This is a genomic window from Kitasatospora sp. NPDC096204 (genome assembly GCF_044763205.1).
In the GTDB taxonomy this organism is placed as follows: Bacteria; Actinomycetota; Actinomycetes; order Streptomycetales; family Streptomycetaceae; genus Kitasatospora.
In genome coordinates this window covers 1-55,690 of record NZ_JBIWFT010000030.1, presented here as the reverse complement: position 1 = coordinate 55,690, position 55,690 = coordinate 1, and the positions used below count along the sequence as shown (strand labels likewise).

54 protein-coding genes (1 of these 54 cut by a window edge) are annotated in these 55,690 nt (G+C 74.8%); 31 read left to right on the top strand and 23 right to left on the bottom strand.

Annotated features, from left to right (window positions below; translation table 11 throughout):
- From ACIQ87_RS28335 to ACIQ87_RS28295, 9 genes are all read left to right on the top strand, one after another.
- Positions 1-883, top strand: the 3' portion of a protein-coding gene (locus ACIQ87_RS28335; RefSeq protein ID WP_402411751.1) for an FAD-dependent monooxygenase. The gene continues 353 nt to the left of window position 1, outside the view; the window shows 883 of its 1,236 coding nt (coding positions 354-1,236); its start codon lies beyond the left edge, outside the window; the stop codon is at positions 881-883.
- 57 nt (positions 884-940) lie between these two features.
- Positions 941-1,462: a MarR family winged helix-turn-helix transcriptional regulator gene (locus tag ACIQ87_RS28330; protein ID WP_402411748.1), complete on the top strand. Its 522-nt coding sequence runs from the start codon at positions 941-943 to the stop codon at positions 1,460-1,462.
- A gap of 159 nt (positions 1,463-1,621) precedes the next feature.
- On the top strand, positions 1,622-2,110 hold the full coding sequence (locus ACIQ87_RS28325) for a hypothetical protein (RefSeq protein ID WP_402411745.1): 489 nt from the start codon (positions 1,622-1,624) through the stop codon (positions 2,108-2,110).
- Positions 2,107-2,973 (top strand): NmrA family NAD(P)-binding protein, encoded by an 867-nt coding sequence (locus tag ACIQ87_RS28320; protein WP_402411742.1) that lies wholly within the window; start codon positions 2,107-2,109, stop codon positions 2,971-2,973. Before ACIQ87_RS28325 ends, ACIQ87_RS28320 begins: the two co-directional genes overlap by 4 nt.
- 392 nt (positions 2,974-3,365) lie before the next feature.
- Positions 3,366-7,313 (top strand): Pls/PosA family non-ribosomal peptide synthetase, encoded by a 3,948-nt coding sequence (locus ACIQ87_RS28315; protein WP_402411739.1) that lies wholly within the window; start codon positions 3,366-3,368, stop codon positions 7,311-7,313.
- 47 nt (positions 7,314-7,360) lie between these two features.
- A complete protein-coding gene (locus ACIQ87_RS28310; protein ID WP_402411736.1) occupies positions 7,361-8,686 on the top strand; it encodes a M1 family metallopeptidase in 1,326 nt (441 codons plus the stop codon).
- Positions 8,687-8,881: 195 nt separating this feature from the next.
- Positions 8,882-10,261: a serine hydrolase domain-containing protein gene (locus tag ACIQ87_RS28305; RefSeq protein ID WP_402411733.1), complete on the top strand. Its 1,380-nt coding sequence runs from the start codon at positions 8,882-8,884 to the stop codon at positions 10,259-10,261.
- Positions 10,262-10,611: 350 nt separating this feature from the next.
- The gene (locus ACIQ87_RS28300) at positions 10,612-11,445 is read left to right on the top strand and encodes a GNAT family N-acetyltransferase (protein ID WP_402411731.1); all 834 of its coding nucleotides are present in this window, start codon (positions 10,612-10,614) and stop codon (positions 11,443-11,445) included.
- Positions 11,442-12,308, top strand: coding sequence for a lysophospholipid acyltransferase family protein (locus tag ACIQ87_RS28295; protein ID WP_402411728.1), 867 nt, complete (start codon positions 11,442-11,444; stop codon positions 12,306-12,308). Before ACIQ87_RS28300 ends, ACIQ87_RS28295 begins: the two co-directional genes overlap by 4 nt.
- Positions 12,309-12,464: 156 nt before the next feature.
- Here ACIQ87_RS28295 and ACIQ87_RS28290 read toward each other — a convergent pair whose 3' ends face one another.
- On the bottom strand, positions 12,465-14,030 hold the full coding sequence (locus ACIQ87_RS28290) for an MFS transporter (protein ID WP_402411725.1): 1,566 nt from the start codon (positions 14,028-14,030) through the stop codon (positions 12,465-12,467).
- A gap of 137 nt (positions 14,031-14,167) precedes the next feature.
- Between ACIQ87_RS28290 and ACIQ87_RS28285 the strand changes: the two genes are divergently transcribed.
- From ACIQ87_RS28285 to ACIQ87_RS28275, 3 genes are all read left to right on the top strand, one after another.
- Entirely contained in the window at positions 14,168-14,866 is a 699-nt protein-coding gene (locus tag ACIQ87_RS28285) for a TetR/AcrR family transcriptional regulator (protein ID WP_402411722.1), read from the top strand.
- A 56-nt stretch (positions 14,867-14,922) separates the two neighbouring features.
- A complete protein-coding gene (gene pip, locus ACIQ87_RS28280) occupies positions 14,923-15,885 on the top strand; it encodes a prolyl aminopeptidase (protein ID WP_402411719.1) in 963 nt (320 codons plus the stop codon).
- Positions 15,886-16,024: 139 nt separating this feature from the next.
- Positions 16,025-17,023 carry a YdcF family protein gene (locus ACIQ87_RS28275; RefSeq protein WP_402411716.1) on the top strand — a complete coding sequence of 333 codons (999 nt, stop codon included), beginning with the start codon at positions 16,025-16,027 and terminating at the stop codon, positions 17,021-17,023.
- Between the two features lie 175 nt (positions 17,024-17,198).
- Here the strand turns inward: ACIQ87_RS28275 and ACIQ87_RS28270 are convergent, their stop codons facing one another.
- From ACIQ87_RS28270 to ACIQ87_RS28260, 3 genes are all read right to left on the bottom strand, one after another.
- Entirely contained in the window at positions 17,199-17,747 is a 549-nt protein-coding gene (locus ACIQ87_RS28270) for a PaaI family thioesterase (protein ID WP_402411714.1), read from the bottom strand.
- Positions 17,748-18,020: 273 nt separating this feature from the next.
- Positions 18,021-18,941 carry a mycothiol conjugate amidase Mca gene (mca, locus tag ACIQ87_RS28265; protein WP_402411711.1) on the bottom strand — a complete coding sequence of 307 codons (921 nt, stop codon included), beginning with the start codon at positions 18,939-18,941 and terminating at the stop codon, positions 18,021-18,023.
- 59 nt (positions 18,942-19,000) lie between these two features.
- A complete protein-coding gene (locus ACIQ87_RS28260) occupies positions 19,001-20,446 on the bottom strand; it encodes an MDR family MFS transporter (RefSeq protein ID WP_402411708.1) in 1,446 nt (481 codons plus the stop codon).
- Between the two features lie 160 nt (positions 20,447-20,606).
- On the opposite strand from ACIQ87_RS28260, the gene ACIQ87_RS28255 reads away from it, so the two are divergent.
- Both ACIQ87_RS28255 and ACIQ87_RS28250 read left to right on the top strand, forming a co-directional pair.
- Complete coding sequence (locus ACIQ87_RS28255) at positions 20,607-21,254, top strand: TetR/AcrR family transcriptional regulator (protein WP_402411706.1); 648 nt, start codon at positions 20,607-20,609, stop codon at positions 21,252-21,254.
- A gap of 163 nt (positions 21,255-21,417) precedes the next feature.
- Entirely contained in the window at positions 21,418-22,098 is a 681-nt protein-coding gene (locus tag ACIQ87_RS28250; protein WP_402411703.1) for a DUF6445 family protein, read from the top strand.
- A gap of 54 nt (positions 22,099-22,152) precedes the next feature.
- Here the strand turns inward: ACIQ87_RS28250 and ACIQ87_RS28245 are convergent, their stop codons facing one another.
- Complete coding sequence (locus ACIQ87_RS28245) at positions 22,153-22,770, bottom strand: endonuclease (protein ID WP_402411700.1); 618 nt, start codon at positions 22,768-22,770, stop codon at positions 22,153-22,155.
- Positions 22,771-22,863: 93 nt separating this feature from the next.
- Here ACIQ87_RS28245 and murQ point away from each other — a divergent pair, with 93 nt between their 5' ends.
- Complete coding sequence (murQ, locus tag ACIQ87_RS28240; RefSeq protein WP_402411697.1) at positions 22,864-23,784, top strand: N-acetylmuramic acid 6-phosphate etherase; 921 nt, start codon at positions 22,864-22,866, stop codon at positions 23,782-23,784.
- A 115-nt stretch (positions 23,785-23,899) separates the two neighbouring features.
- On the opposite strand, the gene ACIQ87_RS28235 is transcribed toward murQ, so the two are convergent.
- Both ACIQ87_RS28235 and ACIQ87_RS28230 read right to left on the bottom strand, forming a co-directional pair.
- Positions 23,900-24,412, bottom strand: coding sequence for an isochorismatase family protein (locus ACIQ87_RS28235; protein WP_402411694.1), 513 nt, complete (start codon positions 24,410-24,412; stop codon positions 23,900-23,902).
- Between the two features lie 25 nt (positions 24,413-24,437).
- On the bottom strand, positions 24,438-25,070 hold the full coding sequence (locus ACIQ87_RS28230; RefSeq protein WP_402411692.1) for a TetR/AcrR family transcriptional regulator C-terminal domain-containing protein: 633 nt from the start codon (positions 25,068-25,070) through the stop codon (positions 24,438-24,440).
- Between the two features lie 126 nt (positions 25,071-25,196).
- Between ACIQ87_RS28230 and ACIQ87_RS28225 the strand changes: the two genes are divergently transcribed.
- The gene (locus tag ACIQ87_RS28225) at positions 25,197-26,510 is read left to right on the top strand and encodes an MFS transporter (RefSeq protein ID WP_402411689.1); all 1,314 of its coding nucleotides are present in this window, start codon (positions 25,197-25,199) and stop codon (positions 26,508-26,510) included.
- Positions 26,511-26,593: 83 nt separating this feature from the next.
- On the opposite strand, the gene ACIQ87_RS28220 is transcribed toward ACIQ87_RS28225, so the two are convergent.
- A complete protein-coding gene (locus ACIQ87_RS28220; RefSeq protein ID WP_402411686.1) occupies positions 26,594-27,121 on the bottom strand; it encodes a hypothetical protein in 528 nt (175 codons plus the stop codon).
- A gap of 296 nt (positions 27,122-27,417) precedes the next feature.
- Positions 27,418-28,935 carry a glutamate synthase subunit beta gene (locus ACIQ87_RS28215; protein ID WP_402411684.1) on the bottom strand — a complete coding sequence of 506 codons (1,518 nt, stop codon included), beginning with the start codon at positions 28,933-28,935 and terminating at the stop codon, positions 27,418-27,420.
- 186 nt (positions 28,936-29,121) lie between these two features.
- On the opposite strand from ACIQ87_RS28215, the gene ACIQ87_RS28210 reads away from it, so the two are divergent.
- Positions 29,122-29,802 (top strand): response regulator transcription factor, encoded by a 681-nt coding sequence (locus ACIQ87_RS28210; RefSeq protein WP_402411681.1) that lies wholly within the window; start codon positions 29,122-29,124, stop codon positions 29,800-29,802.
- The gene (locus ACIQ87_RS28205; RefSeq protein ID WP_402411678.1) at positions 29,799-31,232 is read left to right on the top strand and encodes an ATP-binding protein; all 1,434 of its coding nucleotides are present in this window, start codon (positions 29,799-29,801) and stop codon (positions 31,230-31,232) included. Before ACIQ87_RS28210 ends, ACIQ87_RS28205 begins: the two co-directional genes overlap by 4 nt.
- 108 nt (positions 31,233-31,340) lie before the next feature.
- Here ACIQ87_RS28205 and ACIQ87_RS28200 read toward each other — a convergent pair whose 3' ends face one another.
- Positions 31,341-31,667 carry a hypothetical protein gene (locus ACIQ87_RS28200; protein ID WP_402411675.1) on the bottom strand — a complete coding sequence of 109 codons (327 nt, stop codon included), beginning with the start codon at positions 31,665-31,667 and terminating at the stop codon, positions 31,341-31,343.
- 408 nt (positions 31,668-32,075) lie between these two features.
- Between ACIQ87_RS28200 and ACIQ87_RS28195 the strand changes: the two genes are divergently transcribed.
- Positions 32,076-33,698 (top strand): cytochrome bc complex cytochrome b subunit, encoded by a 1,623-nt coding sequence (locus ACIQ87_RS28195; RefSeq protein WP_402411859.1) that lies wholly within the window; start codon positions 32,076-32,078, stop codon positions 33,696-33,698.
- A gap of 91 nt (positions 33,699-33,789) precedes the next feature.
- On the opposite strand, the gene ACIQ87_RS28190 is transcribed toward ACIQ87_RS28195, so the two are convergent.
- Positions 33,790-34,191: a cytochrome C oxidase subunit I gene (locus ACIQ87_RS28190; RefSeq protein WP_402411672.1), complete on the bottom strand. Its 402-nt coding sequence runs from the start codon at positions 34,189-34,191 to the stop codon at positions 33,790-33,792.
- A 204-nt stretch (positions 34,192-34,395) separates the two neighbouring features.
- Here ACIQ87_RS28190 and ACIQ87_RS28185 point away from each other — a divergent pair, with 204 nt between their 5' ends.
- From ACIQ87_RS28185 to ACIQ87_RS28175, 3 genes are all read left to right on the top strand, one after another.
- Entirely contained in the window at positions 34,396-35,010 is a 615-nt protein-coding gene (locus ACIQ87_RS28185) for a TetR family transcriptional regulator (RefSeq protein WP_402411669.1), read from the top strand.
- A 28-nt stretch (positions 35,011-35,038) separates the two neighbouring features.
- Positions 35,039-36,583, top strand: a complete 1,545-nt coding sequence (locus ACIQ87_RS28180; protein WP_402411667.1) for an FAD-dependent monooxygenase — start codon at positions 35,039-35,041, stop codon at positions 36,581-36,583.
- 123 nt (positions 36,584-36,706) lie between these two features.
- The gene (locus ACIQ87_RS28175) at positions 36,707-37,138 is read left to right on the top strand and encodes a YchJ family protein (protein WP_402411664.1); all 432 of its coding nucleotides are present in this window, start codon (positions 36,707-36,709) and stop codon (positions 37,136-37,138) included.
- Between the two features lie 21 nt (positions 37,139-37,159).
- Here the strand turns inward: ACIQ87_RS28175 and ACIQ87_RS28170 are convergent, their stop codons facing one another.
- Positions 37,160-38,119 (bottom strand): polysaccharide deacetylase family protein, encoded by a 960-nt coding sequence (locus tag ACIQ87_RS28170; RefSeq protein WP_402411661.1) that lies wholly within the window; start codon positions 38,117-38,119, stop codon positions 37,160-37,162.
- 244 nt (positions 38,120-38,363) lie between these two features.
- Between ACIQ87_RS28170 and ACIQ87_RS28165 the strand changes: the two genes are divergently transcribed.
- On the top strand, positions 38,364-38,903 hold the full coding sequence (locus ACIQ87_RS28165; RefSeq protein ID WP_402411658.1) for a GNAT family N-acetyltransferase: 540 nt from the start codon (positions 38,364-38,366) through the stop codon (positions 38,901-38,903).
- A 6-nt stretch (positions 38,904-38,909) separates the two neighbouring features.
- Here the strand turns inward: ACIQ87_RS28165 and ACIQ87_RS28160 are convergent, their stop codons facing one another.
- Positions 38,910-39,827, bottom strand: a complete 918-nt coding sequence (locus ACIQ87_RS28160) for a carbohydrate kinase (protein WP_402411655.1) — start codon at positions 39,825-39,827, stop codon at positions 38,910-38,912.
- 339 nt (positions 39,828-40,166) lie between these two features.
- On the opposite strand from ACIQ87_RS28160, the gene ACIQ87_RS28155 reads away from it, so the two are divergent.
- Positions 40,167-41,810 carry a M1 family metallopeptidase gene (locus ACIQ87_RS28155; RefSeq protein ID WP_402411653.1) on the top strand — a complete coding sequence of 548 codons (1,644 nt, stop codon included), beginning with the start codon at positions 40,167-40,169 and terminating at the stop codon, positions 41,808-41,810.
- A gap of 223 nt (positions 41,811-42,033) precedes the next feature.
- Positions 42,034-42,273, top strand: coding sequence for a hypothetical protein (locus ACIQ87_RS28150; protein ID WP_392883540.1), 240 nt, complete (start codon positions 42,034-42,036; stop codon positions 42,271-42,273).
- A 32-nt stretch (positions 42,274-42,305) separates the two neighbouring features.
- On the opposite strand, the gene ACIQ87_RS28145 is transcribed toward ACIQ87_RS28150, so the two are convergent.
- The 3 genes from ACIQ87_RS28145 to ACIQ87_RS28135 all read right to left on the bottom strand — a co-directional run bounded on the left by ACIQ87_RS28145 (position 42,306) and on the right by ACIQ87_RS28135 (position 45,644).
- A complete protein-coding gene (locus tag ACIQ87_RS28145) occupies positions 42,306-43,874 on the bottom strand; it encodes a sigma-70 family RNA polymerase sigma factor (RefSeq protein WP_402411649.1) in 1,569 nt (522 codons plus the stop codon).
- Between the two features lie 178 nt (positions 43,875-44,052).
- Positions 44,053-44,886, bottom strand: coding sequence for a CAP domain-containing protein (locus ACIQ87_RS28140; RefSeq protein ID WP_402411646.1), 834 nt, complete (start codon positions 44,884-44,886; stop codon positions 44,053-44,055).
- A gap of 278 nt (positions 44,887-45,164) precedes the next feature.
- Complete coding sequence (locus ACIQ87_RS28135) at positions 45,165-45,644, bottom strand: GNAT family N-acetyltransferase (protein WP_392883544.1); 480 nt, start codon at positions 45,642-45,644, stop codon at positions 45,165-45,167.
- Between the two features lie 256 nt (positions 45,645-45,900).
- Here ACIQ87_RS28135 and ACIQ87_RS28130 point away from each other — a divergent pair, with 256 nt between their 5' ends.
- From ACIQ87_RS28130 to ACIQ87_RS28110, 5 genes are all read left to right on the top strand, one after another.
- Positions 45,901-47,445, top strand: coding sequence for an ATP-dependent DNA ligase (locus ACIQ87_RS28130; RefSeq protein WP_402411643.1), 1,545 nt, complete (start codon positions 45,901-45,903; stop codon positions 47,443-47,445).
- 230 nt (positions 47,446-47,675) lie between these two features.
- On the top strand, positions 47,676-47,888 hold the full coding sequence (locus ACIQ87_RS28125) for a ferredoxin (protein ID WP_402411640.1): 213 nt from the start codon (positions 47,676-47,678) through the stop codon (positions 47,886-47,888).
- A 110-nt stretch (positions 47,889-47,998) separates the two neighbouring features.
- A complete protein-coding gene (locus ACIQ87_RS28120; RefSeq protein WP_402411637.1) occupies positions 47,999-49,213 on the top strand; it encodes a cytochrome P450 in 1,215 nt (404 codons plus the stop codon).
- 191 nt (positions 49,214-49,404) lie between these two features.
- Positions 49,405-49,569, top strand: coding sequence for a hypothetical protein (locus ACIQ87_RS28115; RefSeq protein ID WP_402411634.1), 165 nt, complete (start codon positions 49,405-49,407; stop codon positions 49,567-49,569).
- A gap of 103 nt (positions 49,570-49,672) precedes the next feature.
- Positions 49,673-50,011: a hypothetical protein gene (locus tag ACIQ87_RS28110; RefSeq protein WP_402411631.1), complete on the top strand. Its 339-nt coding sequence runs from the start codon at positions 49,673-49,675 to the stop codon at positions 50,009-50,011.
- Positions 50,012-50,059: 48 nt separating this feature from the next.
- Here ACIQ87_RS28110 and ACIQ87_RS28105 read toward each other — a convergent pair whose 3' ends face one another.
- From ACIQ87_RS28105 to ACIQ87_RS28090, 4 genes are all read right to left on the bottom strand, one after another.
- Positions 50,060-51,019 (bottom strand): hypothetical protein, encoded by a 960-nt coding sequence (locus ACIQ87_RS28105; RefSeq protein WP_402411628.1) that lies wholly within the window; start codon positions 51,017-51,019, stop codon positions 50,060-50,062.
- A 65-nt stretch (positions 51,020-51,084) separates the two neighbouring features.
- A complete protein-coding gene (locus ACIQ87_RS28100; RefSeq protein ID WP_402411626.1) occupies positions 51,085-51,369 on the bottom strand; it encodes a DUF427 domain-containing protein in 285 nt (94 codons plus the stop codon).
- 71 nt (positions 51,370-51,440) lie between these two features.
- The gene (locus tag ACIQ87_RS28095) at positions 51,441-51,677 is read right to left on the bottom strand and encodes a DUF6296 family protein (RefSeq protein WP_392883556.1); all 237 of its coding nucleotides are present in this window, start codon (positions 51,675-51,677) and stop codon (positions 51,441-51,443) included.
- Positions 51,678-51,692: 15 nt separating this feature from the next.
- Positions 51,693-51,938 carry a DUF2277 domain-containing protein gene (locus ACIQ87_RS28090; RefSeq protein ID WP_402411622.1) on the bottom strand — a complete coding sequence of 82 codons (246 nt, stop codon included), beginning with the start codon at positions 51,936-51,938 and terminating at the stop codon, positions 51,693-51,695.
- Between the two features lie 177 nt (positions 51,939-52,115).
- Between ACIQ87_RS28090 and ACIQ87_RS28085 the strand changes: the two genes are divergently transcribed.
- Positions 52,116-53,309, top strand: coding sequence for an MFS transporter (locus ACIQ87_RS28085; protein ID WP_402411621.1), 1,194 nt, complete (start codon positions 52,116-52,118; stop codon positions 53,307-53,309).
- Here the strand turns inward: ACIQ87_RS28085 and ACIQ87_RS28080 are convergent.
- The 3 genes from ACIQ87_RS28080 to ACIQ87_RS28070 all read right to left on the bottom strand — a co-directional run.
- Entirely contained in the window at positions 53,306-53,824 is a 519-nt protein-coding gene (locus tag ACIQ87_RS28080) for a gamma carbonic anhydrase family protein (protein ID WP_402411618.1), read from the bottom strand. The genes ACIQ87_RS28085 and ACIQ87_RS28080 overlap by 4 nt on opposite strands.
- Before the next feature lie 59 nt (positions 53,825-53,883).
- The gene (locus ACIQ87_RS28075; protein WP_402411615.1) at positions 53,884-55,200 is read right to left on the bottom strand and encodes a serine hydrolase domain-containing protein; all 1,317 of its coding nucleotides are present in this window, start codon (positions 55,198-55,200) and stop codon (positions 53,884-53,886) included.
- 208 nt (positions 55,201-55,408) lie between these two features.
- Positions 55,409-55,690: DJ-1/PfpI family protein (locus ACIQ87_RS28070; RefSeq protein ID WP_402411612.1), on the bottom strand; the 282-nt coding region annotated here is incomplete at its 5' end.

The window sequence follows — 55,690 nt, the reverse complement described above, 5'->3', positions numbered from 1 at the left end:
CGAGTCCCTCGTCGTCGGCGCCGAGGTGACCGGGGTGGACACCACCCGGCCGTTCCGGGTCCGGGTCGACCTCGGCGGCACCACCCCGGAGGCGGGCCGCCCGAAGACCGACCGACCGCAGACGGGCCGCCTGGCGGCAGGCCACCTGGAGGCCGACCTCCTGGTGGCGGCCGACGGCATCAACAGCCGCCTCCGTCGTCACCTCTTCCCCGACCACCCCGGTCCGGCCTACAGCGGCTCGACGGTGCTGCGCGCGATCACCGAGCGCCCGATCGACGGACTGAAGGCGGACTTCGAGCTGACCTGGGGCCACGGCGCGGAGTTCGGCCACATCGCCTTCCCGGACGGCACCGCCGAGTGGCACGCGGTCCTGAACGCCCCCGCCGGGGTCCGCTACCCGGACCCGTTGACCGAGGTCCGCCGCCGCTTCGCGCGCTGGCACGAGCCGATCCCCGCACTGCTGGCCGCGACCCGGCCGGAGGCGGTCCTGCACCACGACGTCAACGAGCTGGCCACCCCGCTGCCGTCCTACGTCTCGGGCCGGATCGCCCTGCTCGGCGACGCGGCGCACGCCATGACACCCCACCTCGGCCAGGGGGCCTGTCAGGCCCTGGAGGACGCGGTGACCCTGGCGGCGGCGCTCACCGAGGCCCGGACGGTCGAAGGCGCGCTCGCCCGGTACGACGCGGTCCGCCGCCCGCGCAGCCAAACCGTGGCCCGCGACGCCCGCCGGGCCGGCCGGATGGGCCAGCAGCTCGCCCACCCCCTGGCGGTCGGCCTGCGCAACGCCGCGATCCGGCTCACCCCGCCCGGCGCGATGGTCCGGACCGTCCTGCGGCACGCCGACTGGACGCCGCCTCGGATCACTCCCCGTGCCGCCTAGGCAAGAGCCCGCGCCCGCACTTGACCGGGAATCAGGTTAGGCGCCATATTACTTCTCGTGACCCAGCACCCCGAGAGCGGCCCGGCCGCCCCCAGCCTCGACCAGGCGCGCCGCCAGATCGCCCGCTACGGCCTCACGGCCGATCCGCAGGCGATCCTGGTCGCGACCCGGCTGATGGCGGCGGGCGCCCGGCTCGGCCAGGCCGGCGAGGTGCACTTCGGCCGCTTCGGCCTCTCCACCGGACGCTACCGACTGCTGGCGGACCTGGAGGACCACGGCGGAGAGAAGTCCCCCTCCCAGCTCGCGGCAAGCCTGGGCGTCTCCCGGGCGACCGTGACCGGCCTGGTCGACGGCCTGGAACGGGAGGGCCTGGTGGCCCGGCGACCGTCCACCGAGGACGGCCGCGGCAACGTGGTGATCCTCACCGCGCGGGGCGCCGACCGGCTGCGGGAGCTGGCACCCGAGCACTTCGCCCGGATGCAGGCGCTGGTCGGGGGCCTGACCGTCGAGGAGCGCGGCACCTTCCTGGACCTGCTGGCCCGGGTGGTCGCGGGCATGGACGCACTCACCGAGGACTGACCCACCCCGGGCGGGCCGCAATCCGGCGGCCCGCCTCTCTTCAGCCCCAATAGTTAGGCACCTAAGTACAAGCAAATGCTTAGGAACCTAAGCATGGCGCCTGGCGCAGCCGGCCTCAGCCGGGCACGACTGCCCACGAGCGAAAGGAAGAACCGACCCATGAGCAAGAAAGCCCCCGGCGCTCCCCCGCCCTTCATCCTGTGGCGCGAGGTCCTGGTCGCCTACGCCATGCCCGCGGTCACCGCCGGGGCCGGCGGAGCCGTCACCGGCCAGCCGCAGCTGGTGGCCGCCGCGCTCACCACCATCGGCGGCACCTCCGCACTGGTGGCCGCCGCCCTCGGCGCCACGCTGCGCCGCCGCCCCCTCCGCACCCGGCCCGCCCGGACCCCGCGCGCGCTCGCGGCCGCCGCCCTCGGCCTGGCCGCCGCCGCGCTCGGCCTGGCGGTCGGCCTCGCCGCCGCCCGCTGGCTGCCGCAGCTCCCGGCACTCGCCGACAGCCCGTGGCCGAAGCGGCTGCCGATCGACCTGCCGGTCTCCTCGGCGATCGCCGCCACCATCACCACCTGGCGCTGGCGCGGCAGCCGCCCGGCCCGCACCGCGCAGCACCGACTCCCCGCCACACCCCAACCCGAAAGGCAGACGTCATGATCGTCATCATGGGCGCCGCAGGCGCCACCGGTAGCGCCACCCTGCGCAGCCTCGCCGCCCTCGGCGCACCGAGCCGCGCCCTCAGCCGCGACCCCGCCCGGCTGACCGCCACCCTCGACGAGCGCACGCTCGCCCGGACCGCCGTCCTCCCGGCCGACGCCGCCGACCCCGCCTCCCTGCGCGCAGCCTTCCGCGGGGCGCACCACCTCTTCCTCACCATGGCCAACGGCCCACAGCAGGTCCGGTACGAGCTGAACGCGATCGAGGCGGCGATCGACTGCGGCGTGGAACACGTCGTCAAGGTCTCCGCACCCGCCGCCGAGCCGGACTCCCCCGTCGCCGTCTCCCGCGGCCACCACCTGATCGAGGAACGACTGCGGTCCTCCGGCATCACCACCACCGTCCTGCGACCGTACGCGTTCATGCAGAAGCTGCTGCTCCTGGCGCCCGGCATCACCGCCGCCGGGGTGGTGCACGGCGCGATGGGGCAGGCGCGGTGCAACTACGTGGACGTCCGGGACATCGGGGAGGCCGCCGCCGAGGCGCTCACCCGCCCCGAGCTGGCGGGCGGCACCTATCCGCTCACCGGCGGGCGGGCCTACAGCCACCCCGAGCTCACCGCACTGCTGGGCGAGCTGCTCGGCCGGCCGGTCCGCTACCTCGACCTGAGCCCGTCCGAGCTGCACGCCCACCTGGTCGCCCGGGCCGGGATGCCGGACTGGCTGGCCACCCACGTGGTGGAGATCCAGCAGCTCGCGGTGGTCCGCAAGGAGACGCCGGACGACACCTTCCTCCGCCTCGCCGGACATGCTCCGCGTACCCTGGAGGCCTTCCTCGGCGAGAACCTGCACCGGTTCCGCTGACCGCCGGACACGGTGGCGGGTCGGGCACGAACCGAGGGGTTCCGCCCCGGAATCCCCGGCCCGCCACCCCCCTGCCACCCGAAGGGAGCAGCATTCGCTGTGGTGTGGATCACGGTCGAGAAATGGACCTGACGATCCGTCAATTCGACTGACGCCACGTCACATCAATGACGAGAAGGCTCAGTTATTGACTGACGAGCTGTCAGATTCGGCCGTTCCGACGCCAGTTGGCCCGAGTTTCCGTTCCTGCCCGGTCGCCGCGCCGGGGCTACCATCGGTCAGGTTGTCCGCTCCGGCCCCGGAGTGGGATCACCCGGTCAGGCGGTGTTCCCACCGCCCCAGGGGCCGGACATCGGTCGGAACGGGGCGAGGACGAGGAGCGCACGGCTGCCATGACAGCTGAACCGAGCCACCCGGAGCAGTACGCCACGCCACCGCAGGACCCGACGGCACAGGACCCGACGGCGCAGGAGCCGGCCCCGCAGGCCACGCCCACCCGGCCCGAGCAGGCGCTCGCCCTGTTCCCCGGCCGCCCCGCCGCCGCCCCGCGCACCCTGGCCGACGTGCTGGACGCCACCGTACGCGCCCACCCCGACGAGCCCGCCCTGGACGACGGGCACACCGTGCTCAGCTACCGCGCGCTGGCCGCCGAGGTCGAGCAGCTGCGCCGCCGGCTGGCCGCCGCCGGGATCGGCCCCGGCGACCGGGTCGGCGTGCGCGTACCCTCCGGCACCAACGACCTCTACGTCTCGATCCTCTCGGTGCTCGCCGCCGGGGCCGCCTATGTCCCGGTGGACGCCGAGGACCCGGACGAGCGCGCCGAGCTGGTCTTCGGCGAGGCCGCCGTCGCCGCCGTGCTCGGCGCCGGGCGCGCCCTGGCGACCACCGGCGAGCGCGCGCCCGCGCTGGAGCGCCGCCCCACCCCCGCCGACGACGCCTGGATCATCTTCACCTCCGGGTCGACCGGCAAGCCCAAGGGCGTGGCCGTCACCCACCACAACGCCGCCGCCTTCGTGGACGCCGAGGCCGCGCTCTTCCTCCAGGAGGAGCCGATCGGCCCCGGCGACCGGGTGATGGCCGGCCTCTCGGTGGCCTTCGACGCCTCCTGCGAGGAGATGTGGCTGGCCTGGCGGCACGGCGCCTGCCTGGTGCCGGTCCCCCGCTCCCAGGTGCGCAGCGGCGCCGACCTCGGCCCCTGGCTGGCCGAGCAGGAGATCACCGTGGTCTCCACCGTCCCGACCCTGGCCGCGCTGTGGCCGGCCGAGGCGCTCAACGAGGTCCGGCTGCTGATCTTCGGCGGCGAGGCCTGCCCGCCCGAGCTGGTGCAGCGCCTGGTCACCGAGGGCCGCGAGGTGTGGAACACCTACGGCCCCACCGAGGCCACCGTGGTCGCCTGCGCCGCCCTGCTGACCGGCGACGGCCCGGTGCGGATCGGCCTGCCGCTGGACGGCTGGGACCTCGCCGTGGTGGACGAGGCCGGTGTGCCGGTCGCCCCCGGCGGCACCGGACAGCTGGTGATCGGCGGAGTGGGCCTGGCCCGCTACCTCGACCCGGAGAAGGACGCCGAGAAGTACGCCCCGCTGCCCTCGCTGGGCTGGGAACGCGCCTACCGCAGCGGCGACCTCGTCCAGGCGGACCCGGCCGGTCTGCTGTTCCTCGGCCGCACCGACGAGCAGATCAAGCTGGGCGGCCGCCGGATCGAGCTGGGCGAGGTCGACGCGGCCCTGCAGGCCCTGCCCGGCGTGGCGGGCGCGGCGGCCGCGGTGCGGACCGCGCGCGGCGGCAACCAGCTGCTGGTCGGCTACCTGGTGGTCCAGGACGGCTTCGACCGCCAGCAGGCCGTCGAGCGGCTGCGCGCCGAGCTGCCCGCCGCCCTCGTGCCGCTGCTGGCGACCGTCGAGACCCTGCCCACCAGGACCTCCGGCAAGGTCGACCGCAACGCCCTGCCCTGGCCGCTGCCCGAGCTGGAGACCGCCGGCCCGAGCGAGGAGCTGTACGGCACCGAGGCCTGGCTGGCGGAGCAGTGGGCGGAGATCCTGGGGATCAAGGTCGGCGGCCCGCGCGACGACTTCTTCGCGATCGGCGGCGGCAGCCTGGCCGCCGCCCGGCTGACCACCCTGCTGCGCACCCGCTACCCGAGCGCGGCCGTGCTGGACATCTACCAGAACCCGACGCTGCGCAAGCTCGCCCGGCACCTGGAGCGCTCCGCCGGCGAGAGCGCCGAGGCCAGGACGATCGCCCTGGTGCCGACCAGGGCCAAGCTGCTCCAGCTGCTCCTGCTGATCCCGCTGTTCACCGTGGTCGGCCTGCGCTGGACCGTCGCCCTGCTGGCCGCCGGGAACCTGCTCACCCACCTCGGCGACTACCCGTGGGCGCCCACCGCCTCCTGGTGGTGGGTCGGCGCGGGCGCGCTCGTGCTGTACACCCCGCCGGGGCGGCTGGCCGTCGCGGCCGGCGGCGCCCGGCTGCTGCTGCGCGGCCTGCGCCCGGGCAGCCACCCGCGCGGCGGCTCCGTCCACCTGCGACTGTGGACCGCCGAGCGGCTCGCCGAACTGAGCGGCGCGGACTCGCTGTCCGGCGCCTGGCTGGTGCGCTACGCCCGGGCGCTGGGCGCCAAGGTCGCGCCCGAGGTGGACCTGCACTCGCTGCCGCCGGTCACCGGGATGCTGAAGCTGGGCCGCGGCTGCGCGGTCGAGGCCGAGGTCGACCTGTGCGGCTACTGGCTGGACGGCGACCGGCTGCTGATCGGCCAGGTCAAGATCGGTTCCGGTGCCGTGGTCGGCACCCGCTCGACGCTGCTGCCCGGAGCCCGGGTCGGCAAGCGGGCCCACGTGGCGGCCGGCTCCAGCGTCACCGGCCAGGTGCCGACCGGCCAGCGCTGGGGCGGCGCACCCGCCGTCAAGCTGGGCCGCGCCGAGCGCGCCTGGCCCAAGGAGCGCCCGGTCCGCCGGGCCGGCTGGGCCTCGCTGTACGGCGCCAGCGGTGCCGTGCTCAGCCTGCTCCCGGTGCTGCCCGCGCTCGCCGCGCTGGCGGTGCTGTCCCGGTTCGTCGACCAGGGCGCGGCCCTCGGCCCGGCGCTCGGCGGCGCGCTGCTCGGGCTGTTGCCCGCCACGCCGGCGTTCGGCGCGGTGTACGCGGCGCAGCTGGTGGTGCTGGTCCGGTTGCTGAGCACCGGCCTGGTCCCCGGGACGCACCCGCTGCACGGCCGGGTCGGCTGGCAGGCGTGGACCGTCACCCAGCTGATGGACCGGGCCCGCGAGGTGCTGTTCCCGCTCTACGCCGGGCTGGTCACGCCGCTGTGGCTGCGCGCCCTCGGGATGCGGGTCGGCCGTGGCGCGGAGGTGTCCACGGTGCTGGCGCTGCCCAGTCTGACCACGGTCGGCGACGGCGCGTTCCTGGCCGACGACACCCTGATCGCCCCGTACGAGCTGGGCGGCGGCTGGGTGCGGCTCGGCGAGGCGAAGGTCGGCGAGCGGGCGTTCCTCGGGAACTCGGGGATGACCGCGCCGGGCCGCTCGGTGCCCAAGCGCGGCCTGGTGGGCGTGCTGTCGGCGACGCCGGCGAAGGCGAAGAAGGGCGGCTCGTACCTGGGCATGCCGCCGATGCGGCTGCCGCGCTCGGCGGACCAGGCCGACCAGAGCCTGACGTACGAGCCGCCGGCCCGGCTGCTGTGGGCGCGCGGGCTGGTCGAGGTGGGCCGGCTGGTGCCGGTGCTGGCCTCGGCGGCGCTGGGCGTGCTGACCGTGGCGGCGCTGTCCTGGCTGGCGGCCGGCTCGCCGCTGACCGCCGCGCTGCTGTCGGGCCTGGTGCTGCTGGCGGCCGGTGTGCTGGCCTGTGTGGTCGCGGTGGCTGCCAAGTGGCTGCTGGTCGGGCGGTTCCGGGCGGTGGAGCACCCGCTGTGGAGCGGCTTCGTGTGGCGCAACGAGCTGGCGGACACCTTCGTGGAGATGCTGGCGGTGCCGTGGCTGGTCGGCGCGGTGCCCGGCACCCCGGTGCTGAACCTGTGGCTGCGCTCGCTCGGCGCGCACGTCGGACACGGGGTCTGGTGCGAGAGCTACTGGCTGCCCGAGGCGGACCTGGTCACCCTGGGTGACGGGGTCACCGTCAACCGGGGCTGCGTGGTGCAGACGCACCTCTTCCACGACCGGATCATGCGGATGGATACTGTGGTCCTCCGCGAGGGCGCCACCCTGGGCCCGGGCGGCATCGTGCTGCCCGGCAGCACGGTGGGCGCGCGCAGCACGCTGGGCCCGGCCTCGCTGGTGATGCGCGCCGAGTCCGTCCCCGCCGACACGCGGTGGCTGGGCAACCCGATCGAGGCGTGGCAGACCACGCCGTGACCACCTCCCCGTCCCCCCGTCCCGGCCCGCAGGAAGCGCACGCCCCCGTGAAGCCCAAGCACGTCCCGGCGGCCGCAGGTGCCCCGGACCCGTACTTCCCGACCAGCGGCGACCACCGCTACCGGGTGCACCGCTACGAGCTGGCGCTGGACTACCGGCCCGGGCCCAACCGGCTGGCCGGCTCGGCCCGGCTGAGCGCGGTCGCGGACGCGGCGCTGGCGGAGTTCGCGCTCGACCTGGCCGAGTTCCGGATCGGCCGGGTGCTGGTCGACGGCCGGGCCGCCCGCTACACCCACCGCGGCGGCAAGCTGCGGATCCGCCCCGCCAAGGCGCTCGCGCCGGGCGCGGCGTTCACCGTCGAGGTGCACTACACCGGCAACCCGCGCCCGGTCCGCAGCCCGTGGGGCGGCCTGGGCTGGGAGGAGCTGACCGAGGGCGCGCTGGTGGCGAGCCAGCCGGTCGGCGCGCCGTCCTGGTTCCCGTGCAACGACCGGCCCGCCGACAAGGCGACGTACCAGATCGCGATCACCACGGCGTCCCCGTTCACCGTGGTGGCGAGCGGCCGGCTGCTGACCCGCACCACCAAGGCGTCCAGCACCACCTGGGTGTACGAGCAGAGCGCGCCCACCCCGACGTACCTGGTGACGGTGTCGATCGGGCACTACCGGCCGGTGCCGCTGGCGGTGCGCCCGGCGGTGCCGCAGACCGGCTACGTGCCGGAGCGGCTGGCCGCCGCCTTCGCCCGGGACTTCGCCCGGCAGCCGGAGATGGCGGCCTACTTCGGCGAGGTCTTCGGCCCGTACCCGTTCGGCGAGTACGCGGTGGTCGTCGCGGACGAGGAACTGGACGTCCCGGTGGAGGCCCAGGGCGTCGCCACCTTCGGCACCAACCACCTCGGCGGCGGCTGGGAGCGCGAGCGGCTGATCGCCCACGAGCTGGCCCACCAGTGGTTCGGCAACAGCGTCACGATCGCCGACTGGCGGCACATATGGCTCAACGAGGGCTTCGCCAAGTACGCGGAGTGGCTCTGGTCCGAGCACGCCGGCGGCCCGGGCGCGGCCGTGCACGCCGCCGCCGCACACCGGCTGCTGGCCGGGCTGCCGCAGGACCTGCGGCTCGGCGACCCGAGCCGGAAGCTGATGTTCGACGACCGGCTGTACCAGCGCGGCGGACTGCTCGTGCACGCGCTGCGGCGGGTGCTCGGCGAGGACGCGTTCTTCGCGATGCTGCGGGACTGGACGAGCGCCAACCGGCACGGCGTGGTCTCCACCGACGACCTGCGCGCCCACGCCGCCCGGTACACCACGGCCCCGCTCGGCCCGCTCTTCGAGGCCTGGCTGGAGCGGCCGGAACTGCCACCGCTGCCGGACTGACCGTCCCGGCCGATCGGGGCGGGCCGATCGCGTGCGGAGCCGGGTCGTGGCGGGACGATCGGGTCCGGAGCCGGGTCGTGGCGGGACGATCGCGTCCGGAGCCCGGTCGTGGCGGGTCAGGCCGGTTAAACCGGTCGGCCCCGCGGCCGGGCTGGACTACTGTCCGTACACATGTCCATGAGTCCAGAAGCCCACATGACCGACCTGCCCCCCGAGCTGCTGCCCGCCACCCGCCGCGCGCTGCTGCACCGGCTCGCCGTCGCCCAGGCCGAGGGGCGCACGCCCTCGATGGTCGCCGGGGTGCTGCGCGACGGGCGGCCGGTGTGGAGCGGCGCCCGCAGCATGATCGACGGGCACGCGCCGACCCCCGACGTCCAGTACCGGATCGGCTCGCTCACCAAGACCTTCGTCGCCGTGCTGGTGCTCCGACTGCGCGACGAGGGCCTGCTCGACCTCGCCGACCCGCTCTCCCGCCACCTGCCCGGCACCCCCGCCGGCGACGCGACCATCGCCCAACTGCTCTCGCACTCCTCGGGCCTGACCGCGGAGACCCCCGGCCCCTGGTGGGAGCGGACCGACGGCGCGCTGCGGCCCGGCCTCGACGACATCCTGGAGGACGAGCGGCCGCTGAAGCACCCGGCCGGGCGGGTGTACCACTACTCCAACCCCGGCTACGCGCTGCTCGGCGCGCTGGTGGCCAAGCTCCGCGGCGAGCCCTGGGGCGAGGTGCTGCGCCGCGAGGTGCTCGCCCCGCTCGGGATGGAGCGCACCACGCTGCTGCCCGAGCACCCGCACGCCGGGGGCTTCGCCGTCCACCCCTGGGCCGACGTCATGCTGCCCGAGCCGCTCACCGACACCGGACTGATGGGCCCGGCCGGCCAGCTCTGGTCCACCATCGCGGACCTGGCCCGCTGGGCGGCCTTCCTGTCGGCCGGCGACGACAAGGTGCTGTCCGCCGGCACCGTCGCCGAGATGCGCCGCCCGGCCGTCGCCCCGGACGACGCCGAGTGGACCAGCGGCTACGGCCTCGGTCTGCAACTGCGCCGCCACGAGGGCCGGTTGCTGTACGGGCACACCGGCTCGATGCCCGGCTTCACGGCGGGCCTGTGGATCAGCGAGTCCGACGGCCTGGCCGCGTACGCCCTCTCCAACGCGACCAGCGGTGCCAGCGCCGCCGCGCTGGCCGCCCAGCTGATCGCGCTCACCGCCGAACTCGAGCCCCGGCTGCCCGAACCGTGGCGCCCGCTGGCCGAGGTGGACGCGGAACCGCTGGAGCTCACCGGCCCCTGGTACTGGGGCGCCATGCCGGCCGTCCTGCGGCTGCGGCCCGGCCGGGTCCTGGAGCTCACCCCGCTCACCGGCGCCGGCCGGGGCTCGCGGTTCCGGCCCGAGGCGGACGGCACCTGGACGGGTGTCGAGAACTACTACGCGGGCGAGACCCTGCGGGTGGTCCGCCACCCCGACGGCACCGTCAGCCACCTCGACGTCGGCTCCTTCGTCTACACCCGCGAGCCGTACGGCCCGGCCGGCGCCGTCCCGGGCGGGGTCGACCCGGAGGGCTGGCGGGTGTTCTGAGCCGCGCGCCGCGGCCGTGGCGGCCACGGCGTGACGGCCGGGCGTCACGGCGGAGACGTGACGACGTGGTCGTGACAGCGGGGGCGTACGGTGCGGCCCGTACGCCCCCGCGGCAGGTGTTGTCCACCCCCGGCGGACGAGCGCCCGATGCCGGTCAAGTGACCACCCGGCCACGGGTGTTCCCATTCAACAGGTGCACATCTGCGCTCCTCCGGGCCGCAACGTAGATGCCAACCGGCTCGGAGAGACATACGGGGACCGGTTCGCGTCCATGCCCAACCGCCTGCGGACCGGGACGGTGCCCTGGCGATCCACGGCACCGCCGATCGTGCTGCCCTGGAGGGTCCGCCATGACCACCGTCCCCACGTACGCTCCGTCCGCAGTCGCCACCACCCACGACGCCCCGGCGGTCCCCGCGCCTCGCCCCCAGCCCGCCGCCCCGGCCGCGTACACCGTCTCCCTCGCCCGCGACGAGGACGACGTGCGCGCCGCCCAGCGGCTGCGCCACCAGGTCTTCGGCGCCGAGCTCGGCGCCGTGCTGCACAGCCCGGTCGCGGGCCTGGACGTCGACCCGTTCGACGAGTACTGCGACCACCTGCTGGTCCGCGAGGGCGAGCAGGGCGCCGTCATCGGCACCTACCGGCTGCTGCGGCCCGAGGCCGCCCGCCGGGCCGGCCGGCTGTACTCCGACGGCGAGTTCGACCTCTCCGCGCTCGCGCCGGTCCGCCCGGGCCTGGTCGAGCTCGGACGCTCCTGCATCCACCCCGACCACCGGGGCAACGGCGCCGTCATCAACCTGATGTGGGGCGGCATCGCGCGCTACCTGGCCGACACCGGCAACACCTGGGTCGGCGGCTGCTGCTCGATCGAGCTGGCGGACGGCGGTGCCACCGCGGCCCGGGTCTGGGACACCGTCAGCGCCAAGTACCTGGCGCCCGAGGAGTACCGGGTCACCCCGCACCGGCGCTGGGACGCCACCGGGGTGGCGCGCGCGGAGCGGGGCGCGCTGCCGGCCCTGCTCCGCGGCTACCTGCGGCTGGGCGCCTGGGTCTGCGGCGAGCCCGCGTACGACCCGGACTTCGACTGCGCCGACCTGTACGTGCTGCTGTCGCTGGAGCGCACCGACCCGCGCTACCTGCGGCACTTCCTGTCCGGCGTACCCGCCTCGGGCGCCTCGTCATGAGCGTCTGGCTGCCCACCGCGACGTGCCGGCCCGAGACCTGCCTGGCCGACGCCTCGCCGGGGGTGTCCCACCCCCGGCGGGCGCTGCGGCTGACGGCCTGTCTGGCGGTGCTGCTGGCGGGGATCGTGCTCATCCCGCCGGCCCGGCTGGTCCCGTACGGCGCCCGGATCCGGCTGGTCCGGTTCTGGGCGCGGGTCGTGCTGCGCAGCCTCGGGGTGACCGTCCACCTCGCCGGGCCCGGCGGACCGGGTTCCGGCGGGCCCGGTCTCGGTGGGCCCGGCTCCGGCAGGTCGGCTGCCGGCTCGGGTGGCGGGGTGCTCGTGGTGGCCAACCACGTGTCCTGGCTGGACATACCGCTGCTCGCCGCCGGGCGGCCGGGCCGGTCTCTGGCCAAGACCGAGGTCCGGCAGTGGCCGGTGCTCGGCCCGCTGATCGCCCGCTGCGGCACCGTCTTCCTGGACCGCGACCGGCTGCGGACGCTGCCGGACACCGTGGCGGCGGTGGCCCGGGTGCTGCGCTCCGGGCAGCCGGTGATCGTCTTCCCTGAGGGGTCGACCTGGTGCGGGCGGGAGAGCGGCCGGTTCCGGCCCGCGCTGTTCCAGGCGGCGGTGGAGGCGGAGGCCGACGTCCAGCCGGTGACGATCCGCTACCGGCTGGCGGACGGGCGGCCGACCAGCGTGCCCGCGTTCATCGGGGACGACGGGCTGCTCACCTCGCTCGCCCGGGTGGTCGCGGCCCGCGGGCTGGTCGCCGACGTGACCTTCCTGCCGCCGATACCGCCGCCCGGCCCGCAGCCCAGCCGGGCGGGCGCCCGGCGCGAGCTGGCCCGCAGGGCACAGGCGGCGATCGAAGGCATCCGCTGACGGGACGCCCGCGAGACCGTCGATCCGTCGATCCGCCGATCCCGGTCGGCCGGTTCCGCTCGCCGGTTCCGCTCGCCGGTTCCGCTCGCCGGTTCCGCTCGCGGGTCACGGCGGCAGGTCGCGGCGGCAGTGTGCGGCGGCAGCGTGCGCGGCAGGTCAGGCCGAGCGGGCCCCGGCCGGCTCCGCCGGTCGCGGACGGGCGGGGTCCGACGGCGCGACCGGACGGGCCCGGCCGAGCAGGACGGCGACCAGGACGGCCGTGGCCACCAGCGCGAGCGCCCCGCAGCGCGTGGCGAGGTGGATGCCGTCGACGAAGGCGCCGTCCACCGCCTCCTGGAGCGGACCTGGCAGGGCCGCCGCCGCGCCGCCACCGCCGTGCACCGCACCGGTGGGCGCGTTCGCGACCGGGCCGACGGCGTCCGGCGGGACGCCGAGCCGGTGCAGCGCGGCCGTCAGGGAGTCGGTCAGCCGGTTGGTCAGGACGGCGCCCAGCACCGCGATCCCCAGCACACCGCCGAGTTCACGCAGGGTGTTGATGGCCGCCGAGGCCATTCCGGTCTGCGCCGGGGCGACCCGCTGCATCACCCCGATCGACACCGGGGTGAAGGTGAGCCCCATCCCGAGGCCCATCGCGAACAGCGTCCACAGGTACTCGGGGTAGCGGGCGTGGTCCCCGTACAGCGACAGTCCGCCGAGGCCGGCCGCGCAGAGGAGGAGGCCGAGCACCAGCGGCGGCCGCGGCCCGTGGCGGGCGGTCAGCCGGCCGGAGAGCGGTGCGGCGACCACCAGCATCGCGGTCATCGGCAGCCCGGCGTAGCCCGCGGCGGCCGGGGACCAGCCGAGGGTGCCCTGCATCATCAGCGGCAGGAAGAACAGCGCGCCGAACATCCCGAAGCTGACCATGAACCCGCTGAGCAGCGCGCCGCCCAGCATCCCGTCACGGAACAGCCGCAGCTCCAGCATCGGCTCGGCGAGGCGCAGTTCGAGCAGCAGGAAGGCGAGCAGCAGCGCGACGGCGGCCACCCCGCAGCCGAGCACCCGGGGGTCGGTCCAGCCCCGGTTCGGGCCCTCGATCAGCGCGTAGACCAGCAGGCCCAGTCCGGCGGCGGACAGGGCGAGACCGCCGAGGTCGATCCGGCGGGCGCGCGGCGGGATGTCCGGGAGCACCCGGACGGCGAGCAGCAGTCCGGCGACGCCGATCGGCACGTTGATCCAGAACACGCTGGCCCAGCCGAGGTGTTCGACCATCGGGCCTCCGACCACCGGGCCGACCGAGAGGCCGAGCGCGGAGACCCCGGACCAGGTGGCGATGGCCTTGGCCCGCTCCTGCTCGTCGGTGAAGACGTGCCGCAGCAGGGCGAGGCTGCCGGGGGTGAGCAGCGCGGCGCCGACGCCCTGGAGCATCCGGGCGCCGACCAGCACGCCGATCGTCCCGGCGAGCGCGGCCCCGGCCGAACCGAGGGTGAAGAGGGCGAGGCCGAGCCGGAAAACCCGGGTGCGGCCGTACCGGTCGCCGAGCGCGCCACCGGTCAGCACGAAGGCCGCGTAGACCAGGCTGTAGCCCTCCGCGACCCACTGCAGGCCGCTGATGCCGGCGTCCAGATCCCGGCCGATGCGGGGCAGGGCGTTGTTGACGATGACGTTGTCCAGCATGGACATGAACATGGTGACGCAGAGCGTGAGCAGCGCGAGCCGTCGGCGGCGGGCGCTCGACTCGTCCATGGATTCCCTCCCGGCCATGAGTCCCTAACAGTGTTAGGGGTCGATGTGACAGCCACAGAGTGCACCTAACGGTGTTAGATTGCAAACGGGAATCCACCGCGGGAATCCACCACGCAGCCGGAGGCGTCCGCACAGCCATGCCGCAGAACCACACCGACACACCCGGAACCGACGGCACGACACCCGCCGTGACCAGGGAGGCCCTCGCCCAGGCAGCACTGCGGGTACTGGAACGGGACGGCCTGGCCGGACTGTCCATGCGCAAGGTCGCCGCCGAGGTCGGCGTCAAGGCCGCCTCGCTGTACTGGCACGTCCGCAACAAGCAGGAGCTGCTCGACCTGCTCACCGACGCGGTGATGGGATCCGCCGAGCCCCCGCCGCGCGAGGGCGGCTGGCGCGAACAGTTCCACGCGTACTGCCGGCGCTACCGCCGGCTGCTGCTCGACACCCGGGACGCGGCCAAGGTCGTCGCCGGCCGGCTCGCCCCCGGGCCCAACCTGCTCGGGCTGATGGAGGACCAGCTGGACCGGCTCCGCGCGGCCGGCTTCTCCGACGCCGACGCCGCCATGGCGAACTACCTGCTGGGCGCCTTCGTCCAGGGCTTCGTGCTCCAGGAACAGTCCCCGATCTCGGCCTCCGAGGTCCTCGGCACCAGCCGCCGGGACATCGCCGACGCCGCCGGAGACCTGTTCCGCGCCCTGCCCGCCGAGACCTTCCCCAACCTGGTCGACCTCGCCGACGACCTCACCGCGCCGAACATGGACGCCCGCTTCGAGTTCGGCGTCCAGCGGATCCTCGACGGCCTCGCGGCCCTGCTGCCGCCGGAGCGGCGCTGACCCGACGCCGGGGTAGGCTCGCCGGGCCCGCCCGTACGACGACGGAGGAATCACCGATGACCGAGCTCTACCCCCTCTACGAGCCGTACGCACAGGGCCTGTTGGACGTCGGCGACGGACAGCGGATCCACTGGAACACCTCCGGGAACCCGGCGGGCAGGCCGGCCGTGGTGGTGCACGGCGGCCCCGGCTCCGGCCACGGCCCGGGCTCCCGGCGGTACTTCGACCCGGAGCACTACCGCCTGGTCCAGTTCGACCAGCGCGGCTGCGGGCTCAGCCTCCCGTCCGCCGCCGACCCGTCCACCAGCCTGGAGCACAACACCACCGCGCACCTGATCGCCGACATGGAGCGGCTGCGCGAGCACCTCGGCATCGACAAGTGGCTGCTGTACGGCGGATCCTGGGGCTCCACGCTGATCCTCGCGTACGCCCAGGCCCACCCGGAACGGGTCTCCGCGATCGTGATCTGCGGGGTCACCATGACCCGCCCCGAGGAGACCGACTGGCTCTACCGGGGCGTGGGCCGCTTCCTGCCCGGCCCCTGGGAGGCGTTCCGGGACTTCCTTCCGCCCGCCGACCGGGACGGGGACACCGCCGAACTGCTCGCGGCCTACAGCCGGCTGCTCGACAGCGCCGACGAGTCGGTCCGGCGGGCCGCCGCCAACGCCTGGGCCACCTGGGAGGACGCGGTCATCTCGCACGAGACACTGGGCAAGCCGAACGCGTACACCGACCGACCCTCCGACGCGCTGGTGGCCTTCACCCGGATCACCGCGCACTACTTCTCGCACCAGGCCTTCCTTGAGGACGGCCAACTGCTGCGCGACGCCGGGCGGCTGGCCGGAATCCCCGGCGAGCTGATCCACGGCAGGCTGGACCTCGGCGGGCCGCTCGCCACCGCCTGGCAGCTGGCCAAGGCCTGGCCGGACGCCCGACTGACGGTCATCGACGAAGCCGGGCACACCGGAAGCCCACGGATGAGGGAGGCGGTCCTGGCAGCGGTCGAGCGCTTCGCCTGAGCCGCCGCGCGCTGCGGCTGTGCGGTCGCGAGCTTCGGCTGAGCGGCCGTGAGCTTCGGCTGAGCCGCCGCGCGCCTCCCCGGACGGTTGGGCCGTTCGTGCGAATGGTCCAGACCCAGTAAGCCCTACCATACGACGCATGATCGCCTATGCCCCAGCCGCCCTGTTCTTCCTGTTGTTCGGAATCGGGGTACTACGCGACCGCCGCCGGTTCAGCAACGCCGTCCTGCTCGGCATCGCCGTCTCCCTGCTCTTCCTCGCCATGCTCGCCGAACTCCGCAAGGCGCCCAGCATGGTGATCACGCTCGCGGCGGCGGTCATCGTCCTCCTCCCCGCCCTCGGCACGGCGGCCCTGGTCTGGTTCCTGCTCGCCAACGGCCTGACCATGATCCGCAAGGAGGGCAGGCGGCCGGCCAACCTGCTGTCACTGCTCGCCGGGCTGGGCATCCTCGCGGTCATCGGGCTGCTGGTCGCGGCCCTCGTCTTCCACTCCCGGCAGCTGGCCGCCCTGGCGGGCACCGCGGTCCTGGTGGTCGGCTACGTCTCCTTCCTGTTCACCTGCTTCGTCGGCTACGCCTTCCTGTACAGCCGCCACCGACCGCGCCGGGACGTGGACTTCGTGGTCGTGCTCGGCTCCGGCCTGATCGGCGGCGAGCGCGTCCCGCCGCTGCTGGCCAGTCGGCTGAACCGGGGCCGCGAGGTGTACGAGAAGCAGGCAGCCCGCGGCAACCCTCCGGTGTTGATCACCTCGGGCGGCCAGGGGCCGGACGAGAAGCTCCCGGAGTCCCACGCGATGGCCGACTACCTGGTCGAACGCGGCTTCCCCGAGGAGCACATCGAGCGGGAGGACCGCTCGCGCACCACCGAGGAGAACCTGCTGTTCAGCAAGGCCATCATGGAACAGGCCAAGCCCGGCTACCGCTGCGTCGTGGTCACCAACAACTTCCACGCCTTCCGGGCCGCCCTGCTCGCCCGTCAGACCGGCGTCAACGGCCACGTCTTCGGCTCGCCCACCGCCCGGTACTACTGGCCGAGCGCGACCATCCGCGAGTTCGCCGCGATCTTCCTCTCGCACAAGCTGGTCAACTTCGGGATCTGCGGGTTCATCGCCCTCTGCGGGGTGCTCGCGGCCCTCTGAACCAGCACGGGACCGCCGGCTTCGCACGCCTCCGGAGTCCCGTAGGGCGGGCCCCGGTCGCCTCGGCGACCGGGGCCCGCCCGTTCCGGAGATGAGGCCCGTTCCGAAGATGAGGTCTGCCCCGGAGACGAGGCCCGGCCCGGAGATGACGAGGCCCGGAGACGACCAGGCCCGGTCAGGCGGCCGGACGGGAAGTCAGGATCGCGCAGGTGGTGGTGGCGTGGGCGTAGAGCTTGCCGTTCTCCGCGCCCACCACCCTGGCCTCGGCCGTGGCCATCGTCCGGCCCAGGTGCAGCACCACGCCCTCGCAGCGCAGCGGCCCCGAGTCGGCGAACAGCGGGCGCAGCATGTGGACGTTGAGCTGGGTGGTGGTGTAGCCCACCCCGGCCGGCAGCCTGCTCATCACCGCGCAGCCGAGCGCCGAGTCGAGCAGGGTGGCGAGGTAGCCCCCGTGCACGGTGTTCATCGGGTTGTGGAGGTGGTCTCCGGGTTCGCCCTGGAACACCGCCGTCCCGGGCTTCACCTCGGTCAGGTGGAAGTCCATGGTGCTGCAGATCGAGGGCTCCGGGATCCGTCCGGCGATCCACTCCAGCAGGAACTCCTCTCCGGTCAGGTGGGCGTACTCGGTGATCGGCCGGCCGGGCGTCCAGGTGTGCGTCCGGGTGCGCTGCTCCGGTCCGTTCGCGGGCCACGGACCTTCGTGGGCGGTCTCGTCGGTGGTCATGGGATCAACCTGCCCGGTTCGACCGTTCGTCTCAAGTGCCTTCCGCCGTACGGCCGGTACTGACCAGGGCGGCGCCAGGGCGCGCGGCGGGCCGGTGGATGTCGGCACGGCAGGGCGGCAGGGCGGCAGGGCGGTGGGACGGCACTGCGCCCCGCCACCGCGGCACTGCTCACCGCCGCCACCCTCGCGCTCGCCACCGCCACCCCGGCACAGCCGGGGCCTCCCCCGCCGCGGCCCCCGCGACGGCCCGCCTCCCCCCGCGCATCGTGAGGCTCATCCCGCCCCCGCTTCCGCTCCCGCCCGGAGCCCGGCGAACAGGTCGGTCTCGATCCCGCCCGCCCGGGCCGCCCCGGCCGCCGCGCCGGCCTCCGGCACCAGGCTCCGGGCCAGGTGGTAGTCCTCGGTCGGCCAGACCTCGCGCTCGATGTCCCGCGGGTGGGCCATGAAGGCCACGCCCGGCTGGACCTGGGTGGCGTGCGCCAGCATCGCCGCGTCCCGTACGGCGAACTGCTCGGCGCACGCGATCCGGGTGGTGGTGGCCAGGGCCGGTGGGGTGTCGGGCCAGCCGGCGAGCAGCTCTCCCATCTCCGAGGGCACGCCCCGTTCCGTCATGCCCTCGTCCAGGGCCTGGAACCAGGCCCTGGAGAGCGCCAGGTGGTAGTAGAGCTTGGACACCTGCCAGGGCTCGCCCAGTTCGGGGTGGAGCTCCGGGCCGGCCGCGGCCTCGACGGCCGCCACGGTGACCCGGTGAGTCATCACGTGGTCCGGGTGCGGGTAGCCGCCCGTCTCGTCGTAGGTGACCACCACCTGTGGGCGGAACTCCCGGATCAGCGCGACCAGCGGCGCCGCCGCGAGCTCCACCGGCTCGGCCGCGAAGCAGCCCTCCGGGAGCGGTTCGTCCGGCCCTGGCATCCCGGAGTCGATGAACCCGAGGAACCGCTGGCGCACACCGAGGATCTCCCGGGCGGCCGCCATCTCCTCTCGCCGGACGCGGGCGAGGTCGGCCCGGACCTCCGGCCGGTCCATGGCCGGGTTGAGCACCGAGCCGCGCTCGCCGCCGGTGCAGGTGGCGACCAGGACGTCCACCCCCTCGGCCGCGTACCGGGCCAGGGTGGCCGCACCCTTGCTGGACTCGTCGTCGGGGTGCGCGTGCACGCTCAGCAGGCGCAGGCCGTCGGGGTGACGGGTGAACACGGGTACCTCCAGGGTCTGGGTGGCCGGGAACCGGCCGGTGATCGGAACGCGGCCGGCGGTCAGTCGGCCCGGCGGGTGTTCGGGTAGAGCAGCGCCGGGGCGATGGCGAGCGCGGACAGGGCCAGCACCCACCAGAAGGTCTCGCCGAAGGCCGCACCCGGCCGGCCCGGGTGCCCGCCCTGCGCCTGCTGGAGCGCCAGCGTCAGCACGGCCGTACCGAGCGCCCCGCCCACCCGGTTCAGCACGTTGACCGCACCCGCCGCCGCGGGCACCTGGTCCTTCTCGACGCTCCCGTACACCACCGCCAGGCCCGGGATCGCGATGATCCCCATGCCCGCACCGCGCAGTGCCAGCGAGCCGGCTATCAGCCAGTCGGCCGGTTCGGAGCCGCTGCCCAGCTGGGTGAACGCGACCGTGCCGACCAGGGAGCAGGCGATCCCGATCATGATCAGCGGGCGCGGCGCGAAGCGGTCGGTGATCCGCGCGGCCAGCATCGCGGTGACCGCCGTGCCGAGGGCCTGCGGCGCCAGCAGCAGGCCGGCCTCCACCGCACCGGCGTGCTTCACCTGCTGGTAGTAGAGCGGTACCAGGAACATCGAGCTGTAGAGCGCGGCGCCCTGGAGGAAGCTGTTGGCCGTCGCCACGGCGAAGCCGCGCCGGGCGAACAGCCGCAGGTCGATCAGCGGCGTCCGGACACCGCCGCGCCCCATCCGCAGCGCGTGCCAGCCGTAGACCGTCACCAGCACCGCGCCCGCCACCAGGGCGACCCAGCCGGCCGTCGCACCGTCACCGATCGTCGCGAGCCCGTAGACCAGCCCGGTCAGACCGGGCGAGAGCAGCACCAGACCGGTCACGTCCAGCCGGGACTTCGGCGCGTCCGACGCCTCGTCAGCCGGCAGCCAGCGGGCGGCGAGCAGCAGGATCACCAACCCGACCGGCACGTTCAGCAGGAACATCCACCGCCAGTCGAAGTGCTCCAGCACCAGCCCGCCGAGGATCGGCCCCAGGACCGGAGCCAGGCTGATCGGCAGCATCAGCGTGCCCATCACCCGCCCGACCCTGGACGGCCCGGCCGCTTGTATGATGATCGCTTGGCCGAGCGGTTGAATCATCCCGCCGCCGATCCCCTGCAGCACCCGGAAGGCGATCAGACTGCCCGTCGACCAGGCCAGGCCGCACAGCGCCGATCCGAGCACGAACAGGACGACCGAGGCGAGCCACGCCCGCCGCCCACCGAAGCGACCGGCGGCCCAACCCGAGAGCGGCATGGTCAGCGAGATCGCCAGCAGGTACCCCGTGGCCACCCACTGCACCGCCGCGATCGAGCTGTGCAGGTCGCGGCCGACGGAGTCGATGCCGACGTTGACGATCGTGCTGTCCAACAACGCGAGCACCGGCCCCAGCGCGAGCACCCCGCCCATCTTCCACAGGCCCGGCGGAATCGGCTCCGGCGCCTCCCCCCGGACCCCTCCCGGCCGGCCCTTCGCGGTGACGGATGTGCTCATGCGCCCTCCCCTGGTCGCCCTCGAGCGAGCCGCCCCCCGAACGCGGACGCCCACTCGGGCAGCCCCTCCGGCTGCCTCGAGAAGAACTTAGGACGGACCCATCGACTGGGTCAAATCAAATTTCTGTGCTCGACCCAGTGAACTGCGCTACGCTCCCCCCATGACCGAATCCGGGACCACGCCGAACCTGCGCGAGCTCAACAAGCGCCGCACCCGCGAGGCGATCTCGCACGCCGCGACCAGACTCTTCGTCGAGCGGGGCTTCGACCGCACGACCATCGCCGAGGTCGCGGCCGCCGCCGGCGTCGCCAAGATGACCGTCACCAACCACTTCCCGCGCAAGGAGGACCTCTTCTTCGACCTGCACGAGGAGCTGGTCGCCCGGCTCGCCGGAACCGTCGCCGGGCGCGCACCGGGCGAGTCCGCGCTCGCCGCGCTGCGCCGCGACTGCCTCGCCGGCCTCGACCGGCACGACGCCCGGCTCGGCTTCTCCGGCCCCGACTTCGCCCGCACCGTCTTCGACAGCCCGGCACTGGCCGCCCGACTGCGCGAGCTGCACGAGCAGGGCGAGACGGCGCTCGCCGAGGCACTGGCCGAGGCGGTGCACGAGAGACCCGTCGGCTTCGAGTGCCGGGTCGCCGCCGCGCTGCTCGCCGCCGTCGACCGGGCGGTGTTCGCCGAGGTGTTCCGCCGCACCCTGGCCGGCGAGGAGCAGTCGGCGATCGCCGCCGCGGTGCACCCCTCCGCGGTCCAGGCCTACGACCGACTGGAGGGCGTCCTCGGGACTTTCGCCGTGCGGGAGGCCTGAAGCCCGCCCCGGCGGGCTTCGACCGCCGCGGCGCCGGCCGGTCAGCGGCAGTTGCCGCCCGGAGGGCCACCCCACGCCAACAGCCCCAGGTCAGGGGGCCCTTGACGAAAGGTTGACCTGCTCACGGCAGAAGGTTGACGATCGCCGCCTCTATGGTCGGCCCATGCCCTCACAGCCCATCAGGCCCACCGCCCTGCCGGTCCTGCCCTACCGCAAGCCCACCCGGGGCCGGGACTACTGGGTCCTGGACAACGTGCTGCCCGACCCGGACGCCGTCCGCGAGCGCTGCCTGGCCCGCGGGGACTGGACGGAGGGCTACCCCCACCGCCCCGAGACCTGGCCCGGACTGCGCACCATGCCGGGCCTGGAGCCCGAGGAGCTGGCCCGGGTCGAATCGCTGGTCCGCAAGGCCACGGGCGCCTCCCGGCTCTGGGTACAGAGCACCCCGGGTGGCGGCACGCTCAACCACAACTGCGTCCAGGTCGTCGGCGCCGGCGAGTCGGAGTCCCGCCCGCACACCGACTCCCGCGCACTCTGCCGCTACGCCGCCGTCCTCTACCTCAGCCCCGGCGCCCCCAAGGACGCCGGCACCAGCTTCTACCGCCAGCAGTTCCCCGGCGGGCGCCTCGGCGGCAACCTGGTCGACGCCCCGCACAGCAACCTGGTCGAGGCGCTCGGCACCCGCCGCGTGCCGGCCGACCACTTCACCGAGGACGTCCGCGTCCCCAACCGCTACAACCAGCTGCTCCTCTACCACGCCAACCTCATCCACAGCGCCACCGGCTACTACGGCACCGAGCTGGCCGAGCGGCGGATGACGGCGGTCTTCTTCTGGATGGCCTGACTCCGCACGTCGCCTCCGGGTGAGCCACTCACTCCGGTACGACCCGCCCGTCCCTCACCCGGCCCCGACGTGCGCCAGGCTCGCCCTGGTCAGCGCCGCCGCCAGCCGGGCCGACTCCCCCGGACCGACCAGCGCCGCCAGTCCCTCCGGCTCACCGGGCAGGCCGAGCGTCCGGGCCTCCGCCAGCACCCGCTCGTCGAAGTACGGCCGCAGCGAGGGCCAGACCGCCTGCACCTCGCGCCGGAAGATCCCGGCGCCGACCGGCCCGATCCGGGGGAACTCCCGGAGCAGCTCGCCGATCCGCTCCGACTCGCCGCCAGCCTCCTCCCGCAGCCGCCGCAGGTCACCGTGCCAGCGGTCGAGCAGCAGCTCGGCCCCCTGGCCGAGCGCGGTGGCGGTGCTCTCGTCGTAGCGCACGTAGTGGGCCCGGCCCAGGGCCGCGATGAGCGTCCCGCGCCTGGCGTCGGCCATCGCGCGCGGGGTCCGCAGCCCGGCGGCCGACAGCTCCCGGGCCGCGGCCGTGGCGGTGCCGGCGTTGATCCGCACCGAGCACAGCACGGTCAAAACGAGCAGGCGGTAGAGCGGCGAGGGCTTGTCACGCAGCGCGATCCCCGCCTCCTCCGCGTAGGTGCGGCCGAACCGGTCCAGCAGTTCGGCAACGGTCGGTTCCACGACCACCACCTCCCTCCCTCCACGCTTGCCCGGATTCGGGCGCCCCGCACCCGGGGAGGCTCGCCGCATGAGTGAGCGAAACGAGGTGGGCGCATGAGTGAGCGAAACGAGCGATTCATCGCCGTACCCGCGACCGAGACCGTCCGCCCCGACTGGGCCGAGATCGACCGGCTGCCCACGGTCGAGCTGCTCCGCCTGATGAACACCGAGGACCGCACGGTGCCCGCCGCCGTCGCCGGGGAGCTGGAGCGGATCGCCGCCGTGGTCGACGCCGTGGCCGCCCGGATGGCACGTGGTGGCCGGCTGGTCTACGCCGGCGCGGGGACGGCCGGGCGGCTCGGTGTGCTGGACGCCGTCGAGTGTCCGCCGACCTTCGGCACCGATCCGGCGCTGGTCGTCGGTCTGATCGCGGGCGGGAGTCCGGCGGTCACGGCGGCCGCCGAGGGCGCCGAGGACCGCACGGACCTCGCCGAGGCCGACGTGGCCGCGCTCGCCCTCACCCCCGCCGACACCCTGGTCGGCATCTCCGCCTCGGGCCGTACGCCCTACCCGCTGGCCGCCGTCCGGGCGGCGCGGGCCGCCGGGGCGCTGACCGTCGGGCTGGCGTGCAACCGGGGCTCGGCGCTCGCGGCCGCGGCCGAGCTGGGCGTCGAAGTGGAGGTCGGCCCCGAGGTGTTGGCCGGATCGACCCGGCTCAAGGCGGGCTCGGCGCAGAAGCTGGTGCTCAACCTGCTGTCCACGGCCGTGATGGTCCGACTCGGCCGGACGTACGGAAATCTGATGGTCGACCTCCGCGCCACCAACGACAAGCTGCGTGACCGCGCCCGACGGATCGTCGCCGAGGCGACCGGTGCCGACGGGACCGCGATCGACCGCGCCCTGACCGCGACCGGCGGCCGGGCCAAGGACGCGATCCTGTCCCTGCTCGCGGACGTGGACGCCCCCACCGCCGCCCGCCTGCTCAAGGCCTCGGACGGACGGCTGCGCGAAGCCCTCCGCCACACCGGGCCGTAGCAGCGCCCCTCCCGTCATACCGAGCCGTAGCAACACCCTCCGTCACACCGGGCCGTAGCAGTGCCCCTCCGCAAACGCCCGGCCGCGACCTCACGCTGACCGCACGTCCACCGACTCACCCCAACCGCACGTCCCCCGCCGCGACGACCTCGCCGAGGCGCGGAAAGTCCAGCTCCACCGACGCCCGGTGCTCCTCCGCCGTAAGCGCGGCCATCGCGTCCTCGACGAACACCAGCCGGTAGCCGTGGTCCGCGGCCGCGCGGGCGCTCGACTCCACGCCGAGGTTGGTGGCGATCCCGGTGAACACCAGGGTCTCCACCCCCCGCGCCCGGAGCAGCTCGTCCAGGCCGGTGCCCTGGAAGGCGCCGATGGTGCGCTTCACCACGACCTCGTCGGCCGCCGCCGCGACCTCCGCCACCAGCCCGCTCCCGGGCGGCTGCTCGGTGACGTTCGGCCGCTCGACCCGCACCGCGACCACGAGCGCGCCGGCCGCCCGGAACCGCCGGGCCAGCTCCAGCGAGGCCTCCACCACCTCCGAACCGGTGCGCGGCGCGAGCGGGTTGGCGACGATCCGGTCCATCAGGTCGATCAGGACCAGGGCCGTGCCGCGAGGGTCAAAGGTCGTCATGGGCGTCACGCTAGCCCATCGGAGGTCAGGCTCCCGCCTCCCGAGCGATCTCCACCCGGAACCCCTCGATCAACACCCGCAGCCCGTACTCGAAGTCGGCGTCGTGGTCGGTCATCCGCAGCACGTCGACCGCCTCACGCAGCAACGGCAGTTCGCGCAGTGCCTCGTCGGGGAACGGCGGCCGCTCACGGCCCGCGGCGTCCTGCCGCCAGGCCTGCTCCTCGGTGACCCAGCCCATGATGTACCGGTCGACGGTCAGCAGCAGCCGCAGCGCCGTGCGCGGGCGCAGCCCGGCTCCACACAGAGCGCCCAACTGAGCCTCGACCGCCGGGAGTTCGTCCTCGGTGGGCAGCGTTCCGGCATGCACCCGGGCGCCGTCGCGGTAGGCGAGCAGGGCGTTCCGCTTGGCGCGGGCGTCGGCGGCGATCCACTCGGGCCAGTGCGCCGGGTCGGGTTCGCGGTCGGGCGGGAGGGCCTCGGCGAGCATCGCCTCCGCCATCAGGTCGAGCAGTTCCCGCTTGCTCTTGAAGTGCCAGTACAACGCCGGTGACTGGACGCCGAGTTCGCGGGCGAGCCGACGGGTGGTCAGCCCGTCGATGCCCTCCTCGTTCAGCAGGCGCAGTGCCGTGCGCACCACCTCGTCGCGTTGCAGCGCCATCCGATCGACCTCCCGGGTTTTCCGCTTGCCAGGCCACCTTATCGCCGATAAGTTCCCGAGCTGGAATTTATCAGCGATAAGGACGACCGCCGCGACGCCGACGGCCGCGAAGGGATCCCACCCCTCATGACCTCCGGACCGAACCCGACCCCCGGACCAGACGCGCCCCCAGGAACGGGCCGCTTCTGGTCCCGGCTCCTGCCGAACACCGCACCCTGGCGGTCCTCCAGGGACTTCCGGCTGACCTGGACCTCCGGGACGGTCACCCTGCTCGGCTCGATCTTCACCATGACGGCGATCCCGCTCCAGATCGCCGACCTCACCGGCTCACCGCTGGCCGTGGGCGCGGTCGGCGCGGTCGAGCTCGTGCCCACCGTCCTGTTCGGCCTCTACGGCGGTGTCCTCGCCGACCGTGCCGACCGCCGCACCGTCGCACTGGTCACCGAGGTCGCACTGGCCGCGCTCAGCGCCCTGCTGCTGGTCAACGCGCTGCTCGGCACCCCCGCCGTCTGGCCGCTCTACCTCGCCGCCGGACTGGCGGCCGCACTCCAGGGCCTCCAGCAGCCCTCGGTCGAGGCCATGGTCCCCCGGCTGGTGCCCCGGGACCAGCTGGTCGCGGCCGGCGCCCTGCTCTCGCTGCGCTGGAGCGTCGGCGGCGTGGCCGCCCCGGCCGCGGCCGGCCTGCTGATCGCCACCGCCGGCGTCCCCGCGGCCTACCTGGTCGACCTCGGCACCTTCCTGCTCTCGACCGCCCTGCTGGCCCGGGTCCGGCCGGTCCCCTCGGCGCGGGACGCCGAGGCACCGCGGCTCGCCGAGTTCCTCGACGGCGCCCGGTACGCGGCTCGACGGCCCGACCTGATCGGCACCTACCTGGCCGACCTCGCCGCCACCGTGTTCGCCCTGCCCACCGCGCTCTTCCCGTTCCTGGCCGCGGAGCTGGACGCCACCTGGGCGCTCGGACTGCTCTACTCGGCCGGCGCGGTCGGCGCCCTGATCGCGGCCGCGACCGGCGGGTGGGCGGAGCGGGTGCACCGGCACGGCCGGCTGGTGCTGCTCTCCGCCGCCCTGGTCGGAGCGGCTACGGCCGCGGCGGCCTTCGCCCCGGCCCTGTGGGCCGTCCTGCTCTGCCTGACGGTCGCGGGCGGCGCCCACTGGGTCGGCGACACCTTCCGAAGCGCCATCTGGAACCAGTCCGTTCCGGACGGGCTCCGGGGCCGTGCGGCCGGGTTGGAGATGCTGATCGGCTCCGCCGGGCCGGCCCTGGGCGACCTGCGGGCCGGCGGGCTCGCCGCCCGGCAGGGCATCCGGGCGGCCCTGCGCACCGGCGGGCTGCTCTGCCTCGGCAGCTCGGCCGCGCTGTCCGCCGCGCTCCCCGCCCTCTGGCACTTCGACCGGCGGGATCACGCCGAACCCGCGATGACGGAGCCGACCCCACGATGACGGAGCCGACCCCGTGACCCGCCCCGTACCCGCCACCCCGCGAACCGCCGCTCGGTCCAGGACGAGCTCAGTCCAGGACGAGTTCAGTCCAGGACGAGCGCCTCGGCATGCCGGTCGATCAGCTGCCCCAGCCCCCGGAGGTCCTCGGCCCCGCGCTTGGGCAGCACGGTCACCACCCCCGGCTCCTCCGCACCGGCCAGCAGCAGGAACAGCTCGCGCGTCTCCAGGAAGTACCGCTGCTCCGGCCAGCCGAGCAGGGTGTCCGAAGCCTCGTGGCTCACCACCACCCCGCACTCGTCCAGCAGGACCCGGAACTCACCCTTGTCCGCGACCCTCCGCGTCACCCGGCGCGCCTGTATCCGGCTCGGTCCGAACAACACCAGCGGCACGCACGCCAGCAGCAGCGCGGCCGGCAGCAGCGCCATCCCACCGACCAGGGCGAGCAGCCCGGCACCCACCGCCGCACCGGCGGCCACCGTACGCCTGGCGCTCCGCGACCGGCGCCCGGGCGCCGTGTGCCGGGCCAGCACGTCGAAGGCCTCCCGGAAGTCGGCGGCCATCGGGGTGTAACGGACCTCCATCGACGTCACCGCCCACTCACGCTCACTCACGCCCACGTCTTCCGACCCCCGTACGCCCGACTCCTGACACCCATGTCGCCGGATCGTAGCAAAGGCCGTACGTACCCGACTCGATCCGTCGCGCTCCTCCGACGGCCGCACACCCGCCCCCTGACCGACCGCCACCCCCTGTGGTCGGCTCACCCCGGGTCGGCCGCAGGGGAGTTCGACCTCCACCGCCTGCCGCTCCTCCGACCCCGCCCCCACGGACCGATCGCCGAACGCACGACCACCCCGGCGCACGACCACCCCGGCGCGCCATCACCCCGGCGCTGCCGCTGCCCGCCTCACGCCGTGAGCGCCCGCGCCGAGGCCCGGATCGGTGCCGGCAGCTCCGTCCACCCCCGCAGGTACCGGTCCACCGCCGCCGCCACCGCCCGCCCCTCGGCGATCGCCCAGACGATCAGAGACTGCCCGCGCCCGGCGTCCCCCGCGACGAACACGCCCTGCGCCTCCGTCGCGAAGCCGTCGTCCCTGACCAGGGTGGACTCCGGCCCGGTGGCGAGGCCGAGTTGGGCGAACAGCCGCCCGTCCGGCTCCGGCCCGGTGAAGCCCAGCGCGAGCAGCACCAGCTGGGCCGGGAGCCTGCGCTCGGTGCCCGCCCGCGGGCTGCGGTCGGCGGGCTCGGTCTCGGCGATGCGGACGGCGGCCAGCCGGCCGTCCGGGCCGGGCTCGAAGGCCACGGTGACCGCCGCGAACACCCGGGGCCCGGCCGCCGCGGCGCCGGACTCCTCGTGCGAGGTGGTCTCCCGGTACACCTTGGGGTGCACCGGCCAGGGCTGCCCGGCGGCCCGGCCCTGCGGCGGCCGCGGGTTGATGTCCAGTTGGGTGACCGAGGCGGCCCGCTGGCGCAGCGCCGTCCCCAGGCAGTCGGCCGCCGTGTCCCCGCCGCCGACGATCACCACGTGCCGCCCCTCGGCGGACAGCGGCGAGACCGGGCAGTCGCCCTCGTCCACCCGGTTCGCCCAGGTCAGGTACTCGATGGCCTGGTGCACCCCGGGCAGGTCCCGCCCGGGCACCGGCAGGTCCCGGCAGGCCGTCGCGCCCACCGCGACCACCACCGCGTCGTACTCGGCCCTCAGTTCCTCGCCCGGGACGTCCCGGCCGACCCACACGCCGGTGCGGAAGGCCGTGCCCTCGGCCCGCAGCTGGTCCAGCCGGCGCTCCAGCCGGTGCTTCTCCAGCCGGAACGGCGGGATGCCGTACCGCAGCAGTCCGCCCGCGCGGTCGGCCCGCTCGTACACCGTGGTGGCGTGCCCGACCCTGGTGAGCTGCTGGGCGGCGGCCAGCCCGGCCGGGCCGGAGCCGATCACCGCGACCCGCCGTCCGCCGGCCCGCTCGGGGCGGTCGGGCGGCCGGGGCGCGTCCCAGCCCGCCTCCCAGGCCCGGTCGGCGATCGCCAGCTCCACGTTCTTGATCGTCACCGCCGCGCCGTCGATCGCCAGGACGCAGGCGCTCTCGCAGGGAGCGGGGCAGAGCCGGCCGGTGAACTCCGGGAAGTTGTTGGTCGCCAGCAGCCTCGCCGCGGCCGCCCGCCAGTCGGCTCCCGCCGCCCCCGCCCCCGCTTCCCCACTCGTCCCCGACTCCGCCACCAGCCGGTTCCACTCGGGCACCAGGTTCCCCAGCGGGCAGGCGCTGTGGCAGAACGGCAGACCGCAGTCCATGCACCGCCCCGCCTGGCCGCCCACCACCGGCAGCAGCGCCCCCGGCCGGTACACCTCCCGCCAGTCCTCCAGCCGCTCCCGAGCGTCCCGCCGCGCCCGCTCCGCGCGCGGGGTGGTGAAAGGGGCCATCCGGTCTGCCATCGCGGCCTCCGGCAGGACGTGCCGACTCGGACCCGGTGGCCCACCGGCGGCGCGCCACCGTACGGCCACCGTACGCCCGCGAAGCACCACGCAAAAGCGGCGGCCGTCGCGGACCGGCCCGGAGCGGGCCCGGACACCCCGACCCCGCCGCGAACCGTCGTGGACACGCCAGGGAGAATCTCCGCCATGACGCACACCGTGCTGATCGCCGAGGACGACCGGGCCATCCGCGACTCGCTCGCCCGGGCCCTGATGCTGGAGGGCTACCGGGTACGGGTCGCCACCGACGGCACCCAGACCCTGGCCGTCCTCGCCGAGCAGCGCCCGGACGTCCTGGTGCTCGACGTGATGATGCCCGAGCCGGACGGCCTGGAGGTCTGCAGACGGCTGCGCGCGGCCGGCGACCGCACCCCGGTGCTGATGCTCACCGCCCGGGTCGAGGTGCCGGACCGGATCGCCGGCCTCGACGCCGGCGCCGACGACTACCTGGTCAAGCCCTTCGACGTGGACGAGCTGTTCGCCCGCCTGCGCGCCCTGCTGCGCCGCCACCCGCCCGCGCCCACCGGCGAGGTGCTGACCGTCGCCGACCTGCGGATCGAGCCGCCCGCCCGGCGCGCCTGGCGCGCCGCCCAGGAGCTCGAACTCTCCCGCACCGAGTTCGACCTGCTGGAACTGCTCGCCCGGCACGCCGGCGCCGTCCTCGACCAGGCCACCCTCTACGAGCGGATCTGGGGCTACGACTTCGGCCCCGGTTCGAAGAACCTCGCGGTGTTCATCGGCTACCTGCGCCGCAAGCTCGACCGCCCCGGCCTGGCGCCGCTGATCCACACCGTCCGCGGCGTCGGCTACACGCTGCGCGAGCCGTGACCGGCCCGGCCCGCCGCCTCCCCGGCCTACCGCACCCGCGCCCGCCACGCCCCAGGCCGCCGCGCCTACCGCGCCTGCCGCGCACCGGCCTGCGCACCACCCTCGCGCTGGCCTTCGCCGCGATCGCCGCGCTGGTCGCGGTGCTGATCGGCGCGCTCGGCTACCACGCCGCCGCCCGGCTGATCCGGGACGACGAGACCGCCGACTTCGGCGCCGCCGTCGACTCCGTCGGCCGACAGGTCCAGCGCGAGGCCCTCTTCCCCGGCGACTTCGCCGGGCCGAGCGGCCTGAGCGCCGACCTGGTCCGCCCGATCCGGGTCACCACCCAGTCGCTCGACCCCGACGGCGCGGTGCTGCCCGGCACCGCCCGGCTCGACCTGCCACCGAGCCCGTCCGACCAGGAACTCGCCCACGCCGACCAGCCGGGCCGTACCTCGATCGGGCTGCGTCACCAGCGCGACGAGGGCTACCGGGTCGGTGTGGTCTCGCTCGGCGGCCGGCGCGGCGCGGTCCAGATCATCCAGCAGGTCGGGCCCACCGAGGAGCTGCTGGCCACCCTGCGGACCCGCACGGTGGCCCTGGTGGCGGTCGTCACGGTGCTCGCCGGCGGGGCCGGCCGGCTGCTGGCCCGGCGGATCACCGGTCGGCTGGTCCGGCTCACCGACGCGGCCGAACTGGTCGCCTCCAGCGGAAGGTTGGACGTCCCGGTGCCCGCCGCCGGAACGGACGAGGTGGGCCGCCTCGGCCGGGCCTTCGACCGGATGCTGGTCCGGCTGGCCACCGCCAGGGAGAACCAGCGCCGACTCGCCCAGGACGCCGGGCACGAGCTGCGCACCCCCCTGACCAGCCTGCGCACCAACCTCTCGGTGCTGCCCAGCCTGGACCGGCTGCCGCCCGCCGAACGGACCGCTCTGATGGCCGATCTGGCCGAGGAGGCACGGGAGTTGACCCAGCTGGTGGAGGAGCTGGTGGCGCTCGCGGCGGACAGCAGGGCAGACGAGCAGCCGACCGAGGTGGTGCTCGCCGACCTGGTCAGGGAGGCCGCCGCCCAGGCCCGGCGGCGCAGCGGCCGCGAGGTCCTGGTGGACGCGGACGGGACCGTCGTCACCGCCCGGCCGGACGCCCTGGCCCGCGCGGTGGGCAACCTGCTGGACAACGCCGCCAAGTTCGACCCGGCCGGGACCGGCCCGATCGAGGTGGTGGTGCGCGGCCCGCGGGTGGAGGTGCGCGACCGCGGCCCGGGCATCGACGCGGCCGACCTCGACCGGGTCTTCGACCGCTTCTACCGGGCCACCGCCGCCCGCAGTCTGCCCGGTTCCGGGCTGGGCCTGGCCATCGTGGACGAGGTGGCGCGCTCGCACGGCGGGACGGCCTTCGCCGGCAACCGGGACGGCGGCGGCGCGGTGATCGGCTTCACCCTCGACGGCTGAGCGCGGGTACGGGCCCGGCGCCCGAAGCACCGGAGCCAGCTCCCGAAGCGCCAGGGCCGGTGTCCGAAGCACCGGGCCCGGTGCGCGCGACACCGGGCCCGCCGCCGCTCACCCCCACCACTGCTCCGGTACGGGCTCCGGCTCGGACGACTCCGGCACCGTCACCGGTTCGGCGCAACGCACCAGCAGATCGCCCCCCTCCGTCCCGGCGACGAGATAGCCGCACTCGCGCAGCACGACCGCGGCCGCGCCGCTCAGCGCCGCCAGCGCCTCCCGGGAGGGCGGCCCGCCCGGCTCCGCGCCCGGCGTCCAGCCGACCACCACGCCCTCGGGGTGACGGTCGATCCACAACGGTGAGGGACCCGGCCCGATGTCGAACCCGGCGCGGGCCAGGGCCTCGGTGACGTCCTCGAAGAGTTCACGGTGATCCACCATTGGCGCAGCGTAGGCCCCGGACCGTGCGACCCCCGGACGCGGCGCGCGCCGAAACGCCTCAGTGGCACTCGACCGCAGCATCGGCACCCGTTGGGCCGAGCGGCGGCCAGCCGATCGGGCGTCAGGGCCCCCCGTCCGGCCCGACACGCGCGGCCGGACGGGCCGATGGACGTGCACAGTCGGCCCCCTGCCGACAGCATGACAGAGTAAGCGCTCCATCACCCTGAGCAACGAGTCCAGCGGAGCACCTGGTCCGCGCGCCGGTCCGGCCGGCGGGCCCGTATCGAGAGGTCCCATGATCACAACACTTCGCCGGCCGGGGTTCCCGCCGGCGGGTCTCCAGCACGGCACGCCGAGGACGCCGGGGAGCCCGTCGTGAGAACCGACCAGCAGTCGCAGCCGGGACCGGTGACCACCACGCGCGCCAACCCCGCCAACGGGGCCGAGGCGCTGGCCGACTGGACCGACGGCCGGCTCGGCATCTATTCCCTGGCCAAGTCCAATCTGCGCAAGATCTTTCCCGACCACTGGTCCTTCATGCTGGGCGAGATCGCGCTCTACACCTTCGTCATCATCATCCTCACCGGCGTCTGGCTGACCATGTTCTTCACGCCGAGCATGGGCGAGGTCGTCTACGACGGGACGTACGTCCCCCTCCGGGGCATCCCGATGTCCGAGGCCTACTCCTCGACCCTGAGGATCAGCTTCGACGTGCGCGGCGGCCTGCTGATGCGCCAGATCCACCACTGGGCGGCGATCGTCTTCGTCGCCTCGATGCTGACCCACATGATGCGCGTCTTCTTCACGGGCGCTTTCCGCAAGCCGCGCGAGATCAACTGGGTCTTCGGCGCGATGCTGCTGATCCTCGGCATGTTCGACGGCTTCATGGGCTACTCGCTGCCGGACGACCTGCTCTCCGGGACGGGCATCCGCTTCATGGAGGGCGCCATCCTGGCCATCCCGATCGTCGGGTCGTACCTGCAGTTCTTCATCTTCGGCGGCGAGTTCCCGGGCACCGACATCATCCCCCGGCTGTTCACCGTCCACGTGCTGCTGATCCCCGGGATCATGGTGGGCCTGCTCGCGGCGCACCTGATCCTGGTCTTCTACCACAAGCACACCCAGTTCGCCGGGCCCGGCCGGACCAACACCAACGTGGTCGGCATGCCGCTGCTGCCGGTCTACACGGCCAAGGCGGGCGGCTTCTTCTTCCTGGTCTTCGGCGTGGTCGCGGTGATGTCGGCGATCGCCACGGTCAACCCGATCTGGGCGTACGGGCCGTACCGCCCCGACCAGGTGTCCACCGACGCCCAGCCGGACTGGTACATGGGCTTCTCCGAGGGCCTGATCCGCGTGATGCCCGGCTGGGAGATCAGCGTCTGGGGCGGCCACACCCTCAACCTCGGGGTGTTCATCCCGCTGATGGTCTTCCCGCTCGTGCTGCTGGTCATCTGGGGCTACCCGTTCCTGGAGGCCTGGATCACCGGGGACCGGGGCGAGCACCACATCGCCGACCGGCCGCGCAACGCCCCGGTCCGCACCGCCTTCGGCGCGGCCTGGATCGGCCTCTACCTGCTCCTGCTGGCCGGCGGCGGCAACGACCTGCTGGCCACCCACTTCCACCTCTCGATCAACGCGATCACCTACGCGGTGCGGATCGGCTTCTTCACCGTGCCGGTGGTCGTCTTCGTGATCACCAAGCGGTGGTGCCTGGGCCTGCAGCGACGGGACAAGGAGAAGGTGCTGCACGGCCGGGAGACCGGTGTCATCAACCGGCTCCAGCACGGCGAGTTCGTCGAGGTGCACGCCCCGCTGCCGCCGGGCCGGCTCTACACCCTCACCGCGCACGACCAGCCGCAGCCGTCCGAACTGCCGCCCGAGGTGGACGAGAACGGGGTGGCCCGCAAGGCCGGGCTGTGGACCCGCACGCGGGTCAAGCTCTCCCGCGGCTTCTACGGCAAGTACAGCCAGATCGCCAAGCCCACCGTCGAGGAGCGCGAGGAGATCAGCAGCGGCCACGGCCACCACTGACCCCTCCCCCGGACACCGGAAAGGGCCCGCTGCGCCGGCAACGGCACAGCGGGCCCTCGTCGTCCCCCTCGGCCCGCGGGCCGAGGGCCGCTCAGCCCCGCAACACGGCCGGGACCACGGCGAACAGCGCCGCCGTCACGGTGACGGAGAGGCAGAGCGCCGCCCAGCGGGCACAGATCCGGCGGCACTCGACGCGGTACCGGGCGGCCAGCCGGCGGCAGCGCTCGACCGCGCGGTCGACGACCTCCTCGGCGTAGCGCAACCGGTCGGCGGTGTAGGCCTGTTCGAGGCTCTCCCGCTCCGCCGCCGGCAGCCAGGGGAACTGCGCGGCGAACGCGCGGGCGTCCCGCTCGGCGGCCGCGACCTCCGCCTCCCAGGCCAGGAACCCCTCGATGCGGGCGAACGCCGCACGGGAGTTCGCCCGGGCACCGGCCCCGGCGGGCCTGCCCTGACGAGGGGTCCGCGCTCTCGGCGGACGCTGTCTGCCACCCATGACCGCTCCTCCAGTCCTGTCGAGTCGTCCCGCCGGAAAGCCTGCGGGGGCGGGCTCCCGACCGGGATCGCTCCGCGACCACGCAACTACTACCAGCGACAAACCGCAGGTGGCGGGCGGCTCGCCACAGGCCGTACGGCCGGGAAAAACTTGCGTGCCGCGCACTATTGCGCAGCGCGCACTTTCTGCGGAACAGTGGTGCCCGTGACGAACGGTCAGCCCGGACTACGGGAACGGAAGAAGGCCGCGACGCGGGAGGCACTCAGCTGGGCGGCCCTGCGCCTGGCGGTGGAGCGGGGGCTGGAGAACGTCCGGGTGGAGGACATCGCGGCCGCGGCCGGGGTGTCCCCGCGCACCTACAACAACTACTTCTCCAGCAAGGCCGAGGCGATCGTCTCCCGGCACCGCGACCGGATCCTGCGGGCCGCCGAGGCACTGCGGGCCCGCCCGGCGGAGGAACCGCTGTGGGAGGCGCTGACCCACTCCCTCGTCGCACCGTACGACGGCGCGCCGGAGGGGCCCGACCCGCGGTGGACCGCCACCGTACGGCTGCTGCTGCGCGAGCCCGCGCTCCAGGCCGAACTGATCCGCGGCGGCGCGGCCGTCCGGACCGAGCTGGCGGCGGCGGTGGCCGCCCGGACCGGGACCGACGCCGACCGGGACCTCTACCCGAAGCTGGTCGCCTCGGCCGCGCTCTCCGCGCTGCAGGTCGCCAACGAGCACTACCTGGCCGCCGACCCGGTGGTGCCGTTCCGGCCGCTGTTCACCGAGGCGCTGCGGCAGCTGGCGGCCGGGCTGCCGGACCCGTCACAGGCGTGAACTCACCACATCCGAGGGGGATCTCGAGATGACCAACGACGTCGTCATCGTCGGCGCGGGACCGGTCGGGCTGTTCCTGGCCGGCGAGCTGGCACTGGCCGGAGTCCGGCCGGTGGTGCTGGACCGGCTGCCCGCGCGCTCGGGCGAGCAGAAGGCCAACGGCCTGGTCGGCCAGGTGCTCCGGCTGCTCGACCACCGCGGCCTGCACCAGCCGCTCAGCGGCCTCCCGGGCGCGCCGCAGCCCGTACCGCGCTTCGTGTTCGGCGCCTTCCCGCTGGAACTGCACCGGCTCGACCGGAACCCGCTGCACGCCGCGCCCGTGCCCCAGCACCGGATCGAGGAGGTGCTCGAGGAGCACGTCCGCGCACTGGGCGTCACCGTGCGCCGCGGCCACGAGGTCACCGGCCTCGACCGGGACCCGACCGGGGTGACCGTCGACGTCCACGGCCCCGCCGGCGCCGAGCGGCTGCGCGCCCGTTACCTGGTCGGCGCGGACGGCGGCCGCAGCACCGTCCGCAAGCTCGCCGGGATCGGCTTCCCCGGCATCACCTCGGCCGACCCGGTCTCCCGCGTCGCGCACGTGCGGCCGCCCGAAGGGCTGCGCACCACCGACAGCGGCGAGGTCCTGCTGCCGGGCTGCCCGACCCCGTTCCGCACGTACACCCACACCCGCACCGACCACGGCGTGTTCGTCATCTCCCCGTTCGACCCGGACGCCGTCATGATCGCCACCATGGAGTGGGGCGGCCCGCCGGTGGACCAGGAGACCCCGCTCACCCTGGACGAGCTGCGCGCCAGTGTCCGCCGGGTGACCGGCGCCGACCTGCCGCTCGCCCCGGCCCGCACCGCCGGGCTGTTCACCCCGCGCCGCACCGTCGGCCACAACACCCGGCTCGCCGAGCGCTACCGCGACGGCCGCGTGCTGCTGGTCGGCGACTCCGCCCACGTCCACGCCGCGACCGGCGGCCCGGGCCTCAACCTCGGCCTCCAGGACGCCGCCAACCTCGGCTGGAAGCTCGCCGCCGAACTGCGCGGCCCGGCCCCGGCCGGCCTGCTCGACAGCTACCAGCGCGAGCGCCACCCGGTCGGACAGCGGGTGTTCATGCACTCCCAGGCCCAGACCGCTCTGATGGCCCCCGGCCCCGGGACCACCGCGGTGCGCGCCCTCTTCGGCGAACTGCTGGCACACCCCGACAACCTCGGCCGGATCGCCGCGCTGATGGCGGGCAGCGACATCCGCTACGACGTCGACTGCCCGCACCCGCTGGCCGGACTGTTCGTGCCGGAGATCTCCGCGACCACCTCGGACGGGGAGGTACGGATCGCCGAACTCGCCCGCACCGGGCGCCCGTTGCTCATCGACCTCACCGGCGGGAAGCTCGACCTCGCCGGCCCGGCGGCGGGCTGGAAGGACCGGGTGGACCTCGTCACGGCCGACTGCCCCCGACCGCCGGCCGGCGCACTGCTGCTGCGCCCGGACGGCTACGTCGCCTGGGCGACCGAGCCCGGCCGGGCGGACCGGGAGGGGATGGACCGGGCGCTGCGCACCTGGTTCGGCGCCGCCGGCTCCTGAACACGGGTTCCCCGCCGCCGGGCGCGGGCGGGCCCGCCCCCCGGTGCGCGGAGGAGCCGGACCGTTCCCGTCGTGCACGGGGCGGCAGGGGAGCCGCCCGACGCGTGGGGGACAATGGGCGGCATGTCCCGACGTCGTTCCGCGCCCCGCACCGCCGCGCCCCGGCTGCTGCCCTCCTCCCCCTGCCCGTGCGGCCTGCCCGCCACCTACGGCGACTGCTGCGGCCGACTGCACCGGGGCCAGACGGCGGCCACCACCGCCGAGTCCCTGATGCGCTCCCGGTTCAGCGCCTTCGCCGCACAGGACGAGGCGTACCTGCTGCGCACCTGGCACCCGGACACCCGGCCCGCCGAGGTCGACTTCGACCCGGGGCTGCGCTGGACCGGGCTGGAGGTGGTCGCCACCACCGAGGGCGGCGCGTTCCACGCGGAGGGCACGGTCGCCTTCCGGGCGCACTGGACCGAGGGCGGCGAACAGGGCGTGCTCACCGAGAACAGCCGCTTCGTGCGGCACGAGGGCGCCTGGGTGTACCTCGACGCCCTCTCGCTCGGCTGAGCCGCCCGCGAACGGCGGCGGCTACAGGTAGTCGTCCAGCCGGGCCAGCGCGAACCCCTGCGCGGTGGCGTCCTCGACGACCTTGCGCAGCAGGTCCGGCATGGAGGCGTTCCAGATGTCGACGCCCCGGAAGTGGGTCAGGATGATGTCGCCCGAGTGCAGCTTCTGGTCGTCGTAGCGCCACTCCATGTGGTCCGGGAAGGCCTCCTCGTTCCACAGCGGCACCGCCTGCACCCCGCAGGAGGCCGCCGCGCGCAGGGTGTCGTCGTTGTACTCGCCGTACGGCGGCCGGAACAGCCGGGGGCGGACGCCGATCTGCTGCTCCAGCTGGTCCTGCTGGTTGCAGATCTCCTCGCGCTGGGTCTCGTAGTCCAGGACCTTCAGGTTGCGGTGGTTGATCGTGTGGTTGTTGATCTCCACGCCCTGGGCGTGCAGGTCGCGGAAGTAGCCGTAGTTCTCGCGGACGAGGTAGTCGGAGACGTAGGTGCTGAGCGGGATGCCCAGCTCCTGGGCCATCCGGGAGAACTCGGGGTCCTTCTCGTCCCCGTCGTCGACGGTCAGGAAGACCACCTTGTCGTCGGTCGGGACCCGGTAGACGACGGGCGGGCGGTCGTCCGCGAGCTTGACGCCCTGCCCCTGGGTGAGCTCGACCCTGGTCGTCGGGCGGGGCGGGGCCTTCAGCGGCGGGCGCTCCAGGCCCCAGCGCCGGGCCGTCTCCAGCTCGGCCCGGGCGGCCGCCTCCTGGCGGGCCATGGCCTCGCCGCTGTTCTCCTCCTCCTTGGCGGCCGTGCCGGGCAACCTGGGCGGCGCCACGGGCGGGGCTCCCGCGTGGTCGGGGCCCTGGCCGGCGATCCCGGCGGCGGGCGCCGCGTTCGCGGTCCCGTCGACGGCCGGGGCGGCGCAGCCGGCGAGGACGGCGGAGAGGCAGACGGTGGCCAGCAGGCCGGTCCGGGTACCGGTCCACCGCCGACTTCCCCTCAAATCCCCTCTAATACGACAAACTGATAGTCTGTTCATAGGTGCACTGCTCCCCCACCGCGCACCACCGCCAATCCCCTCGTCACTCGCGCGGGGCAACGACGCACCGGGGGCCTTGCCGTTCCTTTGCCCGGTCGGCGGGCGATCGGGTGGCGGGCGGCAGGGGCATGCGGGCGGGCGGACGCACGGGTGGGGCCGCCGGGAAAACCGATTGCGGCGGCGGCGCCGCGAAGTGGATCATGCGCGCATGACGAACACCGCGCGGCGCAGCTCAGGCTCCTGGACCGTCGCCCCGGCCGACGTGACCGCTCCCGAGGCCCTGGACCTGCTGCGCGAGTACTACTACGACGTGGCCAACCGCTACTACCGCCTGCACTTCGACCGGGAGGGCACCCCCGAGGAACTGGAGTCCGGCCTCGCCGGCTCCCCCAGCGACGACCTCGCCGCCCCGAGCGGCCTCTTCCTGCTCGGCCGCCACGACGGCGTCGCCCACTCCTGCGCCGGTCTGCGGCGACTCGACGCCACCACCGCCGAACTCACCCGGGTCTTCGTCCGCCCCGGCCTGCGCGGCACCGGCGGCGGCACCGCGCTGCTGGCCGCCGTCGACCGGGCCGCCCGCTCCCTGGGCGCGGACCGGATCGTCCTCGACACCCGCCTCGACCTCGTCGAGGCCCGCGCGCTCTACCTGCGCAACGGGTACCGGGAGATCCCCGCCTACAGCAGCGGGCCGTACGCCCAGATCTGGTACGGGAAGGAGCTCACCGCCCCTGCCCCGCAGGGAGGTTGAGCCCGACTAGTCGACACTCGCCTCGGACCGGGGCTGCGGCCCGGCCGTCAGCGCGGCCGCGAGTTCGGCCGCCGAGGGCGGGTTGGCGCCCGGGCGGGCGACGGTCAGCGCGGCCGCCGTCACCGCGTGGGTGAGACAGGTCGCCAGGCCGGCGCCGGCCGCGCGGGCGTGCAGGAAGGCGGCCATGAAGGAGTCGCCGGCGCCGACGGTGTCCGCGACCGGCACCGGGCGGGCCGCGGCCTCGGCGCGGCCCCCGTCGGCGGTGCGGGCGAACGCGCCCTCGGCGCCGAGGGTCACCGCGACGGTGGCGGGGCCGAGCGCCAGCCAGCGCTCGGCGACCACCTCGGGCCGCTCACCCGGGTAGAGCCAGGCCAGGTCCTCGTCGCCGGCCTTGACCAGGTCGCTCAGCGCCACCCAGCGCTCGACCCGGCGGACGGCCTCGGCCCGGTCGCCCATCAGCGCCGGGCGCACGTTCGGGTCGTAGCTGATCTGCGCCCGCCCGCGCCAGCGCTCCACCAGCGCCCGCACCGAAGCGGCGCCGGGCTCGGTGACGGCCGCGATCGAGCCGAGGTGGATCGCGGCGGGCGCCTCGGCGGGTTCGGTGGGCGGGAGCGTCCAGCGGATGTCGAAGGTGTAGCGGGCCCGCCCCTGCCCGTCCAGTTCCACCACCGCCGAGGGCGTCCGGTCGACCTCGGCCGCCCGCACCCGCACGCCCGCCGACTCCAGGTGCCGCCGGATCAGCCGGCCGTTGGCGTCCGGCCCCAGCTCGGTGAGCAGCGTGGCCGGTCGGCCGAGCCGGGCCAGGCCGTAGGCGACGTTCGCGGGGCTGCCGCCGGGGTGCACCCGGTCCGGGGCAGCACCCGATCGGACGATGTCGGCGACGCACTCGCCGATCACCAGAACGGGCGAAGCGGGGCTGGTCACGGCGGCTCCTGACATCCGGTGCGCGGGCATCGTCGGACAGCCAGCCTACGGGCTGCGTCAGGAAGGGAAAGGCGTCAGGGCAGAGAAGTACGGCCGCCGGACCTGGCCAGGTTTTCCGACGGCCGTGGCTCGTCCGTCAGGGGACGATGCACTACTGACCTTAGACCGCGGGCGGGGGTCCCGCCATCACCCTGCGCCGTCCGGGGGAGCACGGTGTGTCGCCGGGCCGCCCCGATCACGCCCGGGGCGGCCCCGTGAGCCGCTAGCATCCGTGGCCAGGCTCTCCCGTCCCGGCGGTTCCCCGCCTCCGCTCCCGCCCGTGAAGCGCGGTGATCACCCTTGCCCAAGGTCCGCCTGCCCAGGCTCCGCTCGCTCAAGTCCCGCCCGTTCGGGCCCCGTTCGTTCCGGCCCCGTGCCGGTCTCGCGCTGTCGCTCGCGCTCGGTGCGGTGCTGCTGTCCGCGAGCGCGCCGACGGCCGGCGCCACCGGTGGGCTGGGCGATCCGGTCTTCCCCTCGCTCGGGAACACCGGGTACCGGGCGCTCCGGTACGACCTGGCCTTCGACTACCGGGCCGACACCCGGACGGTGGACGGCACGGCCGTGCTCACCGTACGGCCGGACCGCGTCCTCGCCCGGCTGGAGCTGGACGCGCTCGGACTGACCGTGCGCGCCGTCCGGGTCGACGGGCGGGCGGCGGGCTTCGCGACCCACGCTGAGAAGCTGACGGTCACCCCGGCCCGGCCGTTCCTCCCGGGCGTCGCCACCCGGCTGACCGTCGAGTACACCGCCGACCCGCGGGCCAGGCTGCCGCACACCGGCTGGGTCCCCACCCCGGACGGCTTCGCCGTGGCCGGCCAGCCGAGGAGCGCGCACACCGTCTTCCCGTGCGACGACCACCCGAGCGACAAGGCCCGGTTCACCATCGCGGTGACCGCCCCCGATGCTCTCCTGGGCGTCGCCAACGGGGAGTTGACGGCCACCGAGCGGCTCGGCGACGGCCGCACCACCCGCCGGTACGTCTCCCGCGAGCCGATGGCCACCGAACTGGTCCAGGTGTCCGTGGGCGACTACACCGTGCGCGAGCGCACCGGCCCGCACGGCCTGCCGCTGCGCGACGTCGTGCCGACCGCCCGCGCCGCCGAGCTGGAACCCGCGCTCGCCCTCACCCCCGGCCAACTCGCCTGGGCGGAGGCCCACCTGGGGCCGTTCCCGTTCGAGACGTACGGGCTCCTGCCGGCCGACACGGACGATCCGGCCGCGTTCGCCTTCACCGGGCTGGAGACCCAGACGCTCACCCTCTACAAGCCGAACTTCCTGCGGCAGGCGGAGCCGGCGATCGGCTCGCACATGATGCACGAGGTGGTCCACTCCTGGTTCGGCAACAGCGTCTCCCCCGCCCGCTGGTCCGACCTCTGGCTGAGCGAGGGCCACGCCGAGTTCTACGAACTGGTGTACCGCTACGAGCACGGGTGGCCGGAGGCCGACGGCAGCACCACGCTGACCGACCGGATGCGCCTGCTCTACGGGCTGGGCGACCAGTGGCGGCACGACTCCGGGCCGGTCGCCTCCCCCACCGCCGCCGACCTCTTCGGCGGCCAGCGGTACAAGGGCGGCGCGCTGGTGCTGTTCGCGCTGCGGGAGAAGGTCGGGGCGGCGGCCTTCGAACGGATCGAGCGCGTCTTCCTGGACACCCACCGCTACGGCAACGCGACCACCGAGGACTACGTGCGGACGGCCTCGGCGGTCTCCGGGCAGGACCTGCGGGGCTTCCTCGACGACTGGCTGTACGGGCTGCGGACGCCGCCGATGCCCGGGCATCCGGACTGGGTGGTGGGCCCGGTGGGGCAGGCGGGGGCGGCTCCGGGGGGCCAGGTGCCCTCGGCGCCCGTCCCCGGAGCGCCCGTCTCCGGGGCGTCGGCTCCGGAGGGTGGGGCCGCAGTGGCGGGCGGGCCCGTGGGGGCGCGGGGCTCCGGAACGCTCTGACGGCGCGGCTGGGGCTGCTGGTGCACGCCCGGCGCGCCGCCGTGCGTCCGGTCGCGCGTCGCACGCCCCTGACCGGCAGGGGCGGGTGGGGCCATGGTGGTTCCCACGGCCCGCCCGCCGCCCGGCAGAGTCCCGGTCGGCTCGCGGGCCGTCCAGACGTTCCCGTGAGCGGGCGCGCACGGACCGGCCGTAACCCTTCCGGCGCAGCGTCGTTGGACCGGCCATGAAGAAGCGCAGCATGCTTGCCGTGGCCTCGATCGCCGTCGGTGTCGTGGCCTCCCTCACCGCGCCGAGTGCGCACGCCAGTGCCCTGGGCGGGCAGGAAGGGCTGCCCGGCCCGCTGAGCAGTGCCCCGGACGTGGTGCCCGGGCAGGTCGGTGACGCCGGTGGCGTCCTCGGGGAGGCCACGGGCTATGTGACCGGGTCGGCGGACGGCCTGGTGGCGGTCGCGCCCCACGCGTAGCCGCCGCCCCCATCCGTAGCCCCCCGTGGGGCTCAGGGCATCGGGGCTCCGAGGTCCTGAGCCCAGAAGGGCGTGCCGGCGGAGTTCGTGGCGAAGCCGACGCCGACGTCCTTGAATCCGCAGTCGAGCATGTTGGACTGGTGGATTCCGCCGTCCATCCAGCGGGCGAAGACGGCGGCCGGGGTGGTCGGACCCCGGTCGAGGTTCTCGCCCCACTGCGACCAGCGGTAACCGGCGGCGGTGATCCGGGCCTCGGTCCGGACGCCGTCCGGGTTGACGTGGTCGAAGAAGCCGCGGGTGGCCATGTCGTCCGCGTGCTTCTGGGCCGCGCCGTGCAGCCTGGGGTCGATCCGCAGCGGGGCGCAACCGGCCTTGACGCGTTCGGCGTTGAGCAGGTCCACCAGCTGGCGCTCCGGGTTGGGCAGCGGCGCCGTGGAGGCGGTACGGGTCGCGGTCGGCGTCGGTGTGGGCGTCGCCGTCGGTGACGGGCTCTGCGCGGGTACCTGGGTCGGCGCCGGCGTGGGGGCGGCGGGTGCGGCGGCGGCCGTGGGGGCGTCCTGGGCCGCGGCCGGGGCGCTGGGCTCCGGTGGCGTCGGCCGCGGCGGCTCGGCGGCCTGCGGCCAGACCAGGGCGAGGGTGGTCACGGCGACAGCCGCGGCCGCACCGCTCACCAGGACGGCCTTACGGGCCGCGGTACCGGCCCAACCGCCGTGGCCTCCCGCTCCGGTGCGGGCTCCGGCGCCCGTGCCCGCTCCCGCGCCGGAGCCCGCACCGGTGGCGGCCGTCGCGGAGGCGACGGTGTGCTGGAAGTGCAGCAGCACGGGCGCGTCGAGCGGGATCGGCACCAGGGCGAGGCCGGCCAGCAGCCCTTCGGCCGGGAACAGGTCCCGGCCGAGCCCGCCGCAGTCGGCGCAGTCCCGGATGTGACGGGCGATGCGCTTGCGCCAGACCGAGTTCGGGGTGCCGTCGAAGCCCGAGGTGAGCTCGGTCAGCCCGGGGCAGCGGGGGTAGGCGCAGAGCGCGCGGACGACGATGCGGCCCGCTTCGAGCTGCTTCTTCATCCGCTGCACCCGCACCGCGGTGTGCTGCGGGCTCAGGTCGAGGGCCTCGGCGAGTTCGGCGCGGGTCAGTTCGCCGGCGGCCTCCAGCCACCAGAGGGCGAGCAGTTCGCGGTCGTCCGGGTCCAGCCAGCGGGTGGCCTCGGCCACCTCGCGGCGCTGGCCGGAGAGGCCGAGGCGCAGGATGGTCAGGTCGGTGAAGTCGGCCCGGGGGTCGGCGACCTCCCAGGTCTCGTCCAGGCCGCCGACGGTCGGCTGCTGCTGGCCGGCGGCGTGCCGACGGCGCACCTGGTTCATGGTGATGGCGACCAGCCAGGAGCGGAAGGCCTCCGGGTCGCGGAGCCCGTCCAGGCCGTCCAAGGCCCGGATCATGGTCTCCTGCGCGACGTCGTCCACGTCGGCGTGGCCGCCGAGGGCACGGCCGGCCACGTTGTAGACGAGCGGCAGCCAGGCGGCGACCAGCGCCTCCCGGGCCTGCCGGTCGCCTGCCTGCGCCGCGAGTACCAGGGTGGTCCCGCTCCTGTTCTGCACATCAGCGTTCATGGTCCGCACTCCGTCTTGCCGTCTATCCGTCCGCCGCTGCCTCCTCGGAGACCCGTGGGGAGTGATCAGATAACAACAATGTGCACGGAATCGGAAAATCGGACCGGACGGACCGGGGCGTACGGACCGGACAGTTCGGCCCGGTCCGATGGTCAGACCGGGCCGAACGAGGGTCGGTTCACGCCGGGGCGGCGAACACCTGGGTCCACCACGGACCGTTGGTACCGGTCCGCACACCCACGCCGAGCTGCTTGAACGAGCAGTTGAGGATGTTGGCCCGGTGGCCGGGGCTGTTCATCCAGGACTCCATCACCGCGGCCGGGTCCTTCTGGCCGCGGGCGATGTTCTCGCCCCAGGTGCTCCAGCTGTAGCCGGCCGCCTCGATCCGGTGGTCGGCGTGGTTGCCCTCGGGGCTGGCGTGGTCGAAGTAGCTGCGGTCGGCCATGTCGTCGCTGTGCGACTGGGCCGCGCTCGCCAGCCTGGGCTCGTTGCTGACCGGCCCGCAGCCGGCCTTGCCGCGCTCGACGTTGACCAGGTCCACGACCTGCTGGGCGTACGACGGGGACGCGCCCCCGCCCGCCGGCCGGGCCGCGGCGGCCCGGGCGGCGACGGTCTGACCGGCGGCGGCGGTGGTGCGGGTGGCGCTCGGGGTCGCCTTGACCGCGGCGGCCGTGGGGGTGGGGACGGCGCTCGGCGTGGCGGTGGCCGAAGCCGTCGGCGAGGCCGGAGCGGTCGCGGCCGTCGAGGTGGCCGCGGCGCTCGGGGTGGCCGACGGGTCGACGGCGGTGGAGGTGGCGGGCGACGGGACGTCCGGGTTCGTCCCCCCGGTGCCGGGCACCTGGATGCCCTCGCGGGTGCCCAGCTCCGCGGAGATCAGCGTGTCGGCGGTCAGCGACTGGCCCGCCAGGTCGCGGTCGGCCTGCTTGCCGCCGTACGCCGCGTAGCCGGCGCCGGCCAGCGCGGCGAACAGCCCGGTCCCGGCCACGGCGGCGACGACCGCGGTGACCGGCACGATCCCGCCTCGCCGCCGCGCCCGCCGGCCCCGGCCGGCGTGCCGCTCGGCAGCGCGCCGCGCCGCCCGGCCGCCGGAGCGGCCACGGGCAGCACTCCCACTGTCGCTGCCGGCTCCTCCCCCGCTCGCCGGGAGGATGGTCGTCCTGTCGTCGCTGTTCACGGTGGCCACGCTTTCTGTTCCGGGTCGACTGGTCGGGTGTCGACACTTGGGAGACCTCCCCGCGGGACGTCGATAACAGAAATTCCGAACGGATGTCCGGCGGCCGGGCCGTGACCTCAGCCGGCCGGCTCCTCCGGAGCCATGTCGTAGGTGACGAACCTGGTTCGGGTCGCGACCTGGTCGTACTTGCCACGGGCCCGGTAATTGTCCTCGGAGGTGATCCAGCGGACGGTGACCCACCCGCGTTCCGCCGCGATTTCCCGCAGCCGGCCCAACAGCGCGTCCACCGCCCCGCCGCCGCGGACCTCCGGCGCCACGAACAGATCGTCCAGGAAGCACCCGACGGCCCCGTGCAGCGGCCGCGAGAACGGACGGTAGTGCGCGAGCCCGACCGGCCGGCCCTCCCCGTCCCGCGCCAGCAGCCCGGCCAGCTCGTGCGCCGGATCCATCAGCCAGGACCAGACCAGCTCGGCCTTCTCCTCCGGGATCGGCACCCGGTAGAACTCGCAGTACCCACGGAAGAGCTCGCGCCAGGCGGCGTAGTCACCGGCCTCGGGCGCACCGATGCTCCAACGGGTCGTGGGGGTGTCGCTCATCTCGGTCTCCATCACTCAGCGGGTGGCGGGAGCCCCCAGCATGACGCCCCGCCGCCCCGCCGGTGATCACCGTCCCGGCCAAGACCGTGCTCCTCGCACGCCACTGCGGAGCCTTGCGGCCCAGGGGCGGGAAGGGCCCGGGGCGGGAAGGGCCCGGGCCGGGATAGGCCCGGGGCCGCGTCGGGGTGCCCGCCGGGGCCGTCGTGCGGGGGTGGGAGTGCGGGCGGATGCTGAGGGACGTGGAGGTGGTGGTGGCGTGGCGGGGTTGACGCGGTTGGCGTTGGTGTCGCGGGAGGTCGCGGCGGAGCCGGGGCGGCGGACGAAGACGGGGTTGCTGGCCGCCTATCTGCGGGAGTCCGGGCCGCTGGAGGGGGCGGTGGCGGTGGCGCTGCTGTCCGGGGAGTCGCAACGGCTGCGGACCGGGATCGGTCCGGCGGCGCTGCGGGGGCTGCCGGAGCCGGCGGTGGAGGCCTCGCTCGGGGTGCCGGAGGTGGAGCGGGAGCTGGAGCGGATCGCCGGGGTGCACGGCGCGGGGGCGCGGGCGGAGCGGCGGCGGCTGCTGCACGGGCTGTTCGCGCGCGCGACCGCCGTGGAGCAGGGGTTCCTGCGGGCGGTGCTGGTCGGGGACCTGCGGCAGGGGGCGCTGGACGCGGTGGTCGGGGACGCCGTGGCGCGGGCGGCCGGGGTGCCGGCGGCGGCGGTGCGGCGGGCGTTGATGTTCCGGGGGTCGGCCCGCGCGGTGGCGCAGGCGGCGCTGACCGGTGGGGAGGCGGCGCTGGCGGCCTTCCGGCTGGAGGTGGGGCGGGCGGTGCGGCCGATGCTGGCCGCCTCGGCGCCGGACGTGGCCACCGCGCTGGAGCGCACCGGTCCGGCCGCGGTGGAGTGGAAGCTGGACGGCGTCCGGGTGCAGGTGCACCGGGAGGGCGGGGAGGTCGCGGTGTTCACCCGCGGCCTGGAGGACATCACCGCCCGCGTCCCCGAGGTGGTCGAGGCCGCGCTGGCCCTGCCGGTGCGCTCGGCGGTGCTGGACGGCGAGGCGATCACGCTCGGCCCGGACGGCCGGCCGCGCCCGTTCCAGGAGACCGCCGCTCGCATCGCCTCCCGGCAGGACCCGGCCCGGCTGCGCGCCGGGGCTCCGCTCGACGCCTACTTCTTCGACCTGCTGCACCGGGACGGCGAGGACCTGGTGGACCGCCCCGGCCGGGAGCGCTGGGCGGCACTGGCCGGGGCGGTGCCGGACGTCCTGCGGCCGGCCCGGGTCGAGACCGGGGACCGCGACCGGGCGCTGGCCTTCTTCCGCGAGACGCTGGCGCTCGGCCACGAGGGCGTGCTGGTGAAGGACCCGGCGGCCCCGTACGCGGCCGGGCGACGCGGCGCGGGCTGGATCAAGGTGAAGCCCCGGCACACCCTGGACCTGGTGGTGCTGGCCGCCGAGTGGGGCAGCGGACGGCGCCAGGGCTTCCTCAGCAACCTGCACCTGGGCGCCCGGGCGGCGGGCGAGCCGGGGCTGGGCCCGTGGGTGATGCTCGGCAAGACCTTCAAGGGCCTGACCGACGAGACGCTCGCCTGGCAGACCGCCGAGCTGCTGGCCCGGGAGACCGGGCGGGACGCCTGGACGGTGCTGGTCCGGCCGGAACTGGTCGTCGAGATCGCCTTCGACGGGGTGCAGCGCAGCCCCCGCTATCCGGCCGGCCTCGCCCTGCGGTTCGCCCGGGTGGTGCGCTACCGGCCGGACAAGGCCGCCGCCGAGGCCGACACCGTCGCGACCGTACGGGAGATCGCCGCCGCCGAGGGACTGTGAACTCCCGGGGCCGCCGGCCGGAGCCCGGGCTGTGGCGCCAACTCTTGTCAGGGGAACGTCAGTTCAAACCTTCCCCGCCGCCCGGCGGATCCGGCGGGAACCTAATCGGCCATTCTCGACGATCCCGCCGCCGCACCCGCCGTGGACGGATCAACGGCGGTTAGGTTGGCAATGACAACGAGAGGCGGCCGCCGGGCAGCCGGCGGCGCACTGGCGAGAGGTGCCCGACCATGCGGGTGAGTGTCGACCGGGACCGCTGCTGCAGCTCCGGAATGTGCGTCCTGAACGTTCCCGAGGTCTTCGACCAGGACGAAGACGACAGTCTGGTGAGGCTGCGTCAGACCTCCTTCCGGCCCGACCAGTTCGATGACATCAGACTGGCCTCCCAGCTCTGCCCGGGCGGCGCGATCACCGTGGTCGAGGACGAGCCGGCGCAGGCCTAGGCAATCCTCGGCCAGGTGCGGGCAATGACCGCAAGCCGCAATGTGACTGACGCATTCTCAGCAGACAATCCCCCCACCGGAGAACCATCGCGACACAAGGAGACCCCGCCTTGACGAGCTCGTCCACCGCCCCCGCCATCGCCCTCCCGGCCCGGCACTCGGCCGGCTGCCCGTTCGGCCCGCCGCCCGCGTACGTCGAGGCCGCCGCCACCGCCCGGCTGACCCAGGCCACCATGCCCGGGGGCGAGCCCTGCTGGCTCGCCACCGGCTACACCGAGGTCCGCGCCATCCTGTCCGACCGCCGGTTCAGCTCGGACATCCGCCACCCGTCCTTCCCGCTGCTGGTCGCCGGCAGCCGGGAGCGGATCACCGAGCACCCGACCTTCCTGAACCTCGACGACCCCGAGCACGCCCGGCTGCGCCGCATGGTCACCGGGGACTTCCTGGTCAAGCGGATCCAGGCGATGCGCCCGGACATCCAGCGGATCACGGACGAGGCGCTGGACGCGATGACCGGCGGCCGCACCGAGGCCGACCTGGTCGCCGACTTCGCGCTGCCGATCCCCTCGCTGGTGATCTGCCTGCTGCTCGGCGTCCCGTACGAGGACCACGAGTTCTTCCAGCGCGTCAGCCGGGCGCTGCTCACCCAGAGCTCCTCGCCGCAGCAGCTCCTGGACGCCCGGGACGAGATGCTGGAGTACCTGACGGAGCTGACGGCCCGCAAGCGGGCGGAGCCGCAGGACGACATCCTCAGCCGGCTCGCCGTCCGGGACGACCTCACCACGCGCCAGATCGCCAGCACCGGCTTCCTGCTGCTGGTCGGCGGGCACGAGACGACCGCGAACATGATCTCGCTCTCCACCGCCCTGCTGCTGGAGCAGCCGGAGCAGATCGGCAGGCTGGCCGACCCGGCCACACTGCCCGGAGCGGTGGAGGAGCTGCTGCGCCACCTCACGATCATCCACACCGGGGTGGCCCGGGTGGCGTTGGAGGATGTGGAGCTGGGCGGCACGACGATCAGGGCCGGTGAGGGCGTGATGGCGATGCTCTCCACCGCCAACCGGGACGAGGAACTGTTCGGCAGCACCGACCGGCGGCCGGTGGAGGAGCTGGACCTGGACCGGGACGCCCGGCGCCACCTGGCCTTCGGCTTCGGCGTGCACCAGTGCCTCGGCCAGCCGCTGGCCCGCGCCGAGCTGCAGATCGCGCTGGCCACGCTGTTCCGGCGGCTGCCCGGGCTGCGGCTGACCGTCCCGCGCGAGGAGCTGTCGTTCCGCACCGACTCGTTCATCTACGGCATGCACTCGCTGCCCATCGCGTGGTGACGGCGCGGTGACGCCCCGCTGACGGCCGGGCGAGGTCCGCGGGGTTCCGCAGACGTCCGCGGGGGCCGGCCGGGCACCCGGCTGGCCCCGGCGCCGGGGCGGAGGCAGGCTGGAAGGGCGAAGAGACACCACCGGCCCCACCGCGCCCGCGACCCCGCGCGCCAGGACCGGCCGAGGAGACGGAGCCCGCGATGACCGACATGAGCGACCGGTCCAAGGTGAGCACCGAGGAGGACGAGGACGTCCGCGCGGCGGACCCCGAGGAGGGCATCCCCTCGATGCAGAACCTGCACGCGCAGGACACCTCCCAGGCGGAGGGCGCCCCCATGCTGGACGAACCCGGCCAGCCCGGCTGACCGTCCGCCGTACCGACTCGACCGCCCGGTGGGACCGGGCGGTCGCCGCGACCGCAGGTGTCGCTGCTCCGGCGGCGAGCCACCCGCGGGGGAGGATAGGCGCATGACCGAACACGACCAAGGCAACCGCCAGGCCCGACCGCCCGCGGACCCGCGCACGTCGTGGGCGACCTGGACCACTCAATCGATCATCAGCGGCCCCGGTGGAGTGACCACCGCCGAGGTCGGTCCGATATCCGGCGACCTCACCGTGCACACCACCTGGGTGGACGGCGAGGCGAGGCTGACCGTCCAGTACACCGGCGCGCTGGACTGGTACACCGTCGCCGGGAGCCCGGTGCCGGCGGCCGACGAGACCACCGCGCGGGCGATCCACCAGGCGATGGTGAACGGCGTCAAGGCCGGCCGGGGCGCGGGCGCGCCGGCTCCGCCGAAGGCCTAGGAACCTCCGGGAGGGAGCAGCGGCGCACGGTGCCGCTGCTCCCCCGCCCTACGGGGCCGTCCCGTCCGTCTCCACCGTCCCGTCGCCGTCGCGCGCCACCGTCCCGCCGCGGGCCACCGTCTCGCCCTTCAGGGCGGGCGCGGCCACGGTCCAGTAGGTACGGTCCGCCGGGCGGCGCCCGCGCAGGTCCTTGCGCACCTCGTCGGCCAGCCGGCGGGTGTCGCGGCGGTTCATCGTGGCGCCGATGCCGGCGCCGACCAGCAGCGGGATCACCGCCGGCAGGTGCCGCAGCGAGCTGCGGGTCAGCCGGCGGCGGACCTTCTGGCGCACCTCCGAGCTGATCGCCAGCGCGGCGAAGCCCGCGGGCCGCACCAGCAGGCTCGCGTCGATCCCGCGGCGGTTGGCCCAGGCGCCGAGGTAGGCGCCGGCCCGCTGGGCGGCGGTGCCCCGCGCCGGGGTGCCGTAGACCTCGTGCAGCTCGGCGATCAGCTTGATCTCCACGGCCGCCACCGCGAGCGTCTCGGCCGCGATCTCCACCGGCATCGCGGGCGGCACCGGCAGCATCGCCGCCGCGCCGACGCCCGCGCCGAGCGTGCCGGAGGCCCGGACGGCGCCGGTGACCAGCAGGTCGGCCAGCTGCTCCGGGAAGGCCGCCTCCGGGTGCTGCGCCCGCAGGGTGGCGAGGTCGCGCACCGGGATCCGCGGCGCGGTGTGCACCAGCTGTTCGGTCAGCGCCCTGCCCCCGTACGCGGCGCCCCTGGCCGCTCCCCGGGCGGCGGCCCGGCTGCCGCGACCGAGCAGCCGGACGGTCTGCAGCACCAGCGCGCGGCCGCGGCCGCGCTGCTTCGCCGTGTACTCGGCGACCGGGAGCTCACCGACGGGTCGCTCGGACTCCTCGACCAGTTCGGCGAGTTGCTCGGTCAGTTCGGTCTCGGCCCGGTCGGGCCCGGCGGGCGGCCGGGGGCGGCCCGGTCTGGGGAAGCGGACCGGTCTGCGGAAGACTGCCATGGGAATCCGGTACCCCTTTCGCGGCGGCGGCCTGGCCAGGGCCAGGCCAGGCCGGGCCAGGCCGGCTACTCGACGATCTCCACCCCGTTCCAGAAGGCCACCCGGTCGCGCACGTGCTCGGCCTCGGGCTTCGGATCGGCGTAGAACCAGGCGGCGTCCGGGTTGGTCCGCCCGTCCACCTCCAGGGTGTAGTAGCCGGCGGTGCCCTTCCAGCCGCACACCGTGGTGGTGTCCGAGGGGCGCAGGTACTCGGTGCGCACCGCCCCGGCCGGGAAGTAGTGGTTGCCCTCGACGACGACGGTGTCGTCACTCTCGGCGATGACGACGCCCTGCCAACTCGCTGTGGTCATACCGCGATTGTGCCCGACGGGCGGGCGTCGCGCCGCGGCTTCCCGGCACCCGCCCGGGTCGGCCGCGGCGGTCAGGACAGCGGGTGGGCGTGCACCGGCACGTGCGGGCTCTGGTGGCCGCCGCTGGCGAGCATCCGGACCTCGCCCGCGTCGCTGATCTCGGCCCGGACGATCCCGCTCTCGTCCTCGTACACCGGGTGGCCGCCCGGGCCGGTCGCGTCGGTGCGGGCGACCACCACGACGTCCTGCGGGGCCTGGGTCCCCGGGGTGCCGGGGAAGGTGAGTGCGTAGCGCTCGGCGGGGTTCATCACGGCTGCTCCTGCCTACCCGGCGGCCTCGGCCGGCACGGCGGCCCGGGTGTGCGAGCCGCGGACCTCCAGTTCCGCGAGGAGCCGGGCGGTGGCCTCGGCGACCGCCTCCACGGCCCGCTCGAAGGCCTCCCGGTTGCGCGCCGCGGGGGCGCGGAACCCGGACACCTTGCGGACGTACTGGAGCGCCGCCGCGTGGAAGTCCTCCTCGTCGGCGTCGGGCGTGACGGGGGGTCGCAGGGTCTTGATGTTGCGGCACATGCTCCCAGTCTCGCGCGCGGGGGCCGCGGCGGCGACCCCCTTTCGTCACACGCACCTCACGGCGCCGTCATCCGGCCGGATTAGGATGCCGGACGAACGAATTCATCCCACCTTCGCCCCTTTCTCGTCCCGCCGCGCGCTCTCCCGGTCCGTCGGCATCACCCCGGAGTCACCCCCTTGCCTCTCGCGCTGCTCGCGCTGGCCGTCACCGCGTTCGCCATCGGAACCACCGAATTCGCCGCCATGGGGCTGCTCCCCCAGGTCGCCGACAGCCTCCACGTCTCCATCCCGCAGGCGGGCTGGCTGATCTCGGCATACGCGCTGGGGGTGGTGGTCGGCGCGCCGCTGCTGACCGCACTCGCCGCCGGGCGGCCGCGCAAGGCGGTGCTGGTGGCGCTGGCCGGGCTGTTCGCGACCGGCAACCTGCTCTGCGCGGTGGCCCCGGACTTCTGGACGCTGGCCGCCGCCCGGCTGGTCACCGGGCTGCCGCACGGCGCGTTCTTCGGCGCGGGCGCGGTGGCGGCGGCCGAACTGGTCGCGCCGGACCGGCGGGCCCGGGCGGTGGCCGTGATGTTCTCCGGGCTGACCGTCGCCAACATCGTCGGCGTCCCGGCCGCGACCCTGCTCGGCCAGCACCTGGGCTGGCGGGCGACCATGCTGGTGGTCGTGCTGATCGCGGTGGCGGGGACGGTCGCCATCGCCCGGCTGGTGCCCGCGCTGCCCTCTCCCGGGCAGTCCGGGCTCCGGCACGAGCTGCGGGCCTTCCGCAGCGGGCAGCTCTGGCTGGCGCTGGCCACCGTGGTGTTCGGCTGCGGCGGCTTCTTCGCCTGCTACAGCTACATCACGCCGCTGCTCACCGAGGTGTCCGGGTACGCCACCGGCTCGGTGACGCTGGTGCTGGCGCTGTTCGGGGTCGGCATGACGATCGGCAACGTGCTGGGCGGGTTCGCCGCCGACCGGGCGCTGCGCCCGACCGTCTGCGCGGCCTTCGTGCTGCTCTCCGCCACCCTGGCGCTGTTCGCGGTGACCGCGCACGCCCGCTGGTCGGCGGCCGTCACGGTGGTGCTGATCGGCCTGTTCGGCTTCGCGATCGTGCCGGCCGTGCAGACCCTGGTGCTGCAGAAGGCGCGCAGCGCGCCGACCCTGGCCTCGGCGACGGTGCAGGGCGCCTTCAACCTGGCCAACGCCCAGGGCGCGTACTTCGGCGGGCTCGCCCTGGACGCCGGGCTCGGCTGGACCGCGCCGACGCTGGTCGGCGCGGTCCTGGCCGCCTCGGGAACCGTGGTCGCGGTGCTCGCCTGGGCGGTCGACCGGCGCCGGCCCGCGCCCGTTCCGACGGAACCGGCGGCGGCCGCGATGACCACGGCCTAGATCTCCCGGTGGGCCTCGGCGAGGAGCCGGTAGCCGGCGCCGTTGTCCCTGATGCCCGACTTCTCGTCCTCGGTCAGCTCGCGGCGGACCTTGGCCGGGACGCCGGCGACCAGCGAGCCGGGCGGGACGACCATGCCCTGCGGCACCACCGCGCCGGCCGCGACCAGTGAGCCGGTGCCGATCCGGGCGCCGTTGAGCACGGTGGCGCTCATGCCCACCAGTACGTCGTCCTCGACCGTGCAGCCGTGCAGCACGGCGTTGTGGCCGACCGAGATCCGCTCGCCGACCACCAGCGGGAAGCCGGGGTCGGCGTGCAGGACGCAGTTGTCCTGGATGTTGCTGCCCGCGCCGACGGTGATCGACTCGGCGTCGCCGCGCAGCACCGCGCCGTACCAGACGCTCGCGCCGGCGGCGACGGTCACGTCCCCGATCACGACGGCGTTCGGGGCCACGAAGGCGCCCGGGTCGACGGCGGGCTCCCTGCCCCCGACTGCGGCGATCAGCGGCTCTGCCATGGCGCGTCCTCCTGGTGACGGTGTGGGCCGTTGGGTCGCCGGTCAGCGTAGGGGGTCGGTCACGGCGCCATGCGGGCGAGGTCGGGTACGGCGGCGGTGGGCTGGGCTCCGCAGAGAGCGGTCGTGGTCACCCTGTGCCAGGCCGCGCCGGCGGCGGCCGGGTCCGGGATGTCGTAGACGGTGGTGTTCGCGGCGAACGCGCGCCGCCCGTCCGGGGAGGCGAGCATCATCGTGCTGTAGCCGGGGATGCCGCCGGCGTGGCCCCAGAAGGAGCCGCAGGGGGTGTCCAGGCGCTGGAGGCCGAGGCCGTACGTCCGGCCCTCCCCGTGGGCGGTGGTCTCCTTCATCGCGGCGAGTTCGGCCGGGCGCAGCAGGCGGCCGCCGAGCAGGGCGTCGAGGAAGGCGGTCAGGTCGGCGGTGGTGGAGATGCCACCGCCGGCGGAGCCGGCCATGGAGGGGTTGAGCACGGTGACGTCGACCGGGCCGGTGGCCGCCTTGAGGTAGCCGTGGGCGTGCGGGCCCGGGATGAACGGGAGGTCGCCGGGCATCCAGGTGTCGACGAGGCCGAGCGGGCGGATGATCCGGCGGGTGACCTCGTCGTTCCAGCTGTGGCCGGTGAGCTTCTCGATGATCATCCCGACCAGGATGTAGTCGGTGTTGGAGTACTGCCAGTCCTGGCCGGGGGCGAAGGCCGGCGGGTACCGGTTGGCGAGGTCCACCAGGTCCCGCAGCCGGTAGGAGGCGTAGCGGCGGTCGCGCAGCCAGTCCGGGTCGTCGAACCGGAAGGCCGGGTCCTGGGTGTAGTCGGCCACGCCGCTGGTGTGGTCGAGCAGTTGCCGCACGGTGATCGCGGTGCTGTTCGGGACGACGCCGGGCAGCAGGCACTCCAGGCGGTCGTCGAGGTCCAGCCGGTGCTCGCCGACGAGTTGGAGCAGGGTGGTGGCGACGAAGGTCTTGGTGGCGCTGCCGATCCGGAACGCGCCCTCGGGGTCGGCGGGCTCGCGGGTGGCGAGTTCGGCGACGCCGGTGGCGTTCCGCCAGACCAGCCGGCCCCGTTCGCGGACGGCGGCGAGGGCGGAGGTCGAGTAGCCGGGGCCGGTCATCCCGGCGAGGGCGGCGTCGGCGGCCGTCCAGTCGCCTCGGCGCTCGGCGGCGGCGCGCGCGGCGTCGGCACCCTCGGTGGGGGTGCCCTCGGCGCCGGGGACGGCGAGGTGCACGGCGCCGTGGCAGCCGGGGGTGGGCAGGAAGTCGACCGGCCCGGCGACGGCGGCCGGGGCGAGGACGGTGAGCAGGCCGACGCCCACGGCGGCGGCGACGGCGGCGCGCAGGGCCTTCCGGCGGCGACCTGGGGCGGGGGCGGTCGGGTCGGCGGTCATGCCGTCCTCCCTGGTCCGGGGTCGGCGGAGTGGTCAACTCCGTTTGTCTGGTGCTCACTTGACACCATGCCGGGCCGATCGGGAGCGGGTCGTCCACCTGGGGAGGGGCTCCTACCCCGAGGAACCCCGGAGCCGGACCCCGACGCGTCTCGGGGTCCGGCTCCGGGTACGGCTTCGGCGGCGCGGGTCAGGCGACCGGCGGTGCGGGTCAGCCCAGCGGCGCCTTGGTACGCAGGACCTCGATGAAGGCGCGCAGCCACGCCGGGTGGTCGGGCCAGGCGCGGGCCGAGACGACCACGCCGTCCACCACCGCCTCGCCGTCCACGAACTCGGCGCCCGACGCCTTCACGTCCGGCGCCAGCGCCGGGTAGGCCGAGGTGCGGCGGCCGTCCAGCGGTTCTGGATCACTTTCCGTGCCAGAGCCACAGAGCGTCACCACAACCGCGATCATGAACGGTCGTGGCTGACGACCTCCTCCAAGACCTCTGGC

Bases quoted from the DNA above. Each gene is read 5' to 3' on its own strand.
- ACIQ87_RS28325 (WP_402411745.1), top strand. From the start codon at position 1,622: ATGAGCAAGAAAGCCCCCGGCGCTCCCCCGCCCTTCATCCTGTGGCGC.
- ACIQ87_RS28320 (WP_402411742.1), top strand. From the start codon at position 2,107: ATGATCGTCATCATGGGCGCCGCAGGCGCCACCGGTAGCGCCACCCTG.
- ACIQ87_RS28315 (WP_402411739.1), top strand. From the start codon at position 3,366: ATGACAGCTGAACCGAGCCACCCGGAGCAGTACGCCACGCCACCGCAG.
- ACIQ87_RS28305 (WP_402411733.1), top strand. From the start codon at position 8,882: ATGACCGACCTGCCCCCCGAGCTGCTGCCCGCCACCCGCCGCGCGCTG.
- ACIQ87_RS28300 (WP_402411731.1), top strand. From the start codon at position 10,612: ATGACCACCGTCCCCACGTACGCTCCGTCCGCAGTCGCCACCACCCAC.
- ACIQ87_RS28295 (WP_402411728.1), top strand. From the start codon at position 11,442: ATGAGCGTCTGGCTGCCCACCGCGACGTGCCGGCCCGAGACCTGCCTG.
- ACIQ87_RS28290 (WP_402411725.1), bottom strand. From the start codon at position 14,030: ATGGACGAGTCGAGCGCCCGCCGCCGACGGCTCGCGCTGCTCACGCTC.
- ACIQ87_RS28285 (WP_402411722.1), top strand. From the start codon at position 14,168: ATGCCGCAGAACCACACCGACACACCCGGAACCGACGGCACGACACCC.
- pip (WP_402411719.1), top strand. From the start codon at position 14,923: ATGACCGAGCTCTACCCCCTCTACGAGCCGTACGCACAGGGCCTGTTG.
- ACIQ87_RS28275 (WP_402411716.1), top strand. From the start codon at position 16,025: ATGATCGCCTATGCCCCAGCCGCCCTGTTCTTCCTGTTGTTCGGAATC.
- ACIQ87_RS28270 (WP_402411714.1), bottom strand. From the start codon at position 17,747: ATGACCACCGACGAGACCGCCCACGAAGGTCCGTGGCCCGCGAACGGA.
- ACIQ87_RS28260 (WP_402411708.1), bottom strand. From the start codon at position 20,446: ATGAGCACATCCGTCACCGCGAAGGGCCGGCCGGGAGGGGTCCGGGGG.
- ACIQ87_RS28255 (WP_402411706.1), top strand. From the start codon at position 20,607: ATGACCGAATCCGGGACCACGCCGAACCTGCGCGAGCTCAACAAGCGC.
- ACIQ87_RS28250 (WP_402411703.1), top strand. From the start codon at position 21,418: ATGCCCTCACAGCCCATCAGGCCCACCGCCCTGCCGGTCCTGCCCTAC.
- murQ (WP_402411697.1), top strand. From the start codon at position 22,864: ATGAGTGAGCGAAACGAGCGATTCATCGCCGTACCCGCGACCGAGACC.
- ACIQ87_RS28235 (WP_402411694.1), bottom strand. From the start codon at position 24,412: ATGACGACCTTTGACCCTCGCGGCACGGCCCTGGTCCTGATCGACCTG.
- ACIQ87_RS28230 (WP_402411692.1), bottom strand. From the start codon at position 25,070: ATGGCGCTGCAACGCGACGAGGTGGTGCGCACGGCACTGCGCCTGCTG.
- ACIQ87_RS28225 (WP_402411689.1), top strand. From the start codon at position 25,197: ATGACCTCCGGACCGAACCCGACCCCCGGACCAGACGCGCCCCCAGGA.
- ACIQ87_RS28215 (WP_402411684.1), bottom strand. From the start codon at position 28,935: ATGGCAGACCGGATGGCCCCTTTCACCACCCCGCGCGCGGAGCGGGCG.
- ACIQ87_RS28210 (WP_402411681.1), top strand. From the start codon at position 29,122: ATGACGCACACCGTGCTGATCGCCGAGGACGACCGGGCCATCCGCGAC.
- ACIQ87_RS28200 (WP_402411675.1), bottom strand. From the start codon at position 31,667: ATGGTGGATCACCGTGAACTCTTCGAGGACGTCACCGAGGCCCTGGCC.
- ACIQ87_RS28190 (WP_402411672.1), bottom strand. From the start codon at position 34,191: ATGGGTGGCAGACAGCGTCCGCCGAGAGCGCGGACCCCTCGTCAGGGC.
- ACIQ87_RS28180 (WP_402411667.1), top strand. From the start codon at position 35,039: ATGACCAACGACGTCGTCATCGTCGGCGCGGGACCGGTCGGGCTGTTC.
- ACIQ87_RS28175 (WP_402411664.1), top strand. From the start codon at position 36,707: ATGTCCCGACGTCGTTCCGCGCCCCGCACCGCCGCGCCCCGGCTGCTG.
- ACIQ87_RS28165 (WP_402411658.1), top strand. From the start codon at position 38,364: ATGACGAACACCGCGCGGCGCAGCTCAGGCTCCTGGACCGTCGCCCCG.
- ACIQ87_RS28150 (WP_392883540.1), top strand. From the start codon at position 42,034: ATGAAGAAGCGCAGCATGCTTGCCGTGGCCTCGATCGCCGTCGGTGTC.
- ACIQ87_RS28145 (WP_402411649.1), bottom strand. From the start codon at position 43,874: ATGAACGCTGATGTGCAGAACAGGAGCGGGACCACCCTGGTACTCGCG.
- ACIQ87_RS28135 (WP_392883544.1), bottom strand. From the start codon at position 45,644: ATGAGCGACACCCCCACGACCCGTTGGAGCATCGGTGCGCCCGAGGCC.
- ACIQ87_RS28125 (WP_402411640.1), top strand. From the start codon at position 47,676: ATGCGGGTGAGTGTCGACCGGGACCGCTGCTGCAGCTCCGGAATGTGC.
- ACIQ87_RS28115 (WP_402411634.1), top strand. From the start codon at position 49,405: ATGACCGACATGAGCGACCGGTCCAAGGTGAGCACCGAGGAGGACGAG.
- ACIQ87_RS28110 (WP_402411631.1), top strand. From the start codon at position 49,673: ATGACCGAACACGACCAAGGCAACCGCCAGGCCCGACCGCCCGCGGAC.
- ACIQ87_RS28105 (WP_402411628.1), bottom strand. From the start codon at position 51,019: ATGGCAGTCTTCCGCAGACCGGTCCGCTTCCCCAGACCGGGCCGCCCC.
- ACIQ87_RS28100 (WP_402411626.1), bottom strand. From the start codon at position 51,369: ATGACCACAGCGAGTTGGCAGGGCGTCGTCATCGCCGAGAGTGACGAC.
- ACIQ87_RS28095 (WP_392883556.1), bottom strand. From the start codon at position 51,677: ATGAACCCCGCCGAGCGCTACGCACTCACCTTCCCCGGCACCCCGGGG.
- ACIQ87_RS28090 (WP_402411622.1), bottom strand. From the start codon at position 51,938: ATGTGCCGCAACATCAAGACCCTGCGACCCCCCGTCACGCCCGACGCC.
- ACIQ87_RS28080 (WP_402411618.1), bottom strand. From the start codon at position 53,824: ATGGCAGAGCCGCTGATCGCCGCAGTCGGGGGCAGGGAGCCCGCCGTC.
- ACIQ87_RS28075 (WP_402411615.1), bottom strand. From the start codon at position 55,200: ATGACCGCCGACCCGACCGCCCCCGCCCCAGGTCGCCGCCGGAAGGCC.